Here is a 57,671-nt window from a genome sequence, read left to right as displayed (position 1 = left end):
ACTTTTTGTGCTGTAACATTACTAATAAGTGGCAGTATGGGTGATTCAATAGTAGTTTTACTTAAAGCTTCATCCATAATATGTGCAGCAGGTTTCATTAAAGTACAATGAAAAGGTGCACTAACTGGAAGCTTAATACCCTTAGCCTTTTTTTCAGTTACAAAAACTGACAAAGCATATTCAATAGCCTCCACATCACCACTAATCACTACTTGTCCCGGTGCATTATCATTTGCAATCGAACAGATTTGATCTGGTTTTTGTTCCTGTACTTTTTTTACAATTTCTTCAACTTCTTTTAAAGTTAATCCTAATATTGCTGCCATTCCACCCTTACCAACGGGAACAGCTTGTTGCATAGCAAGACCACGTTTTTTAAGAAGTTTTGCGGTATCAGCTAAGGTAAAGCTACCTGCCGCAGCTAACGCTGAATATTCACCTAAAGAATGTCCTGCAACATATGACGCTTTTTGTGATATAGAAAAATTTCCTTCTTTTTCAAGAACACGAATGACAGCTAAACTTACAGCCATTAAAGCAGGTTGTGCATTTTCGGTTAAAGTTAGTTCATTTAAATCGCCTACACTCATTAAATTATAAAGAAATTGTTCCAAAGTTTCATCAACTTCTTCAAAAATTTCTTTCGCTAAAGGATAAGTTTCAAATAATCTTTTTCCCATACCAATTGATTGAGATCCTTGGCCAGGAAAAACAAAGGCATATGACACAAATTTCTCCTTATTAATTCTTATAATCTATAAGTTATTATTTTATTTAAAAACTACTTTTACAACTTCATAGGACTTAAATCCTTTAGGTGCTCTTACTTCAACCACTTCTCCAACTTTTTTACCAATAAGTGCCCTGGCTAAAGGAGCAGTAATTGATAAACGTCCAGCACTGATATCTGCTTCATCCTCACCCACAATTTGATATTTCATTTTTTCATCTGTTTCTTCATCAATCAAAGTAACAGTTGCACCAAATTTAACCTGTTTACCTGACAATTTACTTACATCAATAATATCTGCTCTCGCAATTTTATCTTCAAGCTCTACAATGCGTCCTTCAATAAAACTTTGCCTTTCACGTGCAGCATGATATTCGGCATTTTCAGAAAGATCTCCATGCTCACGTGCCTCAGCTATAGCTTTAATAATAGCAGGACGATCTATTAATTTAAGATGCTTAAGTTCTTCTTCAAGTCTTTCATAACCATCTGCGGTCATTGGTATTTTTGACATAGTATTTAGTCCAATCAAAATATTAGAATTAAAAACCTAGTATGTTAAAATCATTTGAAATATGATTGTAAGGATGCGACGTCAAGATCTCCCTTTTTTAAAGTAGCAATAGCTTGTATTGCAGCATTAGCACCTGCAATTGTTGTATAATAGGGTATATTATCGCTTAAAGCTATTCGGCGCAAATCCAAACTATCATTCTTAGCTTTTATTCCTTCCACGGTATTGAAGACAAGCTTTATCTTGCCTGATTTCATTGCTTCAAGTGTATGTGGGGAACCTTCAAAAACTTTTTTAATCACTGTTACCTCTATATTATGCTTAGCTAAATAGTCAGCTGTACCTTGTGTAGCCATAATATCAAATCCTAGCATAATGATTTTTTTCGCTAAAAGAAGAAATGCTTCTTTATCACGATCTCTTACCGAAATAAGTACCGTACCAGATAAAGGTAACACTAAACCTGTAGCAATTTGTGATTTTGCAAAAGCAGATGCAAAATCCTTATCTAACCCCATAACTTCTCCTGTAGATTTCATTTCAGGCCCCAAAACAATATCTACGCCAGGAAATCTATTAAATGGAAATACGACTTCTTTAACGGCAACATGTTTACGTATGACTTTATCATCAAGCTTATAAGAAGCCAAAGACTTACCAGCCATAATTTGCACTGCAATTTTAGCAATAGGATAACCAGTTGCTTTTGCAACAAAAGGTATTGTTCGGCTTGCTCTTGGATTAACTTCTAAAATATATAATTTCTGATCCTTGATCGCAAATTGAATATTCATTAAACCAACCACACCAAGATCAAGTGCTAATTGCCGAGATTGATTTTTAATTTTATCAATCATTTCATCTGCAAGACTATAAGGTGGCAAAGAACAGGCTGAATCACCAGAATGGATCCCCGCTTCTTCTATATGTTCCATAATACCTGCAATATAAACATCACGGCCATCTGAAAGAACATCAACATCAACTTCTATGGCATTTTCTAAATATGAATCAATCAATATGGGATTATTATTAGAAATCTTTACTGCTTCTTTCATATAACGAACCAAAGATTCATGATCGTAAACAATTTCCATAGCACGTCCACCCAATACATAAGAGGGACGAATCATAATAGGATAACCAACATACTTTACAGCTTCTTCAGCTTGTTTTAATGAAGTTGCAAGTGCATTTTGTGGTTGTAAATATCGTTCCGTACGCTTGGAAAGAAATTCTTGAAATAAAGCTCTATCCTCAGTTAAATCAATGGTCTTAGGAGTTGTTCCAAGAATTGGGAACCTATATTTTTCTAAAATTCCTGCTAATTTAAGAGGTGTTTGTCCCCCAAATTGTACAATAATACCTTTCAAATCCCCTTTACTTTGTTCTATTCTGGCTATTTCTAAAACATATTCTGCTGAAAGCGGTTCAAAATAAAGTCTGTCTGTTGTATCATAATCTGTCGAGACAGTTTCAGGATTACAATTCACCATAATCGTTTCAATACCAATTTCATTCAATCCAAAAGCTGCATGAACACAGCAATAATCAAATTCGATACCCTGACCAATACGGTTAGGTCCACTTCCTAAAATAATTACTTTTGATTTATCAGATGGATAGGCTTCATTATCTATAGTTTGATTATGAGGCAAAGAATAAGTTGAATACATATAAGAAGTCGTTGAAATAAATTCACCTGAACATGTATCAATTCTTTTAAAAACTGGATGTACCTTTAAATTAAAACGATGTTGGCGAACCTGCTCTGCTGATAAATTTGTTAAATAGGCTAAACGTTCATCAGAAAAACCCATAGATTTTAGATGATATAATTTATTAGACTCTTTAGGTAATCCATTTTGAATAATGATTTTTTCTGCATCAATAATATCAGCAATTTGATTAATAAACCAAGGATCAAATCCCGTAACTTTCATAATATCTTGCAAAGATACATTTTCTCTTATTGCTTGAGCAATCCATAAAATTCTATCTGGGAATGGCGTTGATAATACATTCAACCAATCTTGATTTTGCCAGTGTGAAGGAAAGTCTATATTATCAAATCCTGTTAAATTTGTTTCTAGAGAACAAAGGGCCTTTTGTATAGATTCAGCAAAAGACCTTCCAATAGCCATAACTTCCCCAACTGACTTCATAGAAGTTGTTAAAGTTTTAGATGCTGCAGGAAATTTTTCAAAAGCAAAACGAGGAATTTTAGTAACAACATAATCTATTGTAGGTTCAAATGAAGCAGGAGTTACTTTTGTTATATCATTTTGTAGCTCATCTAAAGTATAACCAACAGCAAGTTTAGCTGCAATTTTTGCGATAGGAAAACCAGTTGCTTTAGAAGCTAATGCTGAAGAACGTGAAACCCGAGGATTCATTTCAATCACAATCATTCGACCATCTTTGGGATTGACTGCGAATTGTACATTAGATCCGCCAGTGTCAACACCTATTGCTCTCAATACAGCAATAGAAGCTTGGCGCATACGTTGATATTCTTTATCAGTTAAAGTTAATGCAGGTGCGACTGTAATACTATCACCTGTATGAACACCCATAGGATCAACATTTTCTATTGAGCAAACAATAATACAATTATCAGCAGAATCTCTGACAACTTCCATTTCATATTCTTTCCACCCTAATACCGATTCTTCAACCAATACTTGACCAACAGGAGAAAGAATAAGACCTTGGCTTACAATATTTTCATATTCCTCCAATGTATAAGCTACACCACTTCCCGTACCTGCTAATGTAAAAGATGGTCTAATAATTAACGGTAATCCAATTGTTTTAAAAGCTTGGTGGGCCTGTTCCATATTGGAAACCAATTCACTTTTAGGCGTTTCCAATCCTATCTGTTTCATAGTTTCACGAAACTTTAATCTGTCTTCAGCTTTATCAATTGAATCGGCGCGAGCACCAATTAATTCAACATCTAATTCAGCCAATATACCTTTTTTATATAGATCCATTGCCGTATTTAAAGCCGTTTGTCCACCCATTGTAGCCAATAATGCATCAGGCTTTTCTTTGGATAAAATTTTACTTACAACTTCTGGTGTTATTGGTTCAATATAAGTAGCATCTGCCAAATTTGAATCTGTCATGATGGTTGCAGGATTTGAATTGACCAAAATAACTCTATATCCCTCATCTTTAAGAGCCTTACAAGCTTGAACGCCAGAATAATCAAATTCACAGGCTTGACCTATAACAATTGGCCCCGCTCCAATAATCATAATAGATTTAATATCTGTACGTTTTGACATAGTTATTGCAGTTTTCTATTTAGTATTTTTTTATAAATTATAATTTTTATCATTTATTTTCTTTTCGTATACTGGTTCATTAAAGAAACAAAGTGTTGAAATAAATAATAACTATCGTGTGGTCCAGGGGAAGCCTCAGGATGATATTGAACAGCAAAAATTGGTTTATCTATATGTTCAAAACCTTCAACGGTTTGATCAAAAAGAGAAATATGGGTAATCTGAAGTTCTTTTGGAATTGTATCTTCTTTCACGACAAATCCATGGTTTTGCGAGGTAATATTAACCCTCCCCGTAGCAATTTCTTTTACAGGATGATTTGCCCCTCTATGTCCTTTAGCCATTTTTCTAGTTTTTGCGCCAAAAGCCAAAGCTAATAATTGCAATCCAAGACATATACCAAAAATTGGCAATCCTAATTTAATCAAGTCTTGAATTACTGGAACAGCATAAATACCAGTTGCCGCAGGATCACCAGGTCCATTTGAAAGAAAAACACCATCAGGCTTGATAGCTAAAATATCATGCACAGAGCTATTTGCAGGAAAAATAGTTATCTCACATCCATATTCTACTAAACACCTTAAAATGTTATTTTTTACACCATAATCGATGACTGCAACTCTAAATTTTATTGATATATTTTTTTTGAAATTATCATGAGACCAAAGTGGTTTATCCCATTCATAAGGATGTTTACAAGTAACATTTAAAGCAAGATCTAATCCTTGCAATCCTGACCAATTTTTTGCTGTTTTTTGTAAGCTTTGATGATCAAAATTACCTGACAGATCATGAGCAATTACAACTTTAGCTGGACCATTATCTCTAATTTTTTTGGTTAAAGTACGTGTATCAATCCCTGACAAACCAATTAAATTATAATCCACCATCCATTCTTCCAACTTAGCAATAGATCGCCAATTAGATGGCTCTGTAATATCATTTGCAACAACACATCCACAAGCAGCTGCCGGTTTTAATGATTCGTTATCTTCATAATTTGTACCAACATTACCTATATGGGGAAAAGTAAATGCAATAATTTGACTAGCATAAGAAGGATCTGTTAAAATTTCTTGATAGCCAGTTATTGAGGTGTTAAAACAAAGTTCGCCTACTTTTTGTCCCATAGCACCAAATCCACAACCTAAAAAAAAATTACCATCTTCAAACATGATAATTCCAGTTGCAGGTTTAGTTTTATAAGCCAAAATTATACCACCAAAATAACAAAATAAATAATAAGTTAGATATGAAATTAAACAAAATTCTTGCTACTTAAACAAATCTTTCTATTCCGTCAAGATCATATTGAATTGTTCTTTATCAATAAAACATATTTATTATACTTTCTACATAAATATCACAGTAATTTGTTTGTTTTGGCATAAAAATATTTATTTAATCTTAACTAATCTGGAGCATAAAAATGACTTTAAGAAATCAATTTACCGATTCTTTAAAAATAGCCATGAAAAACCACCAAACTATCGATATTTCAACTATCCGATTGATTTTGGCTGCGCTTAAAGAAAAAGATATTGAAGCGCGTGCTAAAGGTAATTTACAAGGTATTCCTGAAAATGAGATTACAGATTTATTACAAAAAATGATTAAACAACGTCGTGAAAGTGTTTCTTTATATGAACAAGGGAATCGCCCAGAACTTGCCCAAAAAGAAAAAAACGAAATAACCATTTTAGAAAAATTTTTACCTCAACAACTTGATGGCCAAGCTATAAAAAATGCTATAGAAGAAGCTATTAAAGCAACAGGCGCACAATCTATAAAAGATATGGGCAAACTTATTTCTTTTTTAAAAGAAAAACACGCGGGACAGATGGATTTTGCCCAAGCTGCTTCTTATATTAAAGAAAAGCTCACATAATTTTAACCTTAAGCCTTATTTTATAATGATAAATGACTTTCTTTCCACCTTCATTAATTAATGAATTACATGAACGTTTACTTTTATCGGATATTGTTCGACGTTATGTACATTTAATAAAACGTGGTCAAGATTTTATTGGTCTTTGTCCTTTTCACAAGGAAAAAACACCTTCTTTCAAAGTTAATGATAGTAAAGGTTTTTTTCATTGTTTTGGATGTAATACTCACGGGGATTTAATTAATTTTGTTATGAAAATAAATGGATGGGATTTTACCGAAACCATTAACAGTTTATGTAAAGAAGCTAATTTAGAAATTCCCCAATCCAATCATTCAGGCAGCTCAAACGAAACTCCTTCTCTTTATTCTAAAGTTTATAAAGCTCTCGATGCAGCTTCTTTATGGTTTTATAATCAATTGCAAAAAATGCCCGCCCAAAGTCTAGTTAAACAATATATTAATCAACGTGGGTTAAATAAAGAAACTCAAGAATATTTTAAAATTGGATGGGCCCCAGACAATTGGCGTGGACTTTTTGAAGAACTGTCACGACAAGGTTTTGACACATCTGTCTTATTAGAAGCAGGTTTAATTATTCAATCCCAAGAACAGCAAAATTTTTACGATAGATTTCGCAATCGTATTATTTTTCCAATTCATACTCAAAAAAACAAAATTGTCGGATTTGGGGGACGCGTTTTAAATAACACACAACCAAAATATCTCAATTCACCAGAAACTATAGTATTTCATAAAGGTTATACATTATATGGTGAAGATAAAGCTTTTAAAAAGATATCTGCTCAAAACCAACTTTTAGTTGTTGAAGGATATATAGATGTATTAAGTCTTGTACAAGCTGGTTTTGTTCATACTGTTGCTCCTTTAGGTACAGCACTTACATCGCATCAAATATCAAAATTATGGTCTGTCGTTGATGAACCTATTGTATGTTTTGATGGAGATACAGCAGGCCAACAAGCTGCCATTCGTATTGTCGATATCGTATTGCCTCTTTTGCAACCTAGTAAATCTTTACGTTTTGCTTTCTTACCTCAAGGCGAAGATCCTGACAGTTTAATTCGTAATCATGGGATTGAAGCTTTTAATGAAATTATTTCCCAAGCAATTACTTTAGATAATTTAATTTGGAATTTGGAATTTTATTGGCAACCGTTAGATACACCTGAACGTTGGGCAGGATTTAATAAAAGATTACATAAAAAAATATCTATAATTCAAGATAAAAACATTAAGGATATGTATAAAAAATTTATGAATAATCGATATAATACTGTTTATCAAAATCAATTTCCTATAAATATCCGATCTGCTCATAAATTAAATAATTTTGCAAAAACATCCATTAATTTAAATATTGGAGGGGAAGCAGCTAGATTAGGTACACAAAATATAGAAAATTATAGATTCCAATTATTATTTATTTTACTGATTCGTTATCCTGAGTTAATTTATAATTATGTAGAATCACTTGCTAATCTTGTAATTAATTCATCTGAATATAATAAATTACGTCAAATTATGATAGACTATGCTTTATCAACACCTCATTTAACTCAAAATAATTTGCTAAATCATCTTGAAAAACAGGGATATCCCAATATATTAGAAACATTTATTTTACAATTGCCCTTTAATTCTTTAACAAAAGCGGATATTTCTTTATCAGTAGCAGAAAATAGTATTCAGGATATTTTACAATTTACCTTAAAATCAAAGGATAAAAATTCTATATTAAAACAATAATTTTGTAGTAAATAATTAGGTCTATGGTATATAAATTTGGCATTTACGTAATAAATTTAAGCAGATCACGGTTCAAATAATAATTAAAACTGCATCAAAGTATTAAAAGGTAAAATTAATATGGCATCTAGAGGCTCTAAAAACAAACCCATCAATAACACCCCTTCGACAAAAGAGGAAAATGCTTCTGATGATCCATTGATGGATAGTTTTAATTCTGCTGTAAAAAAAATGATGGCCCAAGGTAAAGAACGTGGATATATAACCTACGATCAAATTAATGCAGTTCTTCCACCTGAGCAAGTCTCTTCAGAACAAATTGAAGATACCATGGCAATGATTAATGATCTTGGTATTAATATTATTGAATCAGATGAAGAGAATGAAGAGCCTTTTTCTCTTAATCCTGAAGAAACCAGTGAATTTGACGAGTTAGAAGAAAAACCTGATACCGTGACAGGACGTACTGATGATCCTGTAAGAATGTATCTACGTGAAATGGGGGGGGTTGAATTACTCTCACGAGAAGGTGAAATTGCTATAGCAAAAAGAATTGAAGCAGGCCGTGATATGATGATTAATGGGCTTTGTGAAAGTCCATTGACCTTTAGATCTGCCTTATCATGGAGAGAAAATCTTATTAATGGTACTCTTTTATTGAGAGACGTTATTGATCTAGATGCCATGTATGGAGAAAATGAATTTTCTAATTTTTCTGAAGATGAAGATATAGATAGCGAAGAGGAAGCAAATAACGATAATGATGAAGACGAGGATGAAGATTCAAATCTTGACGATGTAGTAAAAGAGGAAAGTGATGAAGGGGGAGAGGATAGTGAAAATAAATCCTTAGCAGCAATGGAAAGAGAACTTTTACCTGGCGTTTTGGAAAATTTTGAATCTATAGTCCAATTATTTAAAAAACATGTTAAGTTACAAGAAACTCGTCTTACATGTCTTTTAAAAGGCGAAGTTTTTGACACCAAAAATGACCGACGGTATGAAAAACAAAAACAAGAATTAGTTGAGTTAATTACACCTGTTCGACTTAATGCTTTGCGAACTGAAGAATTGGTTCAACAGCTTTATGAATTAAATAAAAAATTAATAGGTCTAGAAGGCAGACTATTAAGGCTTGCTTTAAAAAGCAATATTAAACGAGCTGAATTTCTTGAAAAATACTATGGCTCAGAGCTAGATCCAAAATGGTTTAACAGAATAAGTAAGCTCACAACTAAAGGATGGAAAATTTTTGTTACTAAATACAAAGATGAAATTAAGCAAATTCGTCAAGAAGTTATTGAAATTGCCCAAATAAGTTCTTTACCTATTGAAGATTTTAGAAGAATTGTTAGCACTGTACAAAAAGGTGAACAAGAATCAAATCGTGCAAAAAAAGAAATGATAGAAGCTAATTTACGTTTAGTTATTTCCATTGCAAAAAAATATACTAATCGTGGATTGCAATTTCTTGATTTAATTCAAGAGGGTAATATTGGACTTATGAAAGCAGTCGATAAATTTGAATATCGACGCGGGTATAAATTTTCAACCTATGCAACATGGTGGATCCGCCAAGCTATTACAAGATCTATTGCAGATCAGGCAAGAACAATTAGAATCCCAGTTCATATGATTGAAACGATTAATAAACTTGTCCGTACTTCCCGTCAAATGCTTCATGAAATTGGTAGGGAACCAACCCCAGAAGAACTTGCAGAAAAATTAATTATGCCTCTTGAAAAAGTACGAAAAGTATTAAAGATAGCAAAAGAACCTATTAGTTTAGAAACACCAATTGGAGATGAAGAAGATAGCCATCTTGGTGATTTTATAGAAGATAAAAATGCGGTTATTCCACTTGATGCAGCAATTCAAGGTAATCTTCGAGAAACAACTACCCGTATTTTATCAAGTTTAACACCCAGAGAAGAAAGAGTATTGCGTATGCGCTTTGGTATTGGTATGAACACTGATCATACTCTTGAAGAGGTTGGGCAACAATTTTCGGTTACACGCGAGCGTATTCGCCAAATTGAAGCCAAAGCTCTTCGTAAACTTAAGCACCCAAGTCGCAGTCGAAAATTGCGAAGCTTTCTAGATACATAATATTGGGGCCTGTAGTTCAGTTGGTTAGAACGCACCGCTCATAACGGTGTTGTCGCAGGTTCGAGTCCTGCCGGGCCCACCATTTTTAAAATCGAAATAACTATTTAGCACGTTGATATATCCCTATTAATTGAGTTTGTTCAATTACATGGACTTGCATCAATTTTTCAAGAGCAATTTTATCTGGTGTCATATTAAAATCTAATAAAATATCTAACGCATAAAGCTTAAAAAAATAACGATGGCGCCCAATTGGGGGACATGGACCATTATAATTTATATGTTAGAACTATTTAAACCTTCTTTAATATTAATTTTTGAAGATTGCACATTTTCTATAAGAGCGGTTTGAACAGCAGGAATATTATATAAAATCCAATAAACGACTTTAGGTGCCATAGGATCAGGTGCATCAGGATCATCCATAATAAGTACTAAACTTTTTGCATTTTTTGGGACATTGGTCCAGGTTAAAGGTGGTGAAATATTTATACCATCGCAAGTATATTGAATAGGAATTGCATTATTATCATTAAATGCTTTAGATTTAAATTCCATGGCTTGTACTACACGAACATCAAAAACAAACAGTAAATAAATTATATATACAAATAAAATTTATTCAATTCATACCCCAGAATTTTTAACGACTTTCTCTAAACCAAGTAACAAAAATTAAACTTAGTATAATCAGTAATAATAACAAAGGATGTAAAAAATAGCGTTGATTGTAACCTATAATTTGATAATCTTGATTTTTTATTAATCCTAACCAACCTTTTCCGGATGTTGAAAATCCTTTATTAACACGACGAATTTCGAAATTAGGTGTATCCTCCAAAACCAAAAGACCGCTTTTATTTTGATTAACTAAAGGCTGAAATAGCAAATCAGTCGAGCGAGGATCATAAAATTCTAAAGCATTAGGCGATAAAGTACTTAAAAAAACTGTTTTTTCTTTATCGGTTATTTTATATACACCCATTAAATCTATAGGAATAACTGATTGCATATTACCGTTATTTTGTTTTTCTAATATAATTTCTTGCGTTATATTATTAGGAAAAGTGACCTCTACTTTTACATTTTGCTGATTTTCTAAACTATGACGATTAATTTCTAATTTATTATCAATTATTCTAGCATTTAATGTATCTTCTTCTAATTCTGGTTCTTTCATCAACCAATGCGCAATTCTTTTTAAAAGTTCGGCTTGTGGTCCACCACCTTCAAATCCTCTTGACCAAAGCCATATTTGATCACTTAATAATTGTGCAACCCGCCCTTTATCTACACGATTAAGGATAAGTAATGGTTTATTGTTAATACCAGTCATTACAATCTGACCTTTAACATTATTAGTATCCATTTGATAGAACCATTGTCCCCAATCAGGTTGGATTTTATTAGAATTTGTTAGTTTTGCTGTAACTGGATGCCTTAACCCTAAATCTGTAACTTTTGGCTTATAAGGCATTTCCAGCATAGATCCTGTAGGTATTGCAGGTAAAATTTCAGATAAAGGCGATTGATCAAAACCAGATATTTCCTCATTCAAAGGTCCAGATATTTCTAACAAAGCACCTCCTTCTCGAACAAAATGTACAATATTATCAAAATAGGCTTGAGGTAAAAGCCCCTGACGTCTATACCGATCAAAAATTATTAAATCAAATTCTTGAAGTTTAGTCTCAAATAATTCTTGGACTGGAAAAGCAATCAATGACAATTCATTTAATGGTGTATTATCCTGTTTTTCTGGGGGGCGTAAAATCGTGAAATGGACCAAGTCAACAGATGGGTCAGCCTTTAATAAATTACGCCATGTTCTTCCACCTTGATAAGGTTCTCCGGATACAAGTAATACTTTTAAACGATCTCGTACCCCTTTTATAACTAATGCATGGCGGTTATTAAGAGGTGTCAATTCATTTGGAATTGTTGGGATAGATAATTCAAAAAAATTATCTCCTGTATGTTCAATTGGTAAAGAAATTTGTACTTCTTCACCAATTTTCACACTAATAAGAGGTAAAGTTATATTTTCTTTTATTACGGATATATTTACTAATTCATTTTGAATATTATTTGATTGTTTAGCATTTGATAAAAGGTCCTCCACTTTCAAAGTTATATTAACCGTTTTACCCACCAATCCAAAAGTTGGATAAGAAATGATCGATAATCTTCGGTCTCTTTCATCTTTATGACCTGTTAATAAAATATGCATAGGTACATTTAAAGCAATATTATCTATCTTGTCTGGTATATCATGCACCTGACCATCGGTTATTAGAATTATTCCCGCCATTCTATTTTTAGGAATTTGTGCTAAGTTATTAGCAATAACATCAAACAATTTTGTTCCCTTACTGCCATCATTAAACTGTGGTATATCAACAATTTTTATATCCAAATTATTGAAAACTGATAATTTTTCTTGCAATGAGGCTAATGCTTTTTGGGTTTGCTCGGATCTATTATCTAAATTTTGGCTTAAAGAATGATCAATAACAACTAATACAGTGTCATTAAAATAATCTCGTTGTTCTGAAATAAGTAAAGGATTGCTTAAAGATAATAATAATAATGTGAATATTATAAATCTTAATAAAGTTGCTCGTACTTTCTTCCATATTGACCATACTATAACAATCAAAAACAATGCAAAAAAAACCCACAAAATATTTGTAGCAATAATCGGTTCAAAAATGATATGACTATTATTAAACATTAACATAAATTTTTATTATTTTACTAATCGTTCAAGGATTGATTGAACATGAACTTGATCAGATTTATAATTACCTGTTAAAGCATATATCACTAAATTTATCCCAAAACGAAAGGCTAATTCTCGCTGTCTTTCTCCATAAGGAACAACAGGATACAAAGGAATACCCTCAGGATCAAAGGCCCACGCCCCTGCCCAATCATTGGATCCTATTATTACAGCTGAAACACCATCATTTTCAATTGTTTGATCTGTTTGTTCAACCCATACATCCCCTCCATACCAACGACCTGGATAGTTTTGTAATATATAAAAAGATTTAGATAAAACATGATCTTTATTTAACCGAATTAATAAGGGTATATCTAATCCTTTACTTAATTCTTGTAAACGCTGTTCATTTTGGCCAACTTGATCTAATTGCTCATTGGCAGAATTACTTTGGTCTTGAGTATCAAAAAATATCATACCACCATTTCTTAAATAATAATTAAGTTTTATTTTGGTTTCAGAAGAAAGGTATATTTGCCTTGAAGAAATTGGCCAATAAAGTAAAGGAAAAAAAGATAATTCATCTTTTTCTATATTAATACCAATGGGATCACCAATTTCCGCTGATGTTCTTTGATTGACAATCCAGCTTAATGTAGTTAAACCTAATTTGCTTGTATGATCTATATCATCACTACCCGTCATAACATAAGCTAATCTAGTTTGTTTAGTATAATCTATCTGTTGCTGTAGACTAGACGAATTTAGATCCGTTTTAGATGAAACGGTTTGTGCAAAAATAGGTACATTGTTCATAAAAAATATTAAAAATATAGTTAAATTTAAAATTTTAAATTTTAAATTTAACCCTCTAACCCATAAAGAAATTAACATATCAATAATTAATAAAATAAATGCAAAACTTAATAACCAAGGTTTAAAATCAAATACATTATCTTTTTGTGTTATTAAAAATTCATGATCTATATTAAATGACGAAAAATCAATGGGTTGTAATGTTTTTAGAGAGGAAATTAAATTTAAAGCATAAAAAGTACCTTCTTCATAACCATATAAACCAGGTGGATGATCAGCATTAACAATTTGTTGAGCAAATTCTTCTTGCTTTAAAGCTGAAACAGAAGAAGGAGGTGATTGAAACTTACCAAATCCATCAAGAATTCTAATTGGTGGTAAAAATAAAGAATTAATCGATTGATTATGATCTTCTGTTCCTTGACTTAAACTAATAAGTTTACGCAACATATCAACAAAAAGACCTGAAAGAGGTAAATTTGACCAATCATTATTTGCGGTTGTATGAATTAAAACAATCCAACCTTTATTTTGTTGAATAGCTGTTACCAAAGGGGTACCATCTTCTAGTCTAGCCCATGTTTTCTTATTAATATCTAAATCAGGTTCTGCCAATACTTGGCGGTTTACTAAAATATCATTCGGTATTGATAAACCAATAAAAGGTGAATTATCAGAAAAATTTAAAAGTCTTAAAGGCTGTGACCAAGACATACTACCACCTAAAGTTCGATCTCCGGACCTTAATTGAACAGGTAATAAACGATCGGGGTGGCTAGCAAGATGTGGGCCAGCAAATCGGATGACTATACCACCTTTATCAATCCAATTTGATACTGCCAGTAAATCTTTTTCTTCCAACCCTCCTACATCTGCCATAATCAAAACAGCAAGCGGCCTATTTAAAAGTTCAGATAAAGAATTACCATATCTTATTTCAGAAAATGGATTCAAAGCACGTTCTAAATAAAAATTTTCTGACAAAAAAGGTTGGTCTTCTTTTTTAAGTCCACCCGCTATAATACCAACAGGATGATGAATCCATCGATTATCTAAAAGATATATTGACGTAGCAGTCATATAATTATCTATAGAGATAATTCTTAATCGATTACGTAATTCTGTTGGTATATTAATAATTTTTTCACTATTTTTCTTATCTTTATCCCAAGAAAATTGTTCATCAAAAATAATTTGATTGCTCTGATCACGTCCTTTAACCGTTATTGTTTGAACAGATCCAGCAGATATTCTTTCTATATTTAATTTAATCCCATTAGTTTGAATTTCAGGTTCATGAATTAGAAGAGGTAATTGATACAATTGAGGATATAAAATTTTGACTTTAGAAAAAGTTTTTAAATATTGAATAAATACTTCATCATCTTTTTTATCTTCGGATACCAATCCATTACTAAACCACAAAATTTCAGGTTGATTTTGTTCAAAAGTGTTTTTTAAAATTTCTAATATTTCAATAGTTTTTTGATGATTTTGAGTCCACGGATATGGTTGCAATCTTTTAATAAAACTACGGGCATCAGGTATATTTAAAAATTGCATAGAAGTATTATTGGATTGAGATGTAGAAATTGTAGGTATAACAATAATTTTTTTATCTTCAATTTCTAGTTGATCAAATAATTTATCAAAAATATTATTCATTTCTTGCCAAAAATTTGCTGCTGCCCAATCGTTATCCACAATCATGATGACTAATTTCGAGCCAGATAAAGATAATGGTTTTTTTAGAATTGGATGGGCAAACGCAAAAATCAATAATAAAACAATCAACATTCTTAAAATAAGAAGCCAAAAAGGTGTATGTTTTGGGGTTTGATCTAATGTTTTAATATCATTAAGTAACTTTAAAGAAGGGAAAAATATCTTTTTCGCTAAAGGTGGCGTAAAACGCATTAACCACCATAATAAAGGTAAACTGATTAATCCGATAAAAACCCAAGGTACCAAAAAAGTTACTGTTGCAATACTAAACATAGGAATTAAATCTTATAATGATCAGTAAATTGTTGATAAAGTGTTAATAAAATCATTTCTGGTCTATGATCTGTACGATGAATTAAAAAATCCCATCCCCATTTTTGGGCCAATTGTTGAATTTGAGCACGATGAGAATAAAATTTTTTTTGATATTGTTCACGAATTGATTGAACACGTTCAAACATTACTTTTTTATCTTGTTCCATATCTTGAAATTGGATACGTCCTTCAAATGGTAATTCCTCTTCAACTGGATCAATAATTTGTATTAGATAAACTTTTATATTTTTATTGGCTAGAACCTGACATTCCTTTTCAAGATCATTTAGATCTTGTAAAAAATCTCCAATAAGAATAACTTGCGAATTCTTAGATAAATTCGAAAACAAATCTAATTGATTATTTTTATAATTCATCAATTCTTTAGCAATATTATGAACTGCATAACGACCAATATTTGGTTTGAACGATGATCCTAATAAAGCTATTTTTTCTCCCGATCTTGCAAAAAGAATTGCAAGTGCTAATAGTATTAATTGGGCGCGTTCTTTTTTTGAAGGTAATTTTATTAAAGAATGATAATTCATTGAATCTGAAACATCACACCATAGCCATATAGTTTGTGTTACAGACCATTCTTTTTCTTTAATATATAAAGATTCCGTTTTTGCTGATTTACGCCAGTCAATGTGCCGCGGCGAATCCCCTAATTGATATTGACGAAATTGCCAAAACGCTTCCCCTATACCAGAACGCTTTTTTCCATGCAATCCTTGTAAAATTGCTGCTGCTACCTTATTAGCCATTAATAACAAAGAAGGTATTTTTTCGGTAATTTTTTCACTTTGTTGTTGTAAAATAATAGACATAATTTTTTATTAGTCTAACAAATTACATAATTGTTGTATTATATTATCAACATTAATATTTTCTGACCGCGCCATAAATGAAAGTGCCATACGATGGCGAAGCACAGGACACGCTAATTCTATAATATCTTCATAAGAGGGTGCAAATCTGCCTTCTAACAAAGCTTTTGCTTTAACTGCAAGCATAAGCGCTTGACTTCCTCTTGGTCCTGGTCCCCAGGTAACATTTTTTTTCACTATATCTAACGTACTGGTTTCAGGACGTGCATTACGCACAAGATTTAAAATTGCTTGTACAATTTTTTCTCCTACTGGAATTATTCTCACTAAGTTTTGGATTTCTAATAATTCTTGTGCCGTCATAATAGGAGACGGTTTTGCCTGTTCTAAACCCGTAGTGTTTAACAGCATTTGATATTCAGCATCAAAATCAGGATAGCCCACATTAACTTGTAATAAAAAACGATCTAATTGTGCTTCTGGTAACGGATACGTACCTTCTTGCTCTAAAGGATTTTGAGTTGCTAAAACATGGAATGGTTGCGGTAATATATGTGAATGACCAGCAACTGAAATATGTCTTTCTTGCATAGCTTGAAGTAAAGCTGACTGGGTACGTGGGCTTGCCCGATTAATTTCATCAGCCATTAAAAGTTGGCAGAATACAGGTCCTGGTAAAAAACGAAAGGATCGCTTACCATCAATATTTTCCTCTAACACTTCAGATCCTAGAATATCAGCTGGCATAAGATCTGGCGTGCATTGAATTCTTTTTTCTTCAAGCGTAGTAATCTGCGCCAATGTTTCAACCAATTTCGTTTTGGCTAATCCAGGAAGACCAACTAATAAAACATGTCCCCCTGCTAGGATAGTTATAAGAGTTTGATCAATAACATTTTGTTGACCAAAAATAACTCCACTAATATTTTGACGCAATTTTAAAAGGTGTGTTTTCGCCTTATCAACTTTATCTATAATAAGATCAGCAGAAAATGCTTCTATATTATTATTTTGCAAAAAAAATCTCCATAATGCTTATTTGATATTTATTATTGTTCAGATAAACCATAAAGTATATTAGCTCTTTTTTGTATTTCTTGTGCGGACAGGGATTCTTTAAATGTTGAAATAATCCAAATATGTCCAAAAGGATCTAACAATCTTCCAGCTCTTTCGCCATAAAATTGATCTGCAACTTTTATCAAAACTGTTGCACCTGCTTCTATTGCTTGGTGGTTAATTTTATCAACGTCTTCAACATGTAATACTAACCTTACAGAAGATCCATGTAAAGATTGTGGGCTTGGATTATTTTCATTCTCTTCTGTAATTAAAATTGGTGAATTACCAATTTTAATTTGTGCGGTGATAATATTATTATCAGGATCTAATAAAGGTTCAACTAATTCCGAAGCATTAAAAGCTTTTTTATAAAACTCAATTGCAGAAGAAGCATTTCTTACAACAAGATAAGGTGTTATACTGTAAAAACCTAAAGGTATAAATTGCTTGTTATCCATATTAATTAATTCTTCAATATCATTGGAATTTAAAAAAAACTATTATATCATAATATAATGCGCTTTGTATTAATTATTATTTTTGTCTTACTAATTATTAGTCTTTATATGTTTTATATTCATAAAACAAAAAATATAGATTCGTCTGGCACCTACCAAAAACAAAGAAAAAAATCTAACTATGTTTTTTGGCTCATCCTTAGTGGTTTATTAATTATGGGATTTATTATTTCAGGTACTATTTACTTATCATCCCAACAATCAACTCCTCAAAGTCACTATCATCCTGCTTATATTAAGAATGGAAAAATTATAGATGGTGATTTTGAAAATTAATTTTCCTTTTCTATGATTATGTTATTCCCATTAGCCAAACAATGGTGGTTAAACGACCCCAAAATCATAAGACTTTATGAAATCTTAGAAAAACAAGGTGAAGTTAGATTTGTTGGGGGATGCGTGCGTAATGGACTACTAAATAAAACTGTCTATGATATAGATCTTGCAACTAATATTAAACCATTAGACACAATAAAAATTTTACAAGAAATTGGAATTAAAACTGCAGCCCCGGGATTAAAACATGGTACAGTTTTAGCCATCATTGATGATATAACAGTCGAAATTACTACGTTAAGACAGGACATTCAAACAGATGGAAGACATGCAGTTGTAGCTTTTACTAGTGATTGGAAAAAAGATGCCTCAAGAAGAGATTTTACAATTAATGCTATTTACTGTGATAAAAATGGAAATTTATATGATCCTTTTAACGGGTTGGGCGATTTGGCAAAAGGATACATTCGTTTTATTGGCAACGCACAAGATAGGATTAGTGAAGATAATCTTCGTCTTCTGCGGTATTTTCGCTTTTATGCCTATTATGGTAAAATAGAGCCTACTCAAAAAATACTTAATATTTTACATGACAATTCTTATAAACTTAATACTTTGTCTGGTGAAAGAATACGTATTGAATTAGAAAAGCTTTTGGCCGCTCCTGATCCGTTTTCTAGCATCAATCTTATGCATACAACCACTGTACTTTCATATATTATACTATCTGATAATATTGATTTCACTCTCTTTAAAAATCTAATTGATTTAGAAAACTGGCTTAAAAAAAATGTTTCTATTTCTATACCATTTAATTGGTTAAGACGTTTATATATTTTAAACAATCAAAATAAAAAGACACTTTTTATATTATGCAATAAACTTAAATTAAGCAATAAAGAAAGAATATATATTAGAAATATATGTAAAAATTTATTTATATCACCTAAATTATCAAAAAACCAATTAAAATCATTAATATACAAAATAGGAAAAATTCTAATTATAGATTTTTTGCTCCTTAATTGGGCAAAAGAATTTAATAATAATGAGTTTCATTTAAGACAAAAGGACTGGATAGAATTGTTAAACTTTATTTGTAACGAAAAGATACCTATATTTCCTTTAAAAGGTTCTGATCTTCTTTCTTTAGGGGTAAAACCTGGGCCTCAATTAGGTAAAATTTTTAAAGAAACCGAAACATGGTGGTTAGATCATGGACTTACAGGAAATAAATTATCTTGCCTTAATTATGTAAAAAATATTCTTAAATCTTAAGGCCATAATACTTCAGGTGGTAACGACATTAGAATTGCTTCTATATTGCCTCCTGTTTTTAATCCAAATAACGTTCCACGATCATATAATAAATTAAACTCTACATAACGTCCTCGTTTAACGAGTTGTTGATATCTATCTTGATCTGTCCATATTTTATTTATGTATTTTCTAACTAGCTGGGGGTAATAATTAAGAAATGTTTTACCAACCGCTTGTACAAAGTTGAAGTTTTTTATCCAATCATCAGTTTCTAAATAATCAAAAAAAATTCCTCCTATACCACGTGCTTCTTGTCGATGTTTTAAATAAAAATAATCATCGCACCATTCTTTGAATTTTGGATAATACTGAAGATCAAATTGATCACACGTCTCTTGTAACATTGTATGGAAATCTTTTGTATCTTGTTCAACCGGGAATATCGGGGTTAAATCAATTCCTCCACCAAACCAGGATTTTTTAGTTACAATCATTCTGGTATTCATATGAATGGCAGGTACATAAGGTGATTGCATATGGGCAACAACACTAATACCACTTGCCCAAAAGGTACCATCTTCAGAAGTTCCAGGTATTTGATTTCGAAATTCCTCAGAAAAGGTTCCATAAACTGTTGACACATTCACACCAACTTTTTCAAAGACGCGACCTCTCATAATTGACATCACTCCGCCCCCGCCATCTTGCTTTGCTTCACCCAACATATCTCGTTTCCAGACTTTTTGTTCAAAACAACCCGGTGGAAAATCACTTAGCTTTCCTACTAAGTCTTTTTCTAAACTCTCAAACGAATAACAAATATTGTCACGTAATTTTTCAAACCAATTTTTAGCTTGCTGTTGATGTTCTATATTCATAAATATTTATTCTTACCGATCAATTATATAAATTTCTATATTATATGCAATTCTGACATTTAATTGTTTTGAGGTAAAGTATTTGTTTGTCGCAACCCTTCTGATAACACTATGGAAGCAGCCAAAGCCACATTCAAGGATCTTACACCTTTCATCATAGGAATAAATATACGGACAGTCGCTACATTATGTACGAAATCCGGTACCCCCAAGGATTCTTGGCCTAATAAAATTCGATCAGTTTTTCGATAGACAATATTATTATAAGATTGACTACCACGTGTTGTTAAAAGCAATAATCTTGTTTCCGATTCTTCATAATGGTCATAGTATTTTTGCCATGAAAGATAATGCGTAACCTCAACAGAATTTATATAATCCATACCAACCCGTTTTAATTGACGATTATCCCAAACAAAGCCGCAAGGTCCAATTATATCAACTGGCGTATTTAAACACGCACCCAAACGTAAGATGGCGCCTGTATTTTGTGGTATATCTGGTTGAAAAAGAGTAAGGCGCATAATTATATTATTCTTATAAAGTATATCCTTAGAAGGTAATAATTAAGATTTTTTAAATTTAAAGGAAATTTACAACAAAGATATTTTTAAATGCGGCGGTTTGTCGCATAGTTGGTCCACTTTCCCTTTTTTCAAGATTGTTATAAATATAAAACTAGATATGTATTTTGTAAATATTTGGACAAATTAATAAATTTTGACTAATTTGACAAAAGACCATAATAATAAAATATAAGTATTTACATTAGGTATATTAAAAGGACATTATTGATGGCGCAGCAAAATGCAACATTATCAGATAAACAAGAAACGCGGCGCGATTTTCTTTTTTTAGCAACAGGTGCTATTGGGGCGGTCGGAACTGCTTCATTGATATGGCCATTTATTAAACAAATGAACCCAGCTGCGGATGTTGCCGCCCTTGCTTCTATAGAAATTAATCTGGATAAAGTTCAACCAGGACAAAGTATTACTGCTATGTGGCGAGGAAAACCCGTTTTTATTCGTCATCGTACCCAAGAAGAAATTCAACAAGCACAAACTATTTCTCCAGATACTTTACCTGATCCACAATCTGATCAAGAAAGAGTACAAAAACCTGAATGGTTAATTGTTGTTGGTGTTTGCACACATTTAGGTTGTGTGCCCTTAGGACAAAAAAACACTGATCAAAAAGGTGAATATGGTGGCTGGTATTGTCCATGTCATGGTTCCCAATATGATACATCTGGACGTATTCGTAAAGGACCTGCTCCCAAAAACCTTGAAGTACCTACTTATAGCTTCATTCAAGATAAACTTGTACGCATTGGCTAAAGGATTATAAAAAAATGGCCGTTACTTTTAAAAATCCTATTATACGTTGGATTGATCATAGGTTACCAGTATTTAGCTATCTCCATCATGAACTTCATGATTACCCCACACCAAAAAATCTTAATTACTGGTGGAATTTTGGCTCTTTAGCAGGATTTATGCTCATTACAATGATTGTAACAGGTATTGTTTTGGCTATGCATTATACGCCACATACAACCATGGCTTTTACAAGTGTTGAAAGAATTATGCGGGATGTGAATTATGGTTGGCTTATTCGATATATTCATATGAATGGTGCTTCAATGTTTTTTATTGTTGTATTTATTCATATTTTTCGTGGTATGTATTATGGCTCCTATAAAGCACCCCGGGAATTTTTATGGATGCTTGGTGTGATTATTTTGCTTCTTATGATGGCAACAGCTTTTATGGGTTATGTTCTACCATGGGGGCAAATGAGTTATTGGGGTGCTACTGTTATCACAAATCTTTTTTCTGCTATACCTGTTATTGGTAACGATATTGTTACATGGCTTTTAGGCGGATTTTCTGTTGATAATCCGACCCTTAACCGCTTTTTCTCTTTGCACTATTTATTACCTTTTGTGATTGTAGCAGTTGTTATGCTTCACATGATTGCCTTACATCGTTTTGGATCAAATAACCCTCTAGGCATTGATGTCAAAGGTCCCCAAGATAGCCTCCCATTTCATCCTTACTATACTGTTAAAGATCTTTTTGGATTATCTGTATTTTTAATATTTTATGCTGTCTTTATCTTTTTCATGCCCAATTACCTTGGTCATCCGGATAATTATATTCCTGCTAATCCAATGGCAACACCAGCACATATTGTACCAGAATGGTACTTTTTGCCTTTCTATGCAATTTTGCGTGCTGTGCCTTCAAAACTAGGTGGCGTAATATTAATGTTTGGTGCTGTTGCTGTATTATTTATTTTACCATGGTTAGATCGCTCCCCTATACGTAGCGCAACCTTCAGACCTATCTACAAATACTTTTTCTGGATTTTAATTATTGACTGTATTGTACTTGGAATATGCGGTGCCAACCCACCAGAAGGCAATTATGTTTTAATTTCAAGAATAGCTACAGGTTACTATTTTTTACACTTTCTTATTCTTTTACCCTTTCTTAGTCTTGCTGAAAAACCAAGAGCATTACCCATTAGTATCAGTCAAGCCGTTTTAAAACCAGCAAGGAAATTATAATGAATTTATATAAAATTTTATATAAAAATTTAACTGTAGTTATTTTTTCAATTTTCTTTTTAACACCTCATTTAAAAGCTGAAGAAGAACATATTTCCTTACCTAAACAAGATTGGTCTTTTAAAAAACCATGGGGGGCTTTTGATAGAGCAGCCCAGCAACGAGGATTTGCTGTTTATAAAGAAGTATGTTCAACTTGCCATTCTATGTCATTAATAGCCTATCGAAATTTACGTGATATTGGATTAAGCGAAGATGCTATTAAAGCTATTGCTTCTCAATATCAAATTGGGGATGGCCCTAATGATGAAGGTGAAATGTTTGAACGTCCAGGACTACCTAGTGATAAATTCAAAAACCCTTATTCTAACGAAAAAGCTGCAAGAGCTGCTAATAATGGTGCTTATCCACCAGATCTTTCATTAATTATAAAAGCTAGACCAGAAGGTGCAGATTATATTTACAATCTTCTTACAGGTTATGATAAAGCACCTACCGACGTGAAAATCCAAGAAGGTATGTATTATAATAAATATTTTACAGGCCACAATATTGCTATGCCACCACCTTTAACAACGGATGGCCAAGTAACATATGCAGATGAAACACCAGCAACTGTCCAACAAATGGCAAAAGATGTAGTTACTTTTCTTGCTTGGGCAGCGGAACCTGAATTAGAGGTACGCCATAGAACTGGCATAAAAACTATTACCTTTTTAATAGTACTTTCTGTTCTCTTGTATTTTGTTAATAGAAAGATATGGGCAAAAATTAAACATTAAATCTAAAATGCATAATGTCTCCATCTGAAACTATGTACTCTTTTCCTTCAGAGCGCATTTTGCCTGCTTCTTTGGCTGCAACTTCACCATTAAATTGAATAAAATCTTGACAGGCGATTGTTTCTGCACGAATAAATCCATGTTCAAAATCACTATGAATTACACCCGCTGCTTGAGGTGCTTTTGTTCCTTTTTTTATAGTCCAAGCATGGGCTTCTTTAGGACCAACAGTAAAAAAAGTTATGAGGTTTAATAAATCATATCCTGCTTTAATTACACGTGATAGACCAGATTCTTCTAATCCTAAAGAAAGTAAAAAATCTTTTTTGTCTTCTTGATTACCTAGATTAGCAATTTCTGCTTCAATTGATGCAGAAATCATTACACAACCCGCTTTTTGTTCTTTTGCTCTTTGAGCTACTTGATTTGTAAAATTATTACCTTTCAATAAATCTTCTTCATTCACATTACATATATAAAGAACGGGTTTACTTGTTAATAATTGTAATTGATCAAATATAGGACGTTGTTCACCATCAAGAGATACATATCGAGCAGGTTGTCCATTACGCAATTTTTCCAAAACAATTTCTATAACCTCAAGTAAAGACTTAGAATCTTTATCCCCACTTTTTGCTTTTTTTGAAAGATTATCTATTCTTTTTTCTAAACTTTCTAAATCAGCTAACATTAATTCAGTTTCTACAATTTCCGCATCTCTCAATGGATCAACGTGACCTTCCACATGGGTTACTTCTCCTGTAAAACAACGAAGTACATGGCAAATTGCATCAACATTACGAATATTAGCTAAAAATTGGTTGCCCAGACCCTCACCTTGACTTGCACCACGCACTAAACCCGCAATATCTACAAATTCTAATTGGGTAGCAATAATTTTAGCCGAGTTCGCTATCGAAGCTATTTTATCTAACCGTTGATCTGGTACCGCAACTTTACCAATATTGGGTTCAATTGTACAAAACGGATAATTAGCAGCCTCTGCGGCAGCTGTTGCTGTTAACGCATTAAAAAGTGTTGATTTACCAACATTTGGCAATCCTACTATTCCACAATTAAATCCCATATTTTCTCCACTATCTTATTTTTATAAAAGTATAAATTATTTCATATCCAATGAAATAGCCGTCATTAATTTATTCATATCTTTTTTTAAAAGTAGTTCTAAATGCTTAATAAATATTTTAGATAGACTAGCAATCACTTCTTCTTCAGCTTTTGTAAAATCTTGTAAAACATAATTTTTGACCAATCCCCTATGACCTGGATGGCCAATGCCAATTCTAATACGCCAATAATCTATTCCGAAATGATTATCAATTGAACGTATGCCATTATGCCCGCCAGCACTTCCACCTTTTTTAATTTTTATCCTTCCTAATTCTAAATCAAGATCATCGTAAATAACAAAAATTTGATCACCAGAAAGTTTATAAAAATGGGCTATATCTTGGATAGATCGTCCAGATTCATTAACATAAGTTAAAGGTTTAAGTAGCAAAATTTTATGGTTTAATATATGGCTTTCAGCACATAGTGCGTGAAATCGTTGACGAAAATCACTTATAACATAATGTTTAGCAATTTCATCAACGATTATAAAACCTACATTGTGCCTATTATGAGCATATTTTTGGCCCGGGTTACCTATCCCAACAATAAGCAGCATATGACAAGAAACCTTTATTTCTTATCTGCTTTTGCAGCTCCGGCTGTTGGTTTAGCAGGTGTCGCACCTTTAGCAGCCGTTGCAGCTGCAGGTGTTGCAGAAGTAGCAGCTGCTGCAGTTGTAGCTGTAGCACCTTCAGCACCAGCAGCAGGACCAGCAGTTTCACGCTGCGCATTAGGTGGAGCCAAACTAGCAATAGTGAAATCTTGGCTACGTAAAGCTGGCACAACTTTATCTGGGAGAGCAATCTGGCTTATATGAACACTGTCCCCAATATCTAAACCTTTTAAATCAACTGTAATATGTGCTGGAATATTATCAACATGACATAATAATTCTACTTCATGTAACACGATATTTAGTACCCCACCTCGTTTTAAACCAGGTGCTTGATTATCATTAACAAACTTAACTGGAACCTTAACTCTAAGCTGTGTATCTGTTGACACACGAAGAAAATCAGCATGAATAGGTACATCAGTTACAGGATCAAATTGTACATCTTTTGGTAGAACCCTGATCGTTTTACCTTCAACCGACAAATTTAATAGAGTTGCAAAAAAACCTGCTTTATGAAGCACGCGATTTAATTGGATAGGATCCATAGATATGAAAATAGGTTTTTCTTTGTTACCATAAATAACAGCAGGTACCGAACCCATACGACGTGTAGAACGGGCGCCCCCTTTGCCGACCCGATCCCTCATTTTAACGGCAATATTAGAATTAGACATAAATATATTCTCCTTTTATATTATATTTATAAAATTATTGACCTCCAGGGGTGTCAATAAAAAAATAATAGTTAATCAAATAAACTTGAGACTGATCTTTCTTCACTTATTCTCTTTATTGCTTCACCAATAAGTGGGGCAATAGTTAATTGTTGAATATTTGTAGCACCCTTAACAGCTTCTGTTGCAATTATACTGTCTGTAATAACCAAATTATCTATAGGGGATGACGTAATCCTTGCAACTGCACCACCTGATAAAACACCATGTGTAACATAGGCACTTACAAGTTTTGCACCTTTTTCTATCAACGCTACAGCAGCATTACACAAAGTACCGCCTGAATCAACAATATCATCAACTAAAATGCAAGATCTATTTTCAACTTCACCAATAATATGCATAACCTCTGATACACCCGCACGTTCTCTCCTTTTATCAATAATTGCTAAATCTGCATCAAGTCTTCTGGCTATACTACGGGCCCGAACAACCCCCCCAACATCAGGGGATATAATAACTAAACTATTGCCTCTCCCATATTTTTTTTCAATATCTTGTGTTAAAACAGGTGCTGCAAACAAATTATCAGTTGGAATATCAAAAAAACCTTGAATTTGTCCCGCATGTAAATCAACTGTTAAAACACGATCTGCACCAGCAACAGTAATAAGATTAGCAACTAATTTGGCAGATATTGGCGTTCTAGGACCAGATTTTCTATCTTGTCGTGCATAACCATAATAAGGAATGACTGCAGTAATTCGTCTAGCCGACCCACGGCGTAAAGCATCAAAAGTAACTAATAATTCCATTACATTATCATTTGCGGGAAAAGAAGTAGATTGAATAACAAAAACATCTTCACCACGTACATTTTCATGAATTTCAACAAACACTTCCATATCAGAGAATCGTCTAATACTTGCATCTGTTAAAGGAATATTTAAATAATTGCCAATTGCTTGAGCAAGAGGAATATTACTGTTTCCACTTAAAATTTTCATCATTTATCCTTATAATTAAAGATAAATTAGCGGCCCTAATCCTAAATGACAAGACTGATAAATTTTGTAATCAAAATAATTTTTATAACTTAGATTTATTAGTTATTTCTATACAAATGTACTAAATTTATTCTAGTTTTTATTTATGATTAGCGCAAAAAATAAGGCTGCATATTCAAGTTTTAAACAATATGGTTAATCATTATTTATTAATAATGATTGCAATTTTTTTAAGCCAATAGTTGGGTGCCAAATTAATATTTCATATTGGGCAATATTTGCTTTAATAAAAGGATCTTGATCACGAATATTATCAAGCAATTTGGTATTTTCATCAGGTACATGTAATAATAATGCCCCACCATAACGTGGAGAAAAAGGACCTGATGCAATTAAATAACCTTGGTGTTGTAACTGTTTTAAATAAGCACGATGATCTTCTACAACTTTTAAAACATCTTCTATTGAACTGCGATAACGAATAAGAGCAATAGCAAACATAATATATTCTTCTTAATTAATGAGGGCTATTAAAAATTATACCAATTAAATTATACGCTATATTCTTTATTCAGTTTTGATAACTCGTAAAATTGAACACCTCTTTCTAAAAGATACATACAGAAAGGTATAATAATACCAATACTTATCGCAATCCAACTTACTAAAGACATATGCCCAAGACTTTGATCAGGCTCTGACACCAAAATCTTTGCTGATAAAAAAGAACCAAAAGCCATAAAAATATGTTGGGTTGCAGATGCAACAGACATAAATCTGGCTCGTTCATGTGGAGGGCATACCTTTGTAAAGGTTGTTCCTTGAGCAACCATACGGGCAGACATAATTAACATAAAAAGAGGAAAAATTATGTAAATTGGAACAATATGCCCAATATTTATAAACATAAAATAAATTACGAAAGTAATAATTAGGGTTGAGATAAAAGTAATCATTGTAGCACCATATTTATCAACTAACGATCCAGTAAATCTCATACCCAGAAAACTTATAAGTCCACCTATCATATAAAGTAATCCAAGGTATTGTCTTGGAAAATGCCAATTAAATTGAACAAAAGTTGCAATATTAGGAATAATCATAAAGCCTTGGAGCATAGTAGATGCTGCAAGTATTAAAGCCAATATTACCGTTTTTCTTTTTAAGATAAACAAAAGTTGAGATATACCCCCACTTGCCTCTGATAAAGATTGCAAATGACTTTTCTGTTCTTTAAGTATTTTGATAATTAGCACCAAAACAATTAAACCCAATATTGCTACTCCGAAAAACGGCCAGCGCCAATTACCCCACTGTGCCAATTGCAATCCTAAGGGAACACCCAAAACTGATGCTAGAGAAAAAGATGCCATAACTAAACCAATAGCCTGTCCACGACGTTCTGACGCCACATTATCAGCAATACAAGCAATAGCAATCGCCGTAGCAGGTCCACCAAACATACCTGCCAAAAGACGTGTAGTAATAAGAAACCAAAAATTATATGAAAGACCTCCAAGGGCTGTTGCTATAACAAGACCCGACATAGAAAAAATTAAGGCTTTTTTTCGATCAAAGCGATCAAAAAATAATCCACCTATAAAGCCAGCCAAACTTGCTGCCAAGGTATAACTACCTCCAACGTACCCAATATATGAAGTTGGCATATCTAAATAGATTAAAAAATCAGGGCCTAAAGGCATGACCATCATAAAATCAAGTATATTGATAAACTGCACAGACCCAATAAGTAATACTAAACGACGTTCTAAAACTGTTAAACTACCCCACATAAATACCTCTATAATAAAATTTTATTGAAATGCCACTTCAGAGAAACTACGCAATTTGCGACTATGTAAACTTTCTATTCTTAATTCAGCTAATAATTCCATAGTTCTTATACCAATTTGAAGATGTTGAAAAACTTGTTTATAATAAAATGCATTAGCCATACCCGGTAATTTAATCTCACCATGTAATGGACGATCAGATACACAAAGTAATGTGCCGTAAGGTACACGGAATCGAAAACCATTTGCTGCCAATGTTGCACTTTCCATATCTAAAGCTATAGCCCGGCTTTGATTAAACCTTTGCAATAACTCACCTTGATCCCGTAATTCCCAATTTCGATTATCAATTGTTGCAACTGTTCCTGTACGCATAATCTTTTTCAATTCATAGCCATCAAAACCTGTAACTTCTCCAACGGCTTTTTGTAAAGCTATCTGTATTTCCGCCAACGCTGGCACTGGCACCCATAAAGGTAAATCCGCATCTAATACATGGTCGTCGCGTACATACGCATGAGCTAAAACATAATCACCTAATTGCTGGCTATTACGCAATCCCGCACAATGACCAAGCATAATCCAAGCATGAGGACGTAAAACAGCAATATGATCAGTAATTGTTTTAGCATTTGATGGTCCAATACCAATATTAACTAAGGTGATACCGTTATTATCTTTTCTTTTTAAATGATAAGACGGCATTTGGGGTAAATGCTTAAGCTCATGAATGGGAGATTGTTTTTTTGCTGTACTTTTATTTGTAAGGATCTGGTCACCTGGTTGTATAAATGCTGTATATTTTTTTTGATCACTTTTGATCAGTTTTTTAGCATAATCTATAAATTCATCTATATAAAATTGATAATTTGTAAAAAGAACAAAATTTTGAAAATGTTCACAAGACGTAGCAGTATAATGTTTTAAACGAAAAAGCGAATAATCAATTCTTGGGGCAGAAAAAAGAGCCAAAGGTTTAATATTATGATGATTAAGATAAATTGATCCGTTCACAATCGTATCATCCATGACTGATAAATCAGGCAAATCAAAATAATCACGCCAATAGATTAAAGTTGCAGGTGAAAGATCAGCTTCAACATGCATTCCGTCTGGAAAAGCAAAATGTATAGGTATAGGAATATCACTTACCCCAATTTCTAATGGCCCACGATGGTGATGAAGCAATTGATTAAATTGCTCAATTAGATAACGTTGAAATAATTTTGGTCGTGTTAATGTTGTTTGATAATCACCTGGTTGTTCAACAAACCCATAACTTGGGCGTGTATCAACGTTACGTAATGTTTCAACTTGAATACGCACATAAGGATAATAAGCACGGCAACGGTTTTTTAATTTCCCGTTTATAAATTTTTTAAAATTTTCTCTTAAAAATTCTGTACTGCTATCATAAATTTGTGATGCATATTGATAAGCAGCAGATGCATCTTTAAAAAAGGATGTTTTCATCTTAGAAGGATTAATCATCGTATTTTTTGTCCTATTTCTAATAATATATTTTTAATTTTTAAATTAAAGCAATAACAGAAATTTGCCGTCCATAATCTGGTTCTTTATTATGGGTAGCACGGCGATAACTGAAAAATTGGGAAGAAAGATCATATGTATCATATATTAATGGATCAATATTGACTATCCCTGCTTTTTTAAGCCGATAAACAATATAGGATGGTAGATCAAAAAATATCCTATCATCATTATAAAAATTTTTGAAAAATTGTTCTGCTTTCAAATCTTGTTCTAAAAAAGAAGATAAAAATTCTTGTCCAATCTCATAAGATTGAACGGCAATCGTTGGGCCCAAACATACCTTTATTCGTGATAAAGAAGCCCCCAATCTTTGCATTGAATCAAGAGTGTTTTCTATAATACCAGACAATGCCCCTTTCCAGCCAGCATGAGCAGCAGCAATAATTCTAACATCTTCATCCACAAATAATAAGGGTCCACAATCTGCAGTTAAAATACCTAGCATAATGCCAGTTTTATTTGTGACCATAGCATCTGCTTTTGGACGATCATCGTAATTCCAAGGAGTATTAACTTCAACAACGTTGGCACTATGAATTTGATAAACTGTTTGTAACGTATAACTAGAAAGATTTAATTCTTTTAAAACAATATTTCTATTTTGCTGAACATTAGCTGTATCATCCCCGGATCCAAAACCACAATTAAGTGATTGATATATACCCGTGCTTACCCCACCTTGTCTTGTAAAAAATCCATGCCGCATACAAGATATATTCTTAAATAAATTACTTTGAATAATTTTTGACATTTTTATTTTTTATCAAATCCTTCTAATAATAAGTAATCTCGCGATAATGCAAGTACTTTAAATAAAGAACCCATTTGTGATGGATCTGTTAAACGATAACATGCTATTTTAATTTGTTCTGCTTCTTTGAGAGAAGCTTTTTTTAAAATATTTTCTGCACGAATAGGTAAACCCAATTTATTTAACCACATTCCTTGGGTTGTTGGTCCATATATTTGAAGATTATGCTCTAAAGCTATTTTTGTAAAAGCCCCAAAATTAACATGAGCTGTTAAATCAACCTGACCCGGATTAAAAAGAAGATCAACATACTTATGTTGTGAAACTGCCTGGAGACTATTTCCATATCCTTTTATATATCCGTAATCTATAAATAATGCCGCACCATTATATTGATTTAGTAAATGTTTAATATATAATAAATATTCATACGAAGATGGACTAACTTCAACGCAAGAACCAATGGGAAAATTCTCATCTTCGTAAAAAATTTTTATAAGATTTGTATCTTTGCTTTCAACAAAGTCAAAATTTAATTTATCATCATCACATATAATGACTTGTTCCAACCAACCTTGTAATGTACGGTAAAATTGACGTATAGGTAAAGCATCAAAAAATTCATTGGCAATCAAAATAAATGGGCCATTTAATTTTATTTCTTTTAAATCTTTAATCCATTGAACAGACCAATTTTGTAAAAGATCTTCTTGAACATGCCGCATAGCCCTATTTGTATCAACAAGATGTATGTGTAAATGTTCTTGAAATTTTGGTACAATATTTGTCGCACGCATGAGATCTGACATTAATGTACCACGCCCAGGACCCAATTCAATTATATTAAAGGGCTGAGGTTCACCTAATTTTTGCCAACAATCTAAACACCATAACCCAATCAATTCGCCAAATATCTGACTAATTTCAGGAGCAGTTATAAAATCACCTCTTACCCCAAAATGATCACCATGACTGTAATATCCATAGTCAGAATGTAGTAAAGCTAAAGACATAAAATCGTGAATAGTAATAAATCCGTCAGCTTTAATTCTTTGCTTGATGATTTCAAGCAACATAATCAAGACATTGGTTGAGTACGTTTTCTTGCATAAATAATAAAAATTATACCTACTAAAATCATAGGTACCGAGAGAAGTTGGCCCATACTTGTATGATCAAATAAATAGCCAATTTGTGCATCGGGTTCGCGGAAATATTCTATAATAAATCTTGAAGTTCCATAAAAAATTAAAAATATTCCTGAAATTAAACCAGGACGAAACCGGGCTTTAGTTACATGAATTACAATAAATAAAAGTGTAAATAATGCAATCCCTTCTAGAAAAGCTTCATAAAGTTGACTAGGGTGACGAGGAAAAGGACCACCACGAGGAAAAACCATCGCCCAAGGAAGATCAATCGCTACCTTACCATAAAGTTCTCCATTAATAAAATTAGCAAGTCTTCCAAAAAAAAGCCCTATAGGTGTTGCACATGCCATAATATCAGATACCACAAAGAAAGATAATTTTTTATATCGTGCATATAAAATCATAGCAATAATTGTACCTAATAAACCACCATGAAATGACATTCCCCCTTCCCAAACTGCTATAATTTTTAAAGGATTATGAAAATAATAATCTGTATTATAAAAAAGCACATAGCCTAGACGCCCCCCTAAAATAATACCAAGTGTTGCCCACACAATAATATCTTCAAATTGCACCTTGGTTATTTTTGAACGAGGATGGCTGCAAAGATAAAGTCCATACCACCAACCTAAAATAATTCCCGCAACATAGGCTAAAGCATACCATCTAATAGCAAGAGGACCTAGTTGAACTACAACAGGATCAATGATAGGATAGGTTAGTGTAAAAAACATGATTTACAACTCATAAAAAGTTAGAATTAATATTAATTTGATTTGCCCCAAAAATATTTAAACTAACATAAAAATAGTATATAATTTCAATGGTTAGTTGCTGCTTAATATTATACTATTTATAAAAAAAGTAAATGTCTTATGAATATTGATAAAATTAATGGTTCTTGTTTATGCAAACAAATAGCTTTTACACTTATTCTTCCCGTACAATGGGTCGCCCATTGCCATTGTTCTATGTGTAGGAAAGCACAAGGTGCACCTTTTGTCACTTGGGTTGGTGTATTGAAAAAAAATTTTGTGCTTAATCTTTATAAAAGTTTAACAGACTATCATTCATCTCCTGACGCCCAAAGAAGTTTTTGTAGTATATGCGGATCTCCATTATTTTTTCAATCTAAACGCTGGCCAGAAGAAATTCATATAACACGAGCAAGCTTGCCAGATAATACTAATCTTCAACCTACCGCTCACTGCTTTTATAGTGATAAAGCTCCGTGGATTGACATTCACGATTCTCTGCCTAAAAAAGGCGGCATAAGCGGCATTGAACCTTTATAATTTTATATGCAAAATTATAATCATCAGAATAATCTTTGGTTAATTGGAGATATTGGTGGTACAGCAACACGTCTGGGTTTGGCAAATTTAGAAAAAAAAACTGTTAAACAGATTAAAGTTTTTAATAATCAAGAATATTTAAAACTAGATCAAATTATAAAAAACTACCTACAAAAAATAAATCAAAATCCCATTTACGCATGCTTAGCAGTTGCAGGCCCCATAAATAAAGAAATAATAAAACTTACTAACCATTCTTGGACTTTCACAATTGAGGAGTATAAAAGTTTATTTGGCTGGACAAGGCTTTTTGTTATTAATGATTTTCATGCTTTAGCTCTTTCTTTACCTGATTTAAAACAAGAGCAATATTTACCTATAGGCGATTTTGATAAAAATCGAACCCCATTACATGGTAATTTAGCTGTGATTGGACCGGGTACAGGATTAGGTATCGCAGGTCTCATACCATATAAAAACCATTGGATAGCAATAGCTGGGGAAGGTGGCCATATTGCTTTTGCACCTTATAATAATAAAGAAATTGCATTGCTGAATATATTAAGAGAACATCATGGTTCATATATAAGTTATGAAAAATTATTAAGTGGTTATGGGTTAGAATCTCTCTATCTAGCTTTATCAAAATTACATCATTATTCAAATCCTTCGTCTCTTACTGCCCAAGAAATAACACATAATGGTCTTAATCAAACATGTAAAATTTGTCATGAAACCATATATTTATTTTGTGCTATTTTAGGTAGTATAGCAGGAGATGTAGCTTTAATGTTTAATGCTTCACAAGGTGTTTATATTGGAGGTGGTATTATTGAAAAACTTTTACCTATTCTAGACAAAAGTGATTTTCGTCAAAGATTTAATGATAAAGGTATTCATAGTAATCTTATGAAAAATATCCCTACCTATGTTATTACAGCATCTTACCCGGCACTTTTTGGATCTTTACGTTATATTCAAGATAATATTAGCTAATTTTTAGATAAATTTTTATAATAGAATTCAATTAAACCTTGGGTTGATGAATCGTAATCTTTGGGTATTTTTTGTTGCTGTAAGTTTTCAAGAATCTTACCAGCTAGTTTTTTGCCTAATTCAACACCCCATTGATCAAATGAATAAATATTCCAAATTATACCCTGGCTAAAAATTTTTTGTTCATACAAAGCAATAAGCATCCCTAAATTATAAGGGGTCAGAGCTGAGCAAAGAATAGTATTTGTTGGTCTATTTCCATAAAATATTTTATGGGGTAATATCATTTCCTTTTCACGATTAGATAATATTGTTTCCTCTAATTCCAATTTTACTTCATTTTCAGTTTTACCTATCATCATAGCACGAGTTTGGGCAAAAAAATGTGATAGTAAAATTTCTTGATGGCCATATTCAGAAAAATTACCTTGTGCAAATCCAATAAAATCTGCCGGTATGATTTGTGTACCTTGATGAAGGAGTTGATAAAAAGCATGCTGTCCATTTGTACCAGGTTCCCCCCATATAACTGGGGCTGTATTATAAGAAATATAATTTCCTTGTTGATCAACTGACTTACCATTGCTTTCCATATCTGCTTGCTGTAAATAAGCAGGTAAATAACGTAAGTTATTATGATAAGGAAGGATAGCCTGGCTTTTATAATCGAAGAAATTTATATACCAAATACCTAATAAAGCTAAAAGAACAGGAGCATTCTTAGTAAAAGGGGCAGATTGAAAATGTTGGTCCATTGCGTAGGCACCTGCCAAAAAATCCATAAATGATTTTTTTCCAATTGCACACATAATTATTAATCCAACTGCAGACCAAAGAGAATAACGCCCACCAACCCATTCCCAAAATTGAAAAATATTTTCATCACTTATACCAAACTTTACAGCCGCATTTACATCACATGTTACAGCAATAAAATGTTTGGAAACCAATTTATGATCACCTAAATATTTATATAGCCATGCCCATGCAGTTTTTGCATTTAGTAAAGTTTCTTGGGTTGTAAATGTTTTTGAAACAACAATAAAAATTGTGTTTTCTGGATTTATTTTTTCTAAAACTCTTCCTAAATCATGCACATCAACATTTGATACAAAATGAAAATCTAATATAGGATCAACATAAGCTGCTAACGCTTCAACAACCATTTTGGGACCTAGATCTGACCCCCCGATACCTATATTAACTATATGTTTAATTTTCTTTTGAGTTGAACCTAACCAGATACCATTACGTATTTGTTCAGAAAAATTTATCATTTTATTACGAGTTTGGTTAATAAGTGGAATGATATCTTGTCCCTCTACAACCAATTTTGAATTTTCTGGCATTCTTAATGCATGATGTAAAACTGCTCTATTTTCTGTAGCGTTAATTCGTTTTCCTTGAAACATATCTTGTATAGCTTTATCAAGTCCTGCTTGTGTGGCTAATTTAACAAGCAAAGATAAGGTTTCTTGATTCAAAATATTTTTAGAGAAATCAATTAAAATATTATCGATCGTTAAAGAATATTGTTTAAAACGATCTTTTTCTTTATCAAAAAGATCACGCATATGAATAGCACTTAAAAATGCATGCTGCTCTTTAAGCAGTGTCCATATTGGATCAGAATAAACAGGTTTTTCCATTTTATGTTATAATTGTTGGTTGACGAAGACCCGTATATTCGGTCAATTTTAAAATTTCTTTTGATATATAATCCAGTTCATGTAAAATATACGCAGATTGTATAGAATAATCTCGATAATTTTTTATGTATTGTTCCAGATAAATCCTAAGCGTTGCTCCTTCCGTTCCTGTACCAGATAAACGCATAACAATTCGTCCACCCTGATCAAGAATTAATCTAAATCCTTGATGATAAACTATAAATCCATCAATTGGATCTTGGTAAGAAAAATTATCAATTTTAATAATTGTTCGACTATGTATAGTTTTATTAATAAATTTATGCATATTTTCAGCAAAACCATTCATCATTTTATCTGCTATATTTTTATCTAAATTTTCATAATCATAACGTGCATAAAAATGTCTACCAAATTTATGCCAATGATCAGATACAATTTTATTAACTGGTTCCCTTTTTATAGCGATAAGATTAAGCCAAAATAATATTGCCCATAATCCATCTTTTTCTCGTATATGATTAGAACCAGATCCTGCACTTTCTTCACCACATAATGTAATTAACCCAGCATCAAGTAAATTACCAAAATACTTCCAACCTGTTGGTGTTTCATAACAAGGTATATTTAAAAAATGTGCTACCTGGTCCAAAGCTTGGCTTGTTGGCATTGATCTAGCCACCCCTTTAAGACCATTTTGATAAGCCGGTATCAAATGAGCATGAGCTGCCAAAATAGCTATACTATCACTAGGAATAATAATTTGTGATGGTGCAATAACCATATTACGGTCACCATCCCCATCTGACGCTGCTGCAAAATCTGGATGTTGATCTTGCATCATAAGATCAACTAAGTGCCGTGCGTAAATAGGATTTGGATCAGGATGTATCCCACCAAAATCCTTCTGGGGAATAAAATTTTTAACTGTACCTGAAGACGCCCCTATTCTTTTTTCAAAAATATCTAAAGCATATGGGCCAGTCGCAGCATGCATAGCATCAAAAACAAAATTAAATTTTTTAATAATAAATAAGTCTTGAATAGCTTGAAAATCAAATATCTTTTCCATCAACAAAGCATACTCATATACAGAATCTACAATTTCAATTTCTGTTTCTTCATATGTATGTTTATTAAGGAAACTTAAATCCAAAGAAAAGTCATCAGAAATTCTATATGTTGTGATTTCTTGTGTTCTTTGGTAAATTTTTTCTACTATATTTTCTGGGGCAGGACTTCCATTAGATGTATTGTATTTAATACCAAAATCACCTTTTATACCACCTGGATTATGACTAGCCGATAAAATAACACCACCATCTGCATAATAATGTCTTATTAAATGACTTACAGCAGGCGTAGATAATAAACCATTTTGGCCAATCCATACTTTTTTAAATTTATTTGCACAAACAATTCTTAAAATAATTTTAATTGCTTCATCATTAAAATAGCGTCCATCACCCCCAATAATCCAGGTTTTACCTTTTCCTCCACCTATAATATCAATAATTGATTGAATAAAATTTTCTAAATAATGAGATTGCTGGAACACACTAACCTTTTTACGCAAACCAGATGTCCCTGGTCTTTGATCCATAAAAGGTTGTGTATTAATGTGTTTTATTATCACTTCAAACTCTAAAAATTAATTAAAATTGCTCATTTGTTGCAAAAAAGTAACAATTGGGGTTCTGAAAATATAACAAACCTTTAAGCATCATAACAAACTTCTAATATCCTTGTATAGTTTCGCTGCATTGCAATGTTAACCCATATTAAATGATCCGTTAATTAAAATTAAATATGTTTAAAAATCTTATTCGACTATTTAGTGCCTATACTAGTATTTTCAAAATATTTTTTGCAGCAGGCTTTCTACAACCTATTACAGTTTTAATATGTCTTGTTTTGGCGGGACTATTCGAAAGTATTGGATTAATGAGCTTGCTCCCTTCTATTGTTATTGCCAGTGGCCAAACGAGCAGTGATCCATCATCAATAGAAAAAATGACCACACAAATCTTTATGTGGTTAGGTATACCTTTAGAAATTGAAATTTTATTAGGTATATTCGTTTTAGGGATAGTGCTTAAATCTATTCTAACAATGATTACCCTTAATTATGTGGGATATACAGTTGCCTCAGTCGCAACCAATTTGCGCCTTTCTCTTATTGATTGTCTTTTAAACGCAAAATGGTCTTATTACTCTAGACAACCTATTGGTAGGTTTGCCAACGCCATAGGTGGGGAAGCTGGTCGTGCTTCTGAAGCTTATAGCTCAGCAGCCTCTGTGATGAATATGCTTATTCAAACAATTATATATGCTTTACTTGCTTTAGCTGTCTCATGGAAGTTAGCCCTCACTTCATTATTAATTGGTGGGATAATTTCTTTATCCTTGGTGAAGTTAACCCAACTTACAAGAGAAGCTGGACGTAAACAAACCAAAAAAACTCGCAGTTTAGTTACAAAACTTACAGATTTTCTAGTTGGCATTAAAGCTATTAAAGCTATGGCCAAACATATACGTTTAGGACAACTTTTTTCAGCTGATACTTATTCCCTTAATAAATCGCTGCGTCATCAAGTTTTGTATAAATATGCAACCAAAAATATTCAAGAACCGCTTACAGCTCTTTTCTTGGCCTTATTTTTTTATGGTGCAGCAAAATTATGGCAAATACCTTTAACTGAACTAATTGTTATGGGAATTATAATGTCCAAAACAATTAACACATTTGGTAAAATTCAACAGTCACTACAATTAGCATCTGCCTCAGAAAGTGCTTATTGGTCTATGCAGAAAGTTATTAAAGAAGCCAAATCACAGATAGAGATTAATAGTGGAAAATATCTACCTAAACTTGAAGAGAGTTTAAAATTTAACAATGTATCCTTTTCTTACGGACCTAAAAAAGTATTACATGAAATTTCCCTTATGATTCCAGCTGGAAAAATTACCGCCATTACAGGGGTATCAGGGGCAGGAAAAACAACGATTGCAGATTTACTTTTAGGGTTTCATTTACCAGAATCTGGACAAGTTTTAATTGATGACACCCCTTTAGATTTAATTAATTTACATGCCTGGCGTTCTATGATTGGTTATGTACCTCAAGAAGTAATTTTATTCCATGATAGCATCATCAATAATATAACCTTAGGAGAATCAAAATTCACACGTCATGAAGTAGAAGAAGCAATTAAAGCTGCCGGCGTTTGGGATTACGTTTATAATTCACCCGAAGGCCTAGATACTATCGTTGGAGAGAGAGGCACCCTAATGTCTGGGGGACAAAGACAAAGAATTGCCATTGCCAGAGCTTTGGTTCACAAACCTAAACTTCTTATTCTGGATGAAGCAACCAGTGCTTTAGATCCAGAAACAGAAGCATCAATTTGCAAAAATATTCGTGCGTTATCAGGTGATTTCACCATCTTGGCTATTACGCATCAACCGGCGTGGGTCCAAACTTCTGACGTCGTCTATCACGTTGCCCAGCAACAAGTTACAGAAATTAAAAGAAAATAAAGTTTTAATTATTTAATTTTATCAATAAATTAACTTTTCCAATATCTTATATAAGGTCAATAAAATGAATTCACAAAATGGACACATTTTATTACTAGCTGGTACGGAGCAAGCGCGTTTAATTGCCAATTTTATATTCAATGACCTAAACTATAAAAATTGTACTATTTCTTTTGCAGGTGCTACTCAATTTACAAGATCTTTAAGTCTGGATCCTGTATTTTATTCACAAAATAATATTAATATTGGTGGGTTTGGTGGTATCCAGGGATTAGAGAATTTTTTAAAATCTTATAAAACAAAATTAATTATTGATGCAACCCATCCTTTTGCGCAGCAAATTAAAAATCATGCCACAGAAGCTTCAAAAAAACTTAAGATTCAACTTGTACGTTTTGAAAGAGAAGCTTGGACAAAACAAAAAGATGACCAATGGTTAGAATGCCATTCGATTGAAGAAGCTATTAATCTTGTAAGAAATCAACCCGAAACACATATATTTTTGACAATTGGTAAACGATTTATTTCTGATTTTAATACTATTTCTAATAAATCTTTTTTGGTCAGAACTATAGATCCATATTGTCAATTCATAAAATTTAAAAACTGTACTTTTATCACCGGTTTTCCACCCTTTGCATTAATTGCTGAAAAAGAATTGATGTCTCAATACAAAATTGAAACTTTAGTAACTAAAAATAGTGGCGGACAAGCTAGCTATAATAAAATTATAGCTGCAAGAGAATTAGGAATTAAAGTTATTATGATTAGCCAACCTAAAGTGATACCAAATAATACATGTTTCTTATCAGTCCTCGAAATTATTTCTTGGCTTAAAAAAAATTTCTTTAAGATATAGATTTTTTAGCTGGTCTTAAGAGATGTTGATGGGTTGGATCATAAAGTTTGCTATCAGTAAATTGTTGGTCATCTGATAAAACCCATCCTACAAGAATAAGAGCTGTACGGGTTAATTTATGTGGTTTTAATTTTTCAAGAATCGTTTCTAAAGTAGCTTGAACAATTAATTGATCAGGCCAACTTACCCTATAACAAATAACAATTGGACATGTTTCACCATACAGCGGCTTTAATGTTTTAATAATCGATTTAATATTTTTAATCGATAAATAAATTGCCAATGTTGCGCAAGATTGAGCAAGTTTTTTTAAATCTTCCTTTTCAGGCATAGACGAAGCTACGCCATTTGTACGGGTTAGAATAATAGTCTGACTAATAGAAGGTAAAGTCAGTTCTTTTTTTAAAACTGCCGCCGCCGCTGTAAAAGATGAAACACCAGGTATAATTTCATAATCAATTTTTAAATTATCTAAACAACGCATCTGTTCAGCTATAGCCCCATAAATCGATGGATCACCTGAATGCAAGCGTGCAACATCTTGATCTGTTTTTTTTGCTTCTCCAATATGTTGAATAATTTCCTCTAGTGTTAAAGATGCCGTATCAATAATTTTGGCATTATCTAAAGCATATGATAAAACTTCAACTGGAACTAGTGATCCTGCATATAAAATAACAGGACATTTCTCAATCAAATTTTTGGCACGTAAAGTTATTAGATCTGCCGCACCTGGGCCCGCACCAATAAAATATACTTTCATAATTTATATCCTCTTGGTGTATAAATCCAAAAATTGCCATCTTTCTTTTCAAATTTACGCGTCTGGCTATTGCCAATTATAACTAAAGAAAACATATCTATATCTTGAAAATTAATTTCTTGTAGATTTGTGTACATAAGCTTTTCTTCAGCTCTACCAACAGACTGACCTATAATTACAGGGGTTAAGGGGTCACGAAATCGATTTATGATACGACACGCTTCTTGAAGTTGCCAATCACGTTGACGTGATGTTGGATTATAAAATGCAATCACAAAATCTGCTTGTGCAGCAGCTGTAATCCTTTTTTCAATTATCCCCCATGGGGTTAAAAGATCAGAAAGAGATACAGCACAGAAATCATGACCTAATGGTGCGCCAAAACGTGCAGAAACTGCATGCATGGCAGATATACCAGGAATTATTTGAACATAGATCCTTGACCATTCAGTTGATTGTGATTTATCTAAACATTCAAAAACAAGACTTGCCATTGCATAAATACCAGGATCACCCGAACAAACTAAAGCAACTTTGCTTCCCTGGCTTGCTAAATCTAATGCTTTTTCAACACGCTCTTGCTCTTGACCTAATGCAAAAAGATGTATCTTTTGATTATGAATTATATTTTCAATAAGCTTAATATATCCTTCATATCCAACAATATGTTCAGTTTGTAAAAGTATTTTTTCTGCTTCATTTGTTCGCATACCAAAAGATCCGGGTCCCAACCCCACAACAGATAATGTACCTCTTGCCTGACCAATTTTATCAGCAGCAATAATTTTGTTACTTCTTGCAATTGCACAAGTAGCACGATTTGATTTTTGTTTTTCAACAATTAACTGCCCATCTTCTCCAACTGCTGCTAAAGCAGCTGATTCAGCCACCCCCCAAACACCTATACTATCAAAGACCGTTTGAGATGGATTTATCAATCTATCTTTTTGTTTATTAAGTTCATCTTTATTAAAAAATCTTAAAGGTATAGAAAATTTTTTTGCAAGTTCATGAAAAGCAGGCTCAATCATTTTAATACCTATTGAACATAAACACGCAACAGAACATATAGATAAATTAGCTTTCGATAAGGTTGATAAAACTAATTCTTCTAATTCTGTAAAATCGGTAAAGCGTTCACATCCAATACCTATAGCTAAAGTGGCTGGATGTATAGATAAAGTTTTATAATCATGTATTATTTTTTCTGTTAAACAAATTTTAATATTGGCATCCTTATCTATAGTTAATTTTTCAGACAACCAAGAATGATCCACCTTTGTATCTATATTAAGATTAACTGATTGTTGCTCCAACAATAAAGCTGTTGCTTCTTTCATAGTTTGTTGATTATCAAATTTCCAACCCCAAGGTAAATCATCCAATGAAAATCCTAGTAATTGATCGCTTGCTGTTGTTATGCATGGATGTGCATTAATTATTCTACTGATATCCTGTGTAAGCTTGTTAGCACCTTTATGTCCACCCAATAAAGGTATAACTATTGTCCCATGATGATCAATTGCCAAGACCGGAGGTTCTTTCTCTTTATTATGTAAAACATTTGCTAAACTACGTATTAAAATACCGGCGGCACAAATACCAACTATTGGCTGTCTTTGTTTAAAAATATGACATAAATGCGAATTGACATCATCAAAAACTATATCTTTCTTATCATCATAATTTTTAACTGATTTATACACATGAATAATGGTATCTTTCAATGAATTTTGAATTCGTTTTGCTAAATCATAAGATGAAGAAGTAAAAACAATAAGCGCAATCATAATTAATTTTCAATAAATATATTGTCTAAATTTGGAATTAAAATTAAAGAAAAATAAGGTATATTTTCTTTATCAACCTGATTTAAAGGTAAAATGCTCATATTAGGTGAAGTCGCATATTCTACATACATGGCTTTTTGATCCAGATCCATATCTCTTAAAATATTGAACAATTTGGGAAAATGCCGACCAATTTTAATAAATACAACGGATTCAGCCGTTTTTATTTTTTCTCTAAGTATCACATCCGGTAAAATTGCAGGCAAAACCAAAAAACTATTTGTACCAAATACCATAGGGATTTTTGCTGCACTGGATGACGATAATACAGATGATATACCAGGAACAATTTCAATATTAATATAATCTTTTAGAATCATATATAAATAAATAAATGATCCATAAAAAAATGGATCACCTTCACATATAATAGCTATTGAATGTTTTTTATTTATATAATCTACTATTTGTGCCGAAAAATCTGTATAAATTTTTTTTCTTTCAGTTTCTTGTTGGTGAAGTGGTAAATCAAAAAAAATCTTTTTTTGTTTATCTGATATAAAAGATTGGACTATATTATAAGCCATAGTTTGATTTGAATTTGTTTGTGGAAAAATTAATATATCTACTTTTTGAATAATTTTTAAAGCTTTAATAGTTAATAATTCTGGATCACCTGGCCCAACCCCAATTCCCCAAACCTGTGTCATGTTTTTATAACCGTTAATTGTGTAACGGGCATTGATTTACGCCATACTGTTAATTCTCCTAGTAAGTCAGGTTGTTCAATTGATATTTTACTTAATTTACCACCTAAATTTTTATATATTTTTAAAATTTCTTGTTCACTTTCTATGGTTACTGTATTAATTACTAAGCGTCCTGATTTTTTTAAAGCTTGCCAACATATATCGATCATATTTTTTTCTAATAAACCACCGCCAATAAATATGGCATCTGGTTTTTCTAAATTATTTAAAATTTCAGGTGCTGTTCCAGATAAAATATCTATATTAGATAATCCAAAGCTATCGGAATTTTCTTTTATAAATTGACATCTTTTTTCATTTTTTTCTATTGCATAAGATTTCATTGTTGAATGATAACGCGCCCACTCAATTGAAATCGAACCGCACCCTGCCCCAATATCCCATAAAGTTTGATTGGGCATTGGCATTAAGGCCGACAAAGTTAAAGTTCTAATTTTATATTTTGTTAACTGCCCATCGTGATGAAAAACATCATCAGGTAATCCAATCGTCAAGGGCATTAAAGAATTTACCTCACCTTCACTACATTCAATAGCAATGGTGTTAAAATCTGAACAATCTAAAAAATTATTATTTTTTGCTAAACCTTCTATATATTTTTCAGATAAACTATTCATATCTGAAAAAACTATCATTTTGCTTGATCCATAACCGCGCTCAGTTAACAAATTTGCTATTTTTGAAGGGGTAGTTTGATCATGACTTAAAAGTATTAGACGTTGATGAGGAGCAAGAAAATTAACTAATTGATTAATAGGCCTACCATGCATTGTTATACAAACTGTTGTTGAAATAGACCAACCCAACCTTGCACACACAAGCGAGAAAGCCGATATACCTGGTATAATAGACATTTCATGGGGCAAAAATCTTTTGCTTAAACTTACCCCTACACCAAACCACATAGGATCGCCTGTTGCTAACACAACAACCTTTTTTCCCCTTACCTTTTCTAGAGCATCTAAAGTTCTTTTAAGCGGCCTGCGCCAAATCCAACGTTCTGTTTTTAATTCCGGAAAATAATCATGATATTTTTGAGCAGCCACTACTATTTCTGCATGGTGAAGAGCATGCTGGGCATCCGCTGATAAAGTACCTATCCCTTTTTGATTTAATCCAATAATTGTAAGCCATGGATTCATTATGTACAAAACTCAATTAATAAAGAATTTAAAACCGCACTTGCCATCGCACTTCCCCCCAACCTTCCTTTTAAAGTAATAAAAGGTATATCCGCATTCATATCAATAAGTGCTTGCTTGGATTCGATTGCCCCTACGAAACCAACGGGAAAAGCACATATTAAGCCAGGCTTAATCAAACCTTGATATATCTTTTCTAGTAAACGAAATAATGCTGTAGGAGCATTACCAATTACAATAATAGAATTTTGTAAATCTTTACCATCATTCCAAAAATCAACGGCAGCAGCAGCTTTGGTCGTATGATTATTTTTTGAATGTTCTAGTATTTTATCCTCATTAATAAAACACTTAATTTCACAAAATTCTGGAACATTTTTCTTTATAATACCTTGTGTAACCATATATGTATCACAAAAAATATTACATGGTTTTTGTAATATGGATTTTGCTTTTTCAATAAAACCATCTGTTAAAACAAGATTATGTACAATTTCTGTTATACCACAGGCATGGATTAAACGTATGACAAGAGGTTGTACATCCGAAGAAAATTTATCAAGACAAGCTTCTTTTGTGATGATGTCAAAACTTTTTTTATAAATTTCTTCTGGATTTTTAATATAATCAAAAATCATTTTAATTATTTTTTGGGACCATGGGTATGATGAACATGAAAGTGTTCATGATTGTGGTGGTGGTCGTGGTTATGATGATGATCATGACCTATACCTTCTACATGATGATGATGGCCCACTTGCGGGGTACCTACCTCATGTTCAAAACCAATTACCTGTTCCCGGTATTTACATAAGGAACAATTCATTAAATTGTGACCTTCGATTATTTCTTGGATACGATCTATAAAAGTTTCTAATACCAATGGATGATTATTAAGATAGGGTGCTTTAACAAAATCAATTTCTGGATAATGGTGACTAATCTCATCAACAGCTTGATAAATTCTTTTAACTAAAACACCTGTAAATAAAAAATATGGGAAAACAATAATCCGTTGATAACCAAGAGATACAATGCGTTTTAAAGCATCCCCAATAAGAGGATAGGTAACCCCACTATATGCTGTTTCTGCCCATCCAAACTGCATACCTTCCCATAACATACGGGTAATTTTGCTAACATTAGAATTCGCATCAGGGTCCGATGTGCCACGGCCAACAACTAATAACAAAGTATTTTGACGATCAATTTTTTTTGTTGAACAATTTTCTGCCTCTGTAATTCTTTCGGACGATACTTTTAATAATTTTAAGGTAACTGCAAGTTCACGCGCATAATCAATTGTAAGATTAGAATTTAAATGTTTATAGTTATTTAAAACAGAAGGTATATCATTTTTTGCATGCCCTGCTGCAAATAACATGGCAGGAATAGCCAAAATTCTTTTGACCCCCTTTTCTTTTAAAACATCCAAACCTTCTTTAATAATAGGTTTTGCAAATTCTAAAAAACCGCTCGCCACATGATAGGATGTAAGTTTAGGTTTAAGATCTGAAACAAGTTGGTTAAATTCATGAATTGCTTCAATATCTCTGCTACCGTGACCACAAATCATTATACCAAGCTTTGTCATATTTAATCTCTTCTAGTCATAAAAATCTAATCCATGTAATATAAAATTATGTTAGATTATTTTACCTATAATCCTTTTATTATCATTGGCTTTGCTATTATTTTTGATAGTATAATTGGTGATCCTTCTTATCTCTATAAAAAAATAAAGCATCCTGTTGCCTTATTTGGATCTATCATCAACATTTTTGACCGTTTTGCCAATAAAAAAAAATATTCCAATAAACATCGAAAAATAAATGGCTGTTTTACAATAATTTTTCTTATATGTTTTATATATGGCTTTACATACTTAATAGAAAATTTAATTTCTATCCTACCTTTTGGATGGGTTTTAATTAGTTTGCTTATAAGCATATTTATTGCCCAAAAAAGTCTTTACCAACATGTGACACTCATTAAAAATTATTTAATCAATAATGATATCATTAATGCGCAAAAGGCTTTATCACATATAGTTGGTAGAGATACACAAAAACTCTCCTCTCCCGACATTATAAGAGCAACCTTAGAATCTTTAGCCGAAAGTTTTTGTGATGGTGTTATAGCTCCTATATTTTGGGGATTAGTTTTGGGATTACCTGGTGTAATAACCTATAAATTAATCAATACAGCGGATAGTATGATTGGTCATTTATCTGATGAGTATAAATATTTTGGTTGGGCTTCGGCAAAAATAGATGATTGTGTTAATTGGCTACCTGCACGGATAGCGGGAATATTTTTATCATTAGCTTCTTTAATATTTTCTTGGCAAGCTTGTAAAAAAGCTTTTTCAATTATGATAACACAAGCAAAAAATCATCTTTCACCTAATGCAGGATGGACAGAATCTGCTATGGCAGGGGGATTAGATATTGCTCTTGGAGGTCCACGTTTTTATAATGGAAAAATTACAGAACTGTCATGGTTCAATTTCAATGGTGATAAAAATCCAATTGTAGATACCTTAAAAAAAGGCATAAATATTTATCTAATAGGATGTTTTATTAATTTTTTATTTATTTTTATAGTATGTTTAATATATTTGCTAAATTAACGAGCTATCTTTAAAATTGCACTAATATCCAAAACCTCCTCTAGGATAATGGTCCAATCATCTAAAATATTATTTATATTTTCTTGATATTTTAATGTTCCTTGAAAATCACTTTTAATTCTTTTAAGAAATGATTGCCGAAAATTATCTTGGGCAAATAATCCATGCCAATAACATCCAAAAATTTTTTTATCTTTTGATGAAAATCCAATTTCCTGTCCATCCATTAAAGTAATCATTGACGGTAAAGATTCTAAACTTTTTGTCTCTCCATTATGAATTTCATATCCAGAAATTTCTTCCATACTTCCAACAATAAACCCATTATTTCTTTTAAGAATTTTATTTTCTTTAAATATGGTTTCTAAAGGTAATAACCCAATCCCTTCAAAGCTACCTTGGACACCTTCTATACCGTTAGGATCATGTAAGATTGACCCTAACATTTGATACCCCCCACATATTCCTAATATATTGCCACCTTGACGTTGATAGGCCTTTAAATCAATATCCCATCCCTGTTCAATAATAAATTGTAAATCTAAAATCGTTGCCTTTGAACCTGGTATGATAATCATATCAACATCCATAGGTAATGGAGATTTAGGTTGAACAAAAAAAAGATCAACTTCTGCTTCCATACGCAAAGGATCAAGATCATCAAAATTAGAAATTTTTGGTAAAGGTAAAACAGCAATTTTAATTTTTTGATCTTTTTTTTCTGAATTATAATAAAGGTTTTTTAATGATAAACTATCTTCGGCAGGTAAGTTCTTTAATTTTGGGAAATAAGGAATAATTCCAAGACATGGTAATTTTGTATAATTTTTTATAATTTGTATACCGTTTTCAAATAATTTTTGATCTCCACAAAATTTATTAATAATATATCCCTTAATTCTTTTCTTTTCTTGTTCTGCTAAAATGGTATAAGTCCCAACCACATTTGCTATGGCCCCACCTCTTTCAATATCAACAATTAAAATAACCGGTAAATCTGCAGCTTCAGCAAATCCCATATTTGCAATATCACCTTCTCTTAAATTTACTTCGGCTGGGCTACCTGCACCTTCGACAAGCATTAGGTCCGATCCATTTTTTAATTTATCAAAACTTTCTAAAACAAAAGGCATTAAAGTAGATTTCATTAATTGATATTGGCTGGCCTTTATTATATTCCATAATTTTCCTTGAAGAATTATCTGAGAATAGGAATTTCCTTGAGGTTTCAAAAGTACTGGGTTCATATGAATACTAGGATCAATATTACATGCCCAAGCTTGTAAAGCCTGGGCGCGCCCAATTTCGCCCCCATCTATAGTTACAGCTGCATTATTAGACATATTTTGTGGTTTAAAAGGTCTGACTTTTAAACCACGTTTGGTAAATAAACGGCAAAGACCCGCAGTAATAAGCGATTTGCCCACATCCGATCCTGTACCTTGGATCATCAAAGCCGACATAAGCTAAAACTCTATTCCGGGTTGAGCTTTTACATTATTACGGAAATGATGTTTAATCATTGTCATGTCTGTAACTAAATCAGCTTTTTCGATCAATTCATCTTTTGCATTACGACCAGTTAACACAATATGTAAATCCGTCCTTTTTTTGTTTAAAACGTCTAATACTTGTTTAATATCAAGATAATCATAACGCAGCGCAATATTAATCTCATCCAAAATAATTAATTTAAACGATTGATCTTCAATCATGTCTTTAGCTACATTCCATGCTACTTTTGCCATTTCAATATCACGAGCACGATCTTGGGTATTCCAGGTAAATCCTTCACCCATCGTACGAATAATTACTTGATCAGGGAATTTCTCTAAAAAGTATTTCTCACCTGTTTCCCAAGCACCTTTAATAAATTGAACAATACCAACTTTAAATCCATGACCCAGCGCACGCATAACTAACCCAAAAGCAGCTGTTGATTTACCTTTTCCTTTGCCCGTGTGAACAATAATTAAACCTTTTTCCAAAGTTTTTGTTTCCATTATTTTTTGCCTCGCTTCTTGACGCTTGGCAGATTTTTGATCTGCAGCCTTATTGAAATCAATTATATCGTTCATCAATTTTTCCTTTAACTAATGATTGTAAATGTTCATAAGTCGAATTTGATTTGGCGTGCCATAATCCCCGGACTTGTGCTTCAATAAGCCGTTCTGCAATTTCTTGAGCTGCATTAATATTTTTTTCAATTAAAAAATCTAAAACCTCTTGTTGACATATATATGCATCATAAACTAAATCAAAATGATAATGATTTACACAATTTGTTGTTGCCGCAAAAGCAAATAAATAGTCAACAGTTGCCGCAATTTCTGCGGCACCTTTATATCCATGTTGCATAACAGATTTAATCCATTTAGGGTTAACGACACGTGCACGTACTACTTTTGATATTTCATCTTGTAAATTTCTAATTTGTAAATTTTCTGGTTGGGAATGGTCATTATGCCAAATAGGGATATCTTTTCCCTTCAGATGATATACAGCAGACGCAAGCCCACCTTCAAATTGATAATAATCATCACTATCAAGAATATCATGTTCACGATTATCTTGATTATGTAAAATAGCATCCAAATGTGAAATACGCTTTTCAAAAATCTGATGTTCGGCTGTACCTTGAGTTTTTATTCCGTAAGCATAGCCACCCCAAGCTACATAGGCTTTAGCTAAATCACTTCTATCCCGCCAACCTCTTTCATCGATAAGAGCTTGCAATCCAGCCCCATAAGCCCCAGGTTTTGATCCAAAAATTCTGTAAGTTGATTTTCTAATCGCAATATCTTCTGAATATCCATTTTTAATTAATTCCATTTTATGTTGATGAACCATTGCTTTTAACGGATTATCATTGTCTGGTTCTTCTAAAGACGCTACTGCTTGAATGGCTTGATCTAATAATTCTACCTGGGCTGGAAAAGCATCCCGGAAAAAACCAGAAATACGAATGGTTATATCTACGCGTGGGCGATCCAAAACCGTCAAAGGTAAAATTTCAAAACCATCTACCCTACCTGATCCTTCTTCCCAATTAGGCTTCACACCTAATAAAGCAAGAATTTGCGCAATATCTTCGCCACCTGTACGCATATTGGATGTACCCCATATACTAAGGGCAAGATTTTTAGGCCAACTGCCATGAATTTGACGATGTTTTTCCAATATTAAATTAGCCGATTCCCACCCTAATGCCCATGCTGTTGGGGTTGGAACACTTCTTGTATCAACTGAATAAAAATTACGCCCCGTTGGTAATACATCAAGTCTTCCTCGTGTAGGTGCGCCAGAAGGTCCAGGTTCAACAAAATATCCATTTAACCCTTTTATCAAATTTCCTATTTCTAGCTTTATACTTTGCTGAATTTTGGGTAATAATTGATGGTCAATATAAGCTAAAACCTTTTTAGTCATATCCCAATCTGGAAGCATCTCGTGTTTTTTAGTTATTATTTTTTTTGCTAAAATTTCAAGTCTTTCTAATGTATCACCATGGGTACGCCAAGAGGCTTCAGTAAGATTTTGAAGCACATTGTTTTTTTCTTCTTGCCATGGTTTTTTAAAATCAACTTTTAAAGGGTCAAATACTGTTGGAAGAATTTTTAAATCGCAAGCTAAAGCCCGTAAAATTGATTGATCTTGATCAATACCTTTTTGCCTTGGCAATTTTACTAGCGCAAAAATAAAATCAACTAGTTTATCTGAAGACGGATATGTACCTAAAATATGCAACCCATTTCGTATTTGCATTTCTTTCAATTCGCATAAATAGTTATCAATTTTTTCCAAAGATTTTTGATTAGTATCATGAATATCAATATTACATTCTTGATAAATATTATGTGATTGAACAAATTCAAAAATTTTCTTTTCTAAATAGGCGCACCTTTTTGGATCAATTTCACTTGCCTGATAATATTCATCAATTAGATTTTCAAGTTGGTTTAATATCCCATAACTGTCAGCCTGGGTTAAGGGTGGTGTTAAATGATCAATAATGACTGCTGCCGTGCGTCTTTTTGCCTGGCTCCCTTCACCAGGATCATTAACTATAAAAGGATAAAAATGTGGTATTGGCCCCATAATTGCTTCAGGAAAACAATCCTCTGATAAAGCTAGGGCTTTACCCGGTAACCATTCAAGATTCCCATGTTTGCCCATATGTACAATAGCATGAACCCCGAATTCAAATCTAAGCCACGCATAAAATGCTACATATCCATGGGGTGGGGACAAATCCGGATCATGATAAGTTTTAACAGGGTCAATATTATATCCTCTTGCAGGTTGTATCCCTATAGCAATATTATTTAATAAATAAATAGGTAATTCAAAAAAGTCATGTTTGACAAAAGGATCTTTATGCGGGTGTCCCCATTTATCTGTAATCATCTTTTGTACTTTAAAAGATAATTGAGAGAAGAAAAACAAATATTTTTCCATAGATAATTTAACTGAAACATGGATGTCATTTAATTTTTTATGATTATTTGTAGGACCTGCTAATATTAAATCCATTAAATCTTTATTTGTTAAAGATAAAATATCTAAATTATAACCTTCTTCTTTTAAAACTTTTAAAAGAACTATCACACTTTCAGGTGTATCAAGACCAACACCATTGGCAAGACGTCCATCTTTGTTAGGATAGTTAGCTAAAATTAAAGCAAGACGTTTATTTTCATTTGATGTGTTTTTTAATTTCAACCAACCTTCTACAATCTGGCCAATAAACTGTATTCGGTTAATGATTGGTTTATAAAGTGTAATATAACATTGTGTTAGATCATCATAATATTTTTGAATTTTAAATGACACAGCCCGTGTCAAAATTCTTCCATCAATTTCAGGCAAAGCAACATACATGGCCACATCACGTGGTGATAATCCATTTGCTTGAGCTAACCATTTTTCTTCATCTGTACTTGCTGTAATAAGTTGGAAAACAGGACATTTAAAATTTGAAAATGGCCTTGCGCAAAAATCATGACCTGGTTTAGATATAGAAAACGCTGTCATGTTTAAAATAAAAGATGGTGGATAAAGTGAAAAATATTCTTCAATTGTATCAATAATTTCTGGATCTTTGAGAGTCGTTACATAAATAGGTAAAGCGATAATTCCCTTTTTTTCCAGTTCTTCAATTATTTTATGAATAACTTCAAGATTATTACTTTGAATTAATGCACGATAAAATATTACCGGTACAAAAGCTTTATTTTTTTGGAAAAATTGATGTTCATGCAGATTATTTATTTTTAAATCTTCTATATCTGGTCTATACAACCCAACCTTTGCCAATTTTACAGCCTTTTGCCAAGTATATTGATAACCAATTAAAGAAACACAATAATATAAAAAATTTTTCATATTATATAAATTACCGTGAATACAATAATTCCATAAATCTTTATATATATCTAAAGAAATATTAGATAAGTCGATTAACTCTTGATCGAAAACATCATCACCTGGCAACAATATAATTTTTATATTTTTTATAGAACATATATAATGAATACGCTCAATACCATAAGGCCAATAATTTTTACCACCTAAAAGTCTTATAACAATAATTTTTGCATGTTGAATAATCGTGTCTATATAATGATCAATTGAATAAGGATGTTTAAGTTGTAAAATACTAGCCAACCTTAACGTTGGAAATTGATCATGATACAAGGTTTTATAAGCACCCGCTAAACATGCAATTTCTGTATCAGCGCACGAAAGAAAAACAATATCAGCAGGTTTTTGATTTAATTCAATCGCTTCATTATCTTCAATTAAACCTTGTTTTTTGGTTGTTAAAAGATGCATATTTTTAAATTAATGTCTTACATCAAAGTTTGTGTTATTGACGCTTGATCTAAATCATACATGCCTATAATAACCAAATAACCTTTTTTTTCTTCATCCTTTTTCCAATCACGGTCATAATAATGATGAATTCTTTTGCCTACCGCTTGAATAACTAAGCGCATATTTTTATCCGCAACCGCAATAAATCCTTTTATCCTTAAAACATCACTATGTGTAATAATCTTTTCTATCTTTTGTAGAAAATTTTGTAGATCATTAATTACAGGAATTGTAAGACTAAAACTTGCAAAATCTTTATGGTCATGGTTTTCTTCAAAATCATGATGCGATTTTCGTGCATGAATATTTTTTTCTGTTTCAGCGGCAAGACCCAACAATATTTGAGAGTCAATCGCAGCATAAGTAGCCCGCAAAACTTTAACACCGCTTCTTAAATGCGGTGAAATTTTTTTATTAATATCATCTAGCGTTTTATCATTAATTTTATCTATTTTATTCAAAATAACTAAGTCAGCACAAGCAAGTTGGTCTTCAAATAATTCTTCCACAGGATTATCATGGTCAATATTAGGGTCATTTAATTTTTGTTGATCAAGGTTTTCTATATTATCTACAAATCTTCCTTCTGCAATTGCTGGAGCATCCAAAACAGTTATCACACCATCAACTGTCACCTTGTGGCTTATATCTGGCCAATTAAAAGCTTGCACCAATGGTTTAGGTAACGCCAACCCTGATGTTTCGATAATAATATGATCAGGTTTTATTTTCTCTGATAACAATATATTAAGTGTTGGTACAAAATCATCAGCAACAGTACAGCAAATACATCCATTAGATAATTCAATAATTGAATTATCATCACACCCTTCAATGCCACATTCTTTAACTAATTTTCCATCAAATCCTTTATCACCAAATTCATTAATAATAAAAGCCAATTTTTTACCATGGGCTGTTTTCAATAAATTTTGTAATAAAGTCGTTTTACCCGAACCCAAAAAACCTGTTATAATTGTTGCTGGAATTTTATACCCCATCATATCTCCTATTCATCATTTAATAATTGTACCAATACCAGCTACTACCCAATAAACTCTTAGGGCAGCAGCAGCAAGATACTGATTTAATTGCCCAACATATGCACGAAAAGATCTTGCCAATTCATTATCTGGAATAATACTCATACCTACTTCATTAGAAACAATCACAATTGGGATTTTAGTATTTTTCACTATATCAACAAATTTTACAAATTCTTGATCAATTTTTAATTTATGTATCATCAAATTTGATACCCATAAGGTTATACAATCAATTAATATTACCGAATATGCTTTTTCTTCATTCAACATCATCAATTTTTGTGATAGCAATATAGGCTCTTCAATCGTTGTCCAATTTTGATCACGTCGCTGTTTATGTTGATAAATCTTTTCTGTCATTTCTTGATCAAAAGGTTGAGCTGTTGCTAAATACACTTTTGAGGAACAAGAAGATAATAATTGTTCTGCAAATAAACTTTTGCCTGAATTAGCTCCACCCAAAATCAAGGTTAATTTGGCAAGATTAAATGGTTCAGACATTATTTACTTTCTTTATTAAAAAAACTTAATATAGATTAAGAATAATAATATAGATTGCAATAACCAATTAATATTAATTAAATTTTATGCCTATAAAAAAATTACATAAGGAATTGTGTCTGCCCGATCATGGTGGAGACCTAATTTATGCTAAGAATTATTTTGGTGAACCTAACCACCCGTGGGTTGATTTATCTACAGGTATAAATCCAAGATCTTATCCTTTTTCATTTATAAAAAACGAAAAATATCAAAAACTACCCTCCCAAAATGATATAAGTAAATTATTAGAAATTGCTAGAAATTATTATCAGACACCAGATCAAGTTGATATTATAGCTGGACCAGGTTCACAATTTTTTTTACAAACTCTTCCACTTTTTCTTCAAGAATACAAAAACATATCCATTTTAACACCCACTTATAATGAATATGCAAAATGTTGGGGTTCTAAAAATTCAAAGATTACTTATGTAAAAAAGATAACTGAGCTTAAACGGGATCAGCAAATTTTAATTATTTGTAATCCCAACAATCCTAATGGTGCTATTATTGACCATAATGTTATTTTGGACACAGCTCAATTTTTAAAAAAAAATAAAGGTATTCTTATTATTGATGAAGCATTTGTAGATCCAATACCTGAATATAGTATTGTTCCCTTATTACATCATTCCAACATTATTGTTCTTAAATCTTTTGGAAAATTTTTTGGGCTAGCAGGTTTAAGATTAGGATTTATGATTAGTGCCCATCCCGTCATTCAACAAATTAATCACTTTCTTGGACCTTGGCCTATAAGTCATCCCGCTATAGAAATTGGGATAAAAGCTTTTAACGATAAAGTTTGGATTAACAAAACTAAAAACTGGCTTCAAATAACATCAAAAAAAATTCATTCAGTTTTTCAAACCTATAATTTTAAACAATATAAAGGTACGGCCTTATTTACATTTATTAATGATTCTAGAGCTTTTTCTTTGTACCAATGTCTTGGAAAAAAAGGAATTTATACAAGGATTTATAAAGAAAATCCTTCATGGATACGCATAGGGATGCCCTTACCACAAACATTTAAACGTTTAACAAAAGCCCTTTCTTTATGGAATGAGTATTAAATATAAAATGCGCGCCCCACCCCATAGATAATCTACAAAATGGGGAGCATAATCCTTAAACTTTATCTATTTTAAGAGCTACAAAAATATTATTACCTTGGCGGTTTATTAAAAAAAGTACAGAAGATCCTTTATTTTCTTTTACCGTATCGATAAGACGGTTTGCTTCTCTAGGTGATGTGACTTTTGTCTGGCCAATTTGAACAATAATATCACCCACTTGTAATCCTTGTTGGGACGCCACACTACCTCTTTCTATTTTGCTAATTAAAGTACCATCAACAGTTTTAGGAATATTATAACGTTGACCGCCTGCATAGAATTGCTTTGTATAGTAGTGTTGCCATACTAAATTGTGTTTAGATATTGCAGGTAAATAAACTGATCGTGATGTAGCTCGATAGGTATAGACAGGAGCGACCAAGTAATCTGACCCAAACATATATTGGTCTTCAGCTTTATAACATTCACTATCATCACTAAAATCATAAAACATTGGCCGTAGAATAGGAGTTCCATTTTCATGTGAAATATTCAAGTGATATTCAACATAGTCACGTAAAGATTCCCGCAGTAGGATTATATCAATAATTTGACTACTATAATTAAATAACCATATTTCATTGTGACCACCAGAAGATCCACATTCATTGTCTGGTAATGGTGGATGACGATAACCATGCAAACGAAATAGGGGACAGAATGCTCCAAATTGAAACCATCTCAAAATCAACTCTTGAAATTCATTATCGTCTAAACCAACAGGTCTATAACCACCAATATCAGTTGTCCACCAATAAATTCCAGATAAAGCAACATTTTGCGCTACTTTAATCTGTTTTAATAACTCTTCCCATGACGAATCGATGTCACCGCTCCATACTGCTACATTTATTAAATGACTACCTATCCATGCTTGTCTACTTAACATAATTATTTCTT

The 57,671-nt window shown here is 32.3% G+C and carries 49 protein-coding genes, 1 tRNA gene and 1 pseudogene (1 of these 51 running past the window's edge); 15 read left to right on the top strand and 36 right to left on the bottom strand.

What is annotated here, in order from left to right; genetic code table 11:
• The 4 genes in view from fabD to carA are tightly spaced (at most 53 nt apart) and all read right to left on the bottom strand, a layout consistent with a single transcriptional unit that may run on beyond the window.
• On the bottom strand, nucleotides 1–728 hold the 5' portion of the coding sequence (gene fabD / locus K1X44_01525) for an ACP S-malonyltransferase (GenBank protein MBX7145968.1). 226 nt of this gene lie to the left of the window's left edge; 728 of the gene's 954 nt are visible here — the first part of the coding sequence; its start codon is at nucleotides 726–728; its stop codon lies beyond the left edge, outside the window.
• 42 nt (nucleotides 729–770) lie between these two features.
• Nucleotides 771–1,244 (bottom strand): transcription elongation factor GreA, encoded by a 474-nt coding sequence (gene greA / locus K1X44_01520; GenBank protein ID MBX7145967.1) that lies wholly within the window; start codon nucleotides 1,242–1,244, stop codon nucleotides 771–773.
• A 50-nt stretch (nucleotides 1,245–1,294) separates the two neighbouring features.
• Nucleotides 1,295–4,537: a carbamoyl-phosphate synthase large subunit gene (gene carB / locus K1X44_01515; GenBank protein MBX7145966.1), complete on the bottom strand. Its 3,243-nt coding sequence runs from the start codon at nucleotides 4,535–4,537 to the stop codon at nucleotides 1,295–1,297.
• 53 nt (nucleotides 4,538–4,590) lie between these two features.
• The gene (gene carA, locus K1X44_01510; GenBank protein ID MBX7145965.1) at nucleotides 4,591–5,715 is read right to left on the bottom strand and encodes a glutamine-hydrolyzing carbamoyl-phosphate synthase small subunit; all 1,125 of its coding nucleotides are present in this window, start codon (nucleotides 5,713–5,715) and stop codon (nucleotides 4,591–4,593) included.
• 254 nt (nucleotides 5,716–5,969) lie between these two features.
• Here carA and K1X44_01505 point away from each other — a divergent pair, with 254 nt between their 5' ends.
• From K1X44_01505 to K1X44_01490, 4 genes are all read left to right on the top strand, one after another.
• Nucleotides 5,970–6,428 (top strand): GatB/YqeY domain-containing protein, encoded by a 459-nt coding sequence (locus K1X44_01505; protein ID MBX7145964.1) that lies wholly within the window; start codon nucleotides 5,970–5,972, stop codon nucleotides 6,426–6,428.
• A gap of 32 nt (nucleotides 6,429–6,460) precedes the next feature.
• Nucleotides 6,461–8,197, top strand: coding sequence for a DNA primase (gene dnaG / locus K1X44_01500; protein MBX7145963.1), 1,737 nt, complete (start codon nucleotides 6,461–6,463; stop codon nucleotides 8,195–8,197).
• A gap of 120 nt (nucleotides 8,198–8,317) precedes the next feature.
• Nucleotides 8,318–10,306 carry an RNA polymerase sigma factor RpoD gene (gene rpoD, locus K1X44_01495; protein ID MBX7145962.1) on the top strand — a complete coding sequence of 663 codons (1,989 nt, stop codon included), beginning with the start codon at nucleotides 8,318–8,320 and terminating at the stop codon, nucleotides 10,304–10,306.
• Between the two features lie 5 nt (nucleotides 10,307–10,311).
• Nucleotides 10,312–10,388: transfer RNA gene (locus tag K1X44_01490), tRNA-Ile, on the top strand.
• An 18-nt stretch (nucleotides 10,389–10,406) separates the two neighbouring features.
• Here K1X44_01490 and K1X44_01485 read toward each other — a convergent pair.
• The 6 genes and pseudogenes from K1X44_01485 to K1X44_01460 form a co-directional block, all read right to left on the bottom strand.
• A pseudogene (locus K1X44_01485) lies at nucleotides 10,407–10,864 on the bottom strand (YbhB/YbcL family Raf kinase inhibitor-like protein).
• Nucleotides 10,865–10,949: 85 nt separating this feature from the next.
• Entirely contained in the window at nucleotides 10,950–13,040 is a 2,091-nt protein-coding gene (locus K1X44_01480) for a hypothetical protein (protein MBX7145961.1), read from the bottom strand.
• Between the two features lie 15 nt (nucleotides 13,041–13,055).
• Nucleotides 13,056–15,845, bottom strand: coding sequence for a DUF4159 domain-containing protein (locus K1X44_01475; GenBank protein ID MBX7145960.1), 2,790 nt, complete (start codon nucleotides 15,843–15,845; stop codon nucleotides 13,056–13,058).
• Nucleotides 15,846–15,850: 5 nt separating this feature from the next.
• Nucleotides 15,851–16,717, bottom strand: coding sequence for a DUF58 domain-containing protein (locus K1X44_01470; protein ID MBX7145959.1), 867 nt, complete (start codon nucleotides 16,715–16,717; stop codon nucleotides 15,851–15,853).
• 9 nt (nucleotides 16,718–16,726) lie between these two features.
• Nucleotides 16,727–17,719 (bottom strand): MoxR family ATPase, encoded by a 993-nt coding sequence (locus tag K1X44_01465; protein MBX7145958.1) that lies wholly within the window; start codon nucleotides 17,717–17,719, stop codon nucleotides 16,727–16,729.
• A 47-nt stretch (nucleotides 17,720–17,766) separates the two neighbouring features.
• Nucleotides 17,767–18,237, bottom strand: a complete 471-nt coding sequence (locus tag K1X44_01460; protein ID MBX7145957.1) for a VOC family protein — start codon at nucleotides 18,235–18,237, stop codon at nucleotides 17,767–17,769.
• A gap of 57 nt (nucleotides 18,238–18,294) precedes the next feature.
• Between K1X44_01460 and K1X44_01455 the strand changes: the two genes are divergently transcribed.
• The gene (locus K1X44_01455) at nucleotides 18,295–18,573 is read left to right on the top strand and encodes a hypothetical protein (protein MBX7145956.1); all 279 of its coding nucleotides are present in this window, start codon (nucleotides 18,295–18,297) and stop codon (nucleotides 18,571–18,573) included.
• Nucleotides 18,574–18,591: 18 nt separating this feature from the next.
• Nucleotides 18,592–19,851, top strand: a complete 1,260-nt coding sequence (locus K1X44_01450) for a CCA tRNA nucleotidyltransferase (protein ID MBX7145955.1) — start codon at nucleotides 18,592–18,594, stop codon at nucleotides 19,849–19,851.
• Here the strand turns inward: K1X44_01450 and hemF are convergent.
• Together hemF and K1X44_01440 are read right to left on the bottom strand one after the other, a co-directional pair.
• Complete coding sequence (gene hemF / locus K1X44_01445; protein MBX7145954.1) at nucleotides 19,848–20,711, bottom strand: oxygen-dependent coproporphyrinogen oxidase; 864 nt, start codon at nucleotides 20,709–20,711, stop codon at nucleotides 19,848–19,850. The two genes, K1X44_01450 and hemF, sit on opposite strands and share 4 nt — an antisense overlap.
• A 59-nt stretch (nucleotides 20,712–20,770) precedes the next feature.
• On the bottom strand, nucleotides 20,771–21,235 hold the full coding sequence (locus K1X44_01440; GenBank protein ID MBX7145953.1) for a tRNA methyltransferase: 465 nt from the start codon (nucleotides 21,233–21,235) through the stop codon (nucleotides 20,771–20,773).
• Between the two features lie 270 nt (nucleotides 21,236–21,505).
• On the opposite strand from K1X44_01440, the gene petA reads away from it, so the two are divergent.
• Genes petA through K1X44_01425 form a run of 3 tightly spaced genes read left to right on the top strand, consistent with a single transcriptional unit; the run spans nucleotide 21,506 to nucleotide 24,068 of the window.
• Entirely contained in the window at nucleotides 21,506–22,051 is a 546-nt protein-coding gene (gene petA, locus K1X44_01435; GenBank protein ID MBX7145952.1) for a ubiquinol-cytochrome c reductase iron-sulfur subunit, read from the top strand.
• Nucleotides 22,052–22,065: 14 nt separating this feature from the next.
• Entirely contained in the window at nucleotides 22,066–23,286 is a 1,221-nt protein-coding gene (locus K1X44_01430; GenBank protein ID MBX7145951.1) for a cytochrome b/b6, read from the top strand.
• Nucleotides 23,286–24,068, top strand: coding sequence for a cytochrome c1 (locus K1X44_01425; GenBank protein MBX7145950.1), 783 nt, complete (start codon nucleotides 23,286–23,288; stop codon nucleotides 24,066–24,068). The genes K1X44_01430 and K1X44_01425 overlap by 1 nt, the downstream gene beginning before the upstream one ends.
• Here the strand turns inward: K1X44_01425 and ychF are convergent.
• From ychF to lgt, 10 genes are all read right to left on the bottom strand, one after another.
• Nucleotides 24,058–25,155, bottom strand: coding sequence for a redox-regulated ATPase YchF (gene ychF, locus K1X44_01420; GenBank protein ID MBX7145949.1), 1,098 nt, complete (start codon nucleotides 25,153–25,155; stop codon nucleotides 24,058–24,060). The two genes, K1X44_01425 and ychF, sit on opposite strands and share 11 nt — an antisense overlap.
• 36 nt (nucleotides 25,156–25,191) lie before the next feature.
• Nucleotides 25,192–25,758 (bottom strand): aminoacyl-tRNA hydrolase, encoded by a 567-nt coding sequence (gene pth, locus K1X44_01415; GenBank protein MBX7145948.1) that lies wholly within the window; start codon nucleotides 25,756–25,758, stop codon nucleotides 25,192–25,194.
• Nucleotides 25,759–25,772: 14 nt separating this feature from the next.
• Entirely contained in the window at nucleotides 25,773–26,492 is a 720-nt protein-coding gene (locus K1X44_01410; protein ID MBX7145947.1) for a 50S ribosomal protein L25/general stress protein Ctc, read from the bottom strand.
• A gap of 71 nt (nucleotides 26,493–26,563) precedes the next feature.
• Nucleotides 26,564–27,502, bottom strand: a complete 939-nt coding sequence (locus K1X44_01405) for a ribose-phosphate pyrophosphokinase (protein ID MBX7145946.1) — start codon at nucleotides 27,500–27,502, stop codon at nucleotides 26,564–26,566.
• A 192-nt stretch (nucleotides 27,503–27,694) separates the two neighbouring features.
• The gene (locus K1X44_01400) at nucleotides 27,695–28,000 is read right to left on the bottom strand and encodes a YciI family protein (protein ID MBX7145945.1); all 306 of its coding nucleotides are present in this window, start codon (nucleotides 27,998–28,000) and stop codon (nucleotides 27,695–27,697) included.
• Between the two features lie 50 nt (nucleotides 28,001–28,050).
• A complete protein-coding gene (locus tag K1X44_01395; GenBank protein MBX7145944.1) occupies nucleotides 28,051–29,292 on the bottom strand; it encodes an MFS transporter in 1,242 nt (413 codons plus the stop codon).
• Nucleotides 29,293–29,313: 21 nt separating this feature from the next.
• Nucleotides 29,314–30,765: an AMP nucleosidase gene (locus tag K1X44_01390; protein ID MBX7145943.1), complete on the bottom strand. Its 1,452-nt coding sequence runs from the start codon at nucleotides 30,763–30,765 to the stop codon at nucleotides 29,314–29,316.
• Nucleotides 30,766–30,823: 58 nt separating this feature from the next.
• On the bottom strand, nucleotides 30,824–31,597 hold the full coding sequence (gene pgeF, locus K1X44_01385; GenBank protein ID MBX7145942.1) for a peptidoglycan editing factor PgeF: 774 nt from the start codon (nucleotides 31,595–31,597) through the stop codon (nucleotides 30,824–30,826).
• 2 nt (nucleotides 31,598–31,599) lie between these two features.
• Nucleotides 31,600–32,673 (bottom strand): SAM-dependent methyltransferase, encoded by a 1,074-nt coding sequence (locus tag K1X44_01380; protein ID MBX7145941.1) that lies wholly within the window; start codon nucleotides 32,671–32,673, stop codon nucleotides 31,600–31,602.
• A 2-nt stretch (nucleotides 32,674–32,675) separates the two neighbouring features.
• Entirely contained in the window at nucleotides 32,676–33,485 is an 810-nt protein-coding gene (lgt, locus tag K1X44_01375) for a prolipoprotein diacylglyceryl transferase (GenBank protein ID MBX7145940.1), read from the bottom strand.
• A gap of 141 nt (nucleotides 33,486–33,626) precedes the next feature.
• Here lgt and K1X44_01370 point away from each other — a divergent pair, with 141 nt between their 5' ends.
• Nucleotides 33,627–34,046: a GFA family protein gene (locus tag K1X44_01370; GenBank protein ID MBX7145939.1), complete on the top strand. Its 420-nt coding sequence runs from the start codon at nucleotides 33,627–33,629 to the stop codon at nucleotides 34,044–34,046.
• A gap of 6 nt (nucleotides 34,047–34,052) precedes the next feature.
• The gene (glk, locus tag K1X44_01365; protein ID MBX7145938.1) at nucleotides 34,053–35,042 is read left to right on the top strand and encodes a glucokinase; all 990 of its coding nucleotides are present in this window, start codon (nucleotides 34,053–34,055) and stop codon (nucleotides 35,040–35,042) included.
• Here glk and pgi read toward each other — a convergent pair.
• Together pgi and K1X44_01355 are read right to left on the bottom strand one after the other, a co-directional pair.
• Nucleotides 35,039–36,691 carry a glucose-6-phosphate isomerase gene (gene pgi, locus K1X44_01360; protein MBX7145937.1) on the bottom strand — a complete coding sequence of 551 codons (1,653 nt, stop codon included), beginning with the start codon at nucleotides 36,689–36,691 and terminating at the stop codon, nucleotides 35,039–35,041. The genes glk and pgi overlap by 4 nt on opposite strands.
• Nucleotide 36,692: 1 nt before the next feature.
• Nucleotides 36,693–38,327 carry an alpha-D-glucose phosphate-specific phosphoglucomutase gene (locus K1X44_01355; protein MBX7145936.1) on the bottom strand — a complete coding sequence of 545 codons (1,635 nt, stop codon included), beginning with the start codon at nucleotides 38,325–38,327 and terminating at the stop codon, nucleotides 36,693–36,695.
• A 173-nt stretch (nucleotides 38,328–38,500) separates the two neighbouring features.
• On the opposite strand from K1X44_01355, the gene K1X44_01350 reads away from it, so the two are divergent.
• Together K1X44_01350 and cobK are read left to right on the top strand one after the other, a co-directional pair.
• Nucleotides 38,501–40,231: an ABC transporter ATP-binding protein/permease gene (locus K1X44_01350; GenBank protein MBX7145935.1), complete on the top strand. Its 1,731-nt coding sequence runs from the start codon at nucleotides 38,501–38,503 to the stop codon at nucleotides 40,229–40,231.
• A 64-nt stretch (nucleotides 40,232–40,295) separates the two neighbouring features.
• A complete protein-coding gene (gene cobK, locus K1X44_01345) occupies nucleotides 40,296–41,090 on the top strand; it encodes a precorrin-6A reductase (protein ID MBX7145934.1) in 795 nt (264 codons plus the stop codon).
• Here the strand turns inward: cobK and cobM are convergent.
• Genes cobM through K1X44_01315 form a run of 6 tightly spaced genes read right to left on the bottom strand, consistent with a single transcriptional unit; the run spans nucleotide 41,080 to nucleotide 47,149 of the window.
• Entirely contained in the window at nucleotides 41,080–41,853 is a 774-nt protein-coding gene (gene cobM / locus K1X44_01340) for a precorrin-4 C(11)-methyltransferase (GenBank protein ID MBX7145933.1), read from the bottom strand. The genes cobK and cobM overlap by 11 nt on opposite strands.
• The gene (gene cobJ, locus K1X44_01335) at nucleotides 41,850–43,643 is read right to left on the bottom strand and encodes a precorrin-3B C(17)-methyltransferase (GenBank protein MBX7145932.1); all 1,794 of its coding nucleotides are present in this window, start codon (nucleotides 43,641–43,643) and stop codon (nucleotides 41,850–41,852) included. Before cobJ ends, cobM begins: the two co-directional genes overlap by 4 nt.
• Before the next feature lie 2 nt (nucleotides 43,644–43,645).
• Nucleotides 43,646–44,353 carry a precorrin-2 C(20)-methyltransferase gene (cobI, locus tag K1X44_01330; GenBank protein MBX7145931.1) on the bottom strand — a complete coding sequence of 236 codons (708 nt, stop codon included), beginning with the start codon at nucleotides 44,351–44,353 and terminating at the stop codon, nucleotides 43,646–43,648.
• Nucleotides 44,350–45,555 carry a precorrin-6y C5,15-methyltransferase (decarboxylating) subunit CbiE gene (cbiE, locus tag K1X44_01325; protein MBX7145930.1) on the bottom strand — a complete coding sequence of 402 codons (1,206 nt, stop codon included), beginning with the start codon at nucleotides 45,553–45,555 and terminating at the stop codon, nucleotides 44,350–44,352. Before cbiE ends, cobI begins: the two co-directional genes overlap by 4 nt.
• Complete coding sequence (locus K1X44_01320) at nucleotides 45,555–46,193, bottom strand: precorrin-8X methylmutase (GenBank protein ID MBX7145929.1); 639 nt, start codon at nucleotides 46,191–46,193, stop codon at nucleotides 45,555–45,557. Before K1X44_01320 ends, cbiE begins: the two co-directional genes overlap by 1 nt.
• 5 nt (nucleotides 46,194–46,198) lie before the next feature.
• Nucleotides 46,199–47,149, bottom strand: coding sequence for a sirohydrochlorin chelatase (locus tag K1X44_01315; protein ID MBX7145928.1), 951 nt, complete (start codon nucleotides 47,147–47,149; stop codon nucleotides 46,199–46,201).
• Between the two features lie 48 nt (nucleotides 47,150–47,197).
• On the opposite strand from K1X44_01315, the gene cbiB reads away from it, so the two are divergent.
• Nucleotides 47,198–48,187: an adenosylcobinamide-phosphate synthase CbiB gene (gene cbiB / locus K1X44_01310; GenBank protein MBX7145927.1), complete on the top strand. Its 990-nt coding sequence runs from the start codon at nucleotides 47,198–47,200 to the stop codon at nucleotides 48,185–48,187.
• Here cbiB and K1X44_01305 read toward each other — a convergent pair.
• From K1X44_01305 to cobU, 5 genes are read right to left on the bottom strand one after another with little or no spacing between them, the layout of a single operon-like run.
• Nucleotides 48,184–49,650: a cobyric acid synthase gene (locus tag K1X44_01305; GenBank protein MBX7145926.1), complete on the bottom strand. Its 1,467-nt coding sequence runs from the start codon at nucleotides 49,648–49,650 to the stop codon at nucleotides 48,184–48,186. The two genes, cbiB and K1X44_01305, sit on opposite strands and share 4 nt — an antisense overlap.
• 3 nt (nucleotides 49,651–49,653) lie before the next feature.
• Complete coding sequence (gene cobO, locus K1X44_01300) at nucleotides 49,654–50,265, bottom strand: cob(I)yrinic acid a,c-diamide adenosyltransferase (GenBank protein MBX7145925.1); 612 nt, start codon at nucleotides 50,263–50,265, stop codon at nucleotides 49,654–49,656.
• The gene (gene cobN, locus K1X44_01295) at nucleotides 50,249–54,022 is read right to left on the bottom strand and encodes a cobaltochelatase subunit CobN (GenBank protein MBX7145924.1); all 3,774 of its coding nucleotides are present in this window, start codon (nucleotides 54,020–54,022) and stop codon (nucleotides 50,249–50,251) included. The genes cobO and cobN overlap by 17 nt, the downstream gene beginning before the upstream one ends.
• 17 nt (nucleotides 54,023–54,039) lie before the next feature.
• On the bottom strand, nucleotides 54,040–55,068 hold the full coding sequence (cobW, locus tag K1X44_01290) for a cobalamin biosynthesis protein CobW (protein MBX7145923.1): 1,029 nt from the start codon (nucleotides 55,066–55,068) through the stop codon (nucleotides 54,040–54,042).
• Between the two features lie 12 nt (nucleotides 55,069–55,080).
• Nucleotides 55,081–55,611 (bottom strand): bifunctional adenosylcobinamide kinase/adenosylcobinamide-phosphate guanylyltransferase, encoded by a 531-nt coding sequence (gene cobU / locus K1X44_01285; GenBank protein ID MBX7145922.1) that lies wholly within the window; start codon nucleotides 55,609–55,611, stop codon nucleotides 55,081–55,083.
• A gap of 86 nt (nucleotides 55,612–55,697) precedes the next feature.
• Here cobU and K1X44_01280 point away from each other — a divergent pair, with 86 nt between their 5' ends.
• On the top strand, nucleotides 55,698–56,729 hold the full coding sequence (locus K1X44_01280; GenBank protein MBX7145921.1) for an aminotransferase class I/II-fold pyridoxal phosphate-dependent enzyme: 1,032 nt from the start codon (nucleotides 55,698–55,700) through the stop codon (nucleotides 56,727–56,729).
• 55 nt (nucleotides 56,730–56,784) lie between these two features.
• Here K1X44_01280 and K1X44_01275 read toward each other — a convergent pair.
• Nucleotides 56,785–57,671 (bottom strand): PDZ domain-containing protein (locus K1X44_01275; protein ID MBX7145920.1); only part of this gene is annotated, 887 nt, incomplete at its 5' end.

The sequence above is a fragment of the Alphaproteobacteria bacterium genome (assembly GCA_019695395.1).
In the GTDB taxonomy this organism is placed as follows: Bacteria; Pseudomonadota; Alphaproteobacteria; order JAEUKQ01; family JAIBAD01; genus JAIBAD01.
This window is presented reverse-complemented; position numbering and strand designations above follow the sequence as displayed.

Coding starts and splice junctions, on each gene's coding strand:
- K1X44_01480 (MBX7145961.1), bottom strand. CDS start 13,040: ATGTTTAATAATAGTCATATCATTTTTGAACCGATTATTGCTACAAAT.
- K1X44_01470 (MBX7145959.1), bottom strand. CDS start 16,717: ATGTCTATTATTTTACAACAACAAAGTGAAAAAATTACCGAAAAAATA.
- K1X44_01395 (MBX7145944.1), bottom strand. CDS start 29,292: ATGTGGGGTAGTTTAACAGTTTTAGAACGTCGTTTAGTATTACTTATT.
- K1X44_01390 (MBX7145943.1), bottom strand. CDS start 30,765: ATGAAAACATCCTTTTTTAAAGATGCATCTGCTGCTTATCAATATGCA.
- ychF (MBX7145949.1), bottom strand. CDS start 25,155: ATGGGATTTAATTGTGGAATAGTAGGATTGCCAAATGTTGGTAAATCA.
- cobM (MBX7145933.1), bottom strand. CDS start 41,853: ATGAAAGTATATTTTATTGGTGCGGGCCCAGGTGCGGCAGATCTAATA.
- hemF (MBX7145954.1), bottom strand. CDS start 20,711: ATGAATATAGAACATCAACAGCAAGCTAAAAATTGGTTTGAAAAATTA.
- dnaG (MBX7145963.1), top strand. CDS start 6,461: ATGACTTTCTTTCCACCTTCATTAATTAATGAATTACATGAACGTTTA.
- cobI (MBX7145931.1), bottom strand. CDS start 44,353: ATGACACAGGTTTGGGGAATTGGGGTTGGGCCAGGTGATCCAGAATTA.
- K1X44_01455 (MBX7145956.1), top strand. CDS start 18,295: ATGCGCTTTGTATTAATTATTATTTTTGTCTTACTAATTATTAGTCTT.
- lgt (MBX7145940.1), bottom strand. CDS start 33,485: ATGTTTTTTACACTAACCTATCCTATCATTGATCCTGTTGTAGTTCAA.
- K1X44_01400 (MBX7145945.1), bottom strand. CDS start 28,000: ATGTTTGCTATTGCTCTTATTCGTTATCGCAGTTCAATAGAAGATGTT.
- cobK (MBX7145934.1), top strand. CDS start 40,296: ATGAATTCACAAAATGGACACATTTTATTACTAGCTGGTACGGAGCAA.
- K1X44_01380 (MBX7145941.1), bottom strand. CDS start 32,673: ATGTTGCTTGAAATCATCAAGCAAAGAATTAAAGCTGACGGATTTATT.
- K1X44_01410 (MBX7145947.1), bottom strand. CDS start 26,492: ATGTCTAATTCTAATATTGCCGTTAAAATGAGGGATCGGGTCGGCAAA.
- cobO (MBX7145925.1), bottom strand. CDS start 50,265: ATGAACGATATAATTGATTTCAATAAGGCTGCAGATCAAAAATCTGCC.
- pth (MBX7145948.1), bottom strand. CDS start 25,758: ATGCTGCTTATTGTTGGGATAGGTAACCCGGGCCAAAAATATGCTCAT.
- K1X44_01305 (MBX7145926.1), bottom strand. CDS start 49,650: ATGTCGGCTTTGATGATCCAAGGTACAGGATCGGATGTGGGCAAATCG.
- greA (MBX7145967.1), bottom strand. CDS start 1,244: ATGTCAAAAATACCAATGACCGCAGATGGTTATGAAAGACTTGAAGAA.
- K1X44_01475 (MBX7145960.1), bottom strand. CDS start 15,845: ATGTTTAGTATTGCAACAGTAACTTTTTTGGTACCTTGGGTTTTTATC.
- rpoD (MBX7145962.1), top strand. CDS start 8,318: ATGGCATCTAGAGGCTCTAAAAACAAACCCATCAATAACACCCCTTCG.
- K1X44_01370 (MBX7145939.1), top strand. CDS start 33,627: ATGAATATTGATAAAATTAATGGTTCTTGTTTATGCAAACAAATAGCT.
- cbiE (MBX7145930.1), bottom strand. CDS start 45,555: ATGAATCCATGGCTTACAATTATTGGATTAAATCAAAAAGGGATAGGT.
- glk (MBX7145938.1), top strand. CDS start 34,053: ATGCAAAATTATAATCATCAGAATAATCTTTGGTTAATTGGAGATATT.
- pgeF (MBX7145942.1), bottom strand. CDS start 31,597: ATGTCAAAAATTATTCAAAGTAATTTATTTAAGAATATATCTTGTATG.
- carB (MBX7145966.1), bottom strand. CDS start 4,537: ATGTCAAAACGTACAGATATTAAATCTATTATGATTATTGGAGCGGGG.
- K1X44_01505 (MBX7145964.1), top strand. CDS start 5,970: ATGACTTTAAGAAATCAATTTACCGATTCTTTAAAAATAGCCATGAAA.
- cobW (MBX7145923.1), bottom strand. CDS start 55,068: ATGATGGGGTATAAAATTCCAGCAACAATTATAACAGGTTTTTTGGGT.
- petA (MBX7145952.1), top strand. CDS start 21,506: ATGGCGCAGCAAAATGCAACATTATCAGATAAACAAGAAACGCGGCGC.
- cobN (MBX7145924.1), bottom strand. CDS start 54,022: ATGCATCTTTTAACAACCAAAAAACAAGGTTTAATTGAAGATAATGAA.
- K1X44_01320 (MBX7145929.1), bottom strand. CDS start 46,193: ATGATTTTTGATTATATTAAAAATCCAGAAGAAATTTATAAAAAAAGT.
- K1X44_01350 (MBX7145935.1), top strand. CDS start 38,501: ATGTTTAAAAATCTTATTCGACTATTTAGTGCCTATACTAGTATTTTC.
- K1X44_01430 (MBX7145951.1), top strand. CDS start 22,066: ATGGCCGTTACTTTTAAAAATCCTATTATACGTTGGATTGATCATAGG.
- cobJ (MBX7145932.1), bottom strand. CDS start 43,643: ATGATTGCGCTTATTGTTTTTACTTCTTCATCTTATGATTTAGCAAAA.
- K1X44_01315 (MBX7145928.1), bottom strand. CDS start 47,149: ATGACAAAGCTTGGTATAATGATTTGTGGTCACGGTAGCAGAGATATT.
- carA (MBX7145965.1), bottom strand. CDS start 5,715: ATGTTTGAAGATGGTAATTTTTTTTTAGGTTGTGGATTTGGTGCTATG.
- cbiB (MBX7145927.1), top strand. CDS start 47,198: ATGTTAGATTATTTTACCTATAATCCTTTTATTATCATTGGCTTTGCT.
- K1X44_01450 (MBX7145955.1), top strand. CDS start 18,592: ATGTTATTCCCATTAGCCAAACAATGGTGGTTAAACGACCCCAAAATC.
- pgi (MBX7145937.1), bottom strand. CDS start 36,691: ATGGAAAAACCTGTTTATTCTGATCCAATATGGACACTGCTTAAAGAG.
- K1X44_01425 (MBX7145950.1), top strand. CDS start 23,286: ATGAATTTATATAAAATTTTATATAAAAATTTAACTGTAGTTATTTTT.
- K1X44_01280 (MBX7145921.1), top strand. CDS start 55,698: ATGCCTATAAAAAAATTACATAAGGAATTGTGTCTGCCCGATCATGGT.
- K1X44_01440 (MBX7145953.1), bottom strand. CDS start 21,235: ATGCGCCTTACTCTTTTTCAACCAGATATACCACAAAATACAGGCGCC.
- K1X44_01460 (MBX7145957.1), bottom strand. CDS start 18,237: ATGGATAACAAGCAATTTATACCTTTAGGTTTTTACAGTATAACACCT.
- cobU (MBX7145922.1), bottom strand. CDS start 55,611: ATGTCTGAACCATTTAATCTTGCCAAATTAACCTTGATTTTGGGTGGA.
- K1X44_01405 (MBX7145946.1), bottom strand. CDS start 27,502: ATGATGAAAATTTTAAGTGGAAACAGTAATATTCCTCTTGCTCAAGCA.